The sequence below is a fragment of the Rhodococcus maanshanensis NBRC 100610 genome, from assembly GCF_001894865.1.
Classification (GTDB): domain Bacteria; phylum Actinomycetota; class Actinomycetes; order Mycobacteriales; family Mycobacteriaceae; genus Rhodococcus_G; species Rhodococcus_G maanshanensis.
Genome location: NZ_BCXA01000016.1, coordinates 1 through 57,671, shown reverse-complemented (window position 1 = coordinate 57,671; position 57,671 = coordinate 1). Strand labels below are relative to the sequence as shown.

13 protein-coding genes (1 of these 13 running past the window's edge) are annotated in these 57,671 nt (G+C 67.7%); 10 read left to right on the top strand and 3 right to left on the bottom strand.

Features of this window, described 5'->3' with window-relative positions; all coding sequences use genetic code 11:
* On the bottom strand, positions 1 to 26 hold the start of the coding sequence (locus RM1_RS26365) for a DUF6777 domain-containing protein (protein ID WP_072750912.1). The gene continues 1,042 nt to the left of window position 1, outside the view; the window shows 26 of its 1,068 coding nt (coding positions 1-26); it begins with the start codon at positions 24 to 26; its stop codon lies off the left edge, out of view.
* Positions 27 to 109: 83 nt separating this feature from the next.
* Complete coding sequence (locus RM1_RS08595; RefSeq protein ID WP_072750911.1) at positions 110 to 1,570, bottom strand: MFS transporter; 1,461 nt, start codon at positions 1,568 to 1,570, stop codon at positions 110 to 112.
* 128 nt (positions 1,571 to 1,698) lie between these two features.
* Here RM1_RS08595 and RM1_RS08590 point away from each other — a divergent pair, with 128 nt between their 5' ends.
* Positions 1,699 to 2,163: a MarR family winged helix-turn-helix transcriptional regulator gene (locus tag RM1_RS08590; protein ID WP_072750992.1), complete on the top strand. Its 465-nt coding sequence runs from the start codon at positions 1,699 to 1,701 to the stop codon at positions 2,161 to 2,163.
* Between the two features lie 26 nt (positions 2,164 to 2,189).
* Positions 2,190 to 3,104: an SDR family oxidoreductase gene (locus RM1_RS08585; RefSeq protein ID WP_072750910.1), complete on the top strand. Its 915-nt coding sequence runs from the start codon at positions 2,190 to 2,192 to the stop codon at positions 3,102 to 3,104.
* Between the two features lie 7 nt (positions 3,105 to 3,111).
* On the opposite strand, the gene RM1_RS08580 is transcribed toward RM1_RS08585, so the two are convergent.
* Complete coding sequence (locus RM1_RS08580; RefSeq protein WP_245816155.1) at positions 3,112 to 4,005, bottom strand: TetR-type transcription factor C-terminal domain-containing protein; 894 nt, start codon at positions 4,003 to 4,005, stop codon at positions 3,112 to 3,114.
* A 146-nt stretch (positions 4,006 to 4,151) separates the two neighbouring features.
* Here RM1_RS08580 and RM1_RS08575 point away from each other — a divergent pair, with 146 nt between their 5' ends.
* The 8 genes from RM1_RS08575 to RM1_RS08540 form a co-directional block, all read left to right on the top strand.
* On the top strand, positions 4,152 to 5,360 hold the full coding sequence (locus RM1_RS08575) for an acyl-CoA dehydrogenase family protein (RefSeq protein ID WP_072750990.1): 1,209 nt from the start codon (positions 4,152 to 4,154) through the stop codon (positions 5,358 to 5,360).
* Positions 5,361 to 5,371: 11 nt separating this feature from the next.
* The gene (locus RM1_RS08570; RefSeq protein ID WP_072750909.1) at positions 5,372 to 6,379 is read left to right on the top strand and encodes a phosphotransferase family protein; all 1,008 of its coding nucleotides are present in this window, start codon (positions 5,372 to 5,374) and stop codon (positions 6,377 to 6,379) included.
* Between the two features lie 8 nt (positions 6,380 to 6,387).
* The gene (locus RM1_RS08565; RefSeq protein WP_072750989.1) at positions 6,388 to 7,125 is read left to right on the top strand and encodes an SDR family NAD(P)-dependent oxidoreductase; all 738 of its coding nucleotides are present in this window, start codon (positions 6,388 to 6,390) and stop codon (positions 7,123 to 7,125) included.
* A gap of 40 nt (positions 7,126 to 7,165) precedes the next feature.
* Entirely contained in the window at positions 7,166 to 7,591 is a 426-nt protein-coding gene (locus RM1_RS08560; RefSeq protein ID WP_072750908.1) for a PPOX class F420-dependent oxidoreductase, read from the top strand.
* 649 nt (positions 7,592 to 8,240) lie between these two features.
* Positions 8,241 to 26,027, top strand: coding sequence for a non-ribosomal peptide synthase/polyketide synthase (locus tag RM1_RS08555; protein ID WP_245816153.1), 17,787 nt, complete (start codon positions 8,241 to 8,243; stop codon positions 26,025 to 26,027).
* A 162-nt stretch (positions 26,028 to 26,189) separates the two neighbouring features.
* Complete coding sequence (locus RM1_RS08550) at positions 26,190 to 51,467, top strand: non-ribosomal peptide synthetase (protein WP_072750907.1); 25,278 nt, start codon at positions 26,190 to 26,192, stop codon at positions 51,465 to 51,467.
* A gap of 74 nt (positions 51,468 to 51,541) precedes the next feature.
* Positions 51,542 to 51,772: an MbtH family protein gene (locus tag RM1_RS08545; RefSeq protein ID WP_072750906.1), complete on the top strand. Its 231-nt coding sequence runs from the start codon at positions 51,542 to 51,544 to the stop codon at positions 51,770 to 51,772.
* A gap of 299 nt (positions 51,773 to 52,071) precedes the next feature.
* On the top strand, positions 52,072 to 57,671 hold a 5,600-nt coding region (locus RM1_RS08540; RefSeq protein WP_143187326.1), incomplete at its 3' end, for a non-ribosomal peptide synthetase.

Below are 57,671 nucleotides of genomic sequence, written 5' to 3'. Positions count from 1 at the left end.
GCCTGCCCGGCGATGACGGTGGCCACCCGCTCATCGTAAGCACAGCGGCTGGTCGGGAGGGCTCTATTGCGTGACCGTGCCGCGATATTGCGTGACCTGTCCGCGATGCTCAGCGAGCCGGTTCGGGCTCCAACTCCGCGACCGGCGGGGAGGTGACGACGGAGGCAGTGGTCGCACGCGGGATGAAGACCGCGATGAGCAGCGCCAGCAGCGCGGCCGCGGCGCCGATCAGGAAGGTCACCACGAAGGCCCTGTGCGTCGGCACGAGGGCGGGGCCGAAGGACATGGTCATGTTGGCCAGGACGACGGTCATCACGGCGCTCGCGAACGACGTTCCGACCATCCGCATCAGGGAGTTGAGGCCGTTCGCTGCCGCCGTCTCGTGCAGCGGGACCGCGCGCATGATCAGCGCGGGCATGGCCGCATACGAGATGCCGATTCCCGCGCCGATGATGGTCGAGACCAGCGCGATCTGCCAGACCTCGTTCATCAGCACGGCGCCGATCAGGTAGCCGGACGCGATGACGACGGTGCCGACCATCAGCGTGGTCCGCGGGCCGTACCGGTTGGTGATGCGGGCCGACACCGGCGAGAGCAGCATCATCACGATGCCGGCGGGCGCCATGCACAGCCCGGCCATGACCATCGACTGGCCGAGCCCGTAGCCGGTCTCCGGCGGTGACTGCAGCAACTGCGGAACCGTCAACGACGTTGCGTACATGGCGAATCCGGTCATGACCGAGGCCAAGTTGGTCAGCAGGATCGGGCGGGAGGCGGAGACCCTGAGGTTGACGAGGGGCTCGGCGGTGCGCAGCTCGGCGAAGCCCCATGCCAGGAACACGACGACGGACGCGGCGAGCAGTCCGAGGGTGGTCGTACTGGTCCAGCCCCATTCGCCGCCCTTGGTGACCGCCAACAGGAGCGAGACGAGTCCGGCCGCGAGCCCCATCGCGCCGAGATAGTCGAACCGTCCCGGATTACGAACAGGGGACTCGGGGACCAGGACGGCGACCGCGATCGCGACCAGCGCGCCAAGCACGGCAGACGCCCAGAACAGCACGTGCCAGTTGAAGTTCTGCGCCGTCGCCGCGGCCAGCGGCATACCGATCGCGCCGCCCACACCCATCGTGGAACTCATCACCGAGATCGCGCCGCCCACCTTCTCGGCGGGCAGTTCGTCGCGGAGGATGCTGATGCCGAGCGGGATCGCGCCGGTGGCCGCGCCCTGCAGGATGCGGCCGATGATCACCAGCGGGACGGTCTCGCTCAGTGCGCACACCACCGATCCGGCGACGAGAAAAGCCATGCTGATCAGGATCATTCGCCGTTTGCCGAACATGTCGCCGAGGCGGCCGGAGACGGGCGTGACGACGGCCGCGGCCAGCAGGGTGGAGGTGATGACCCAGGAGGCGGTCGAGGCCGAGGTGTTCAGCAGCTCGGGTAGCACGTGGATCAGCGGCACGACCAGGGTCTGCATGAGCGAGACGACGATGCCGGAGAACGCCAGTGTGGCGAGGATCCAGGTGGGGGAATGGGTGCGCCGCGCTGCACCGGGAGCCGAAATGGTCACGACGGATCTCTTCTCTTGTGTTCTAAGCGCTTATCGATTCCGAGAAAGCAACAGGTGTGTACGCTACACATCGTGTGTATCGTGCACAATCGGCGGGAGTGTGGCGGCGTGATGCGAGGATGACCCCGATGGAATCCGAGGAGATCGACCCCGGTCGCGGGTTGGAGCGAGAGATCACGTTGATGGCCCGCCACACCACCCTGGTGACCAAGCGGTGGTTGGAACAGCAGGCGCTCGACCGATCGGCGTATCTGCTGTTGAGTCGCCTCGAGATCAGCGATCCGATGACGTTGAAGGAACTGGCGGACTCGTTCGGCCTCGACGTGTCCACGATCAACCGGCAGACCGCCGCGCTCGTCCGGCAGGGACTGGCCGAGAGAATTCCCGACCCACAGGGCGGCACGGCGAGGAAACTCCGGCCGACGGACGGGGGACTGCGCGCGCTGCATTCCGACCGGAAGCACAACGTCGACGGCATCAACTCCCTCGTCGCCGATTGGGACGAGAAGGATCGACGGGATCTGGTTACCTTGTTGCGGCGGCTGAACGAACAGATCGAGGACCGACAGGGTCTGAGCTGGCCGCGGGACTGACCGACAAGCTGCGAGGAGTTGCACGGATGGGCATCAACGAGGGACGCGTCGTGATCGTGACCGGCGCCGCGGGCGGCATCGGCCGCGAGCACGCGCTCGAGTTCGCAAGGCAGGGAGCGAAGGTCGTCGTCAACGACCTCGGGCCCGCCGAGGCGGTCGTCGAGGAGATCAAGGCGCTCGGTGGTGAGGCCATCGCGAACAAGGACGACATCTCGGACTTCGACGGCGCGGGCCGGCTGGTGCGCAGCGCGATCGACACGTTCGGCACCGTGCACGTGCTCGTCAACAACGCGGGCATCCTCCGCGACAAGATGTTCGTCAACATGACGGTCGATCAGTGGGACGACATCATGCGCGTGCACCTGCGGGGGACGTTCGCGCCCTCTCAGCACGCGGCGTCGTATTGGCGGGAGCAGCACAAGGCGGGCACGCCGGTCGCGCACCCGCGCATCATCAACACCTCCTCGCCGTCGGGCCTGTACGGCAACATCGGGCAGGCGAACTACGGCGCCGCGAAGGCAGGTATCGCGGCGTTCACCGTGATCCTCGCCGACGAGCTCGCCCGGCTCGGCGTCACCGTCAACGCGATCGCCCCCACCGCGCTCACCCAGATGACCGCGGGCCTCGAGGGTTTCGTCGCCGCGATGGAGGCCGAGAAGGAGCGCACCGGCTTCGATGCGGCAGCGCCTGCGAACATCTCGCCGACCGTGGTCTGGCTCGGGTCGCCGGAGTCCGACGGCATCACCGGCCGGATCTTCAATGTGCACGGCGGCTCGATCAGTGTCGCGGAGACCTGGGTGGCTGGGCCGGGGGTGTCGAAGAACGGCCGGTGGGATCCGGCGGAGCTGGGTGAGGTCATCCCGGCCCTGGTCGCCGAGGCGCGACCGAACTCGGACATGGCCGGGCAGCCGCGCAACGAGAACTCGCGTCTGGGTCTGTAGCGTTCGCTCACCGCCGCCCGAGCAGATCGAGAGCGAAACCCGCGTACTCCGTGGCGATCTGCTCGGGCGTGGACGGCCCGTCGATCCGGAACCACTGCGGCAGCGAGGTGCACATCGTCGAGATGGCCCGTCCGGCATCCCTCGCGTGCCGCGTCGTGAGGCTCCCCTCGGCGATGGCGGCATCGATCTCGTCGTCGAGAAGATACTGAATCTGATTGCGGGAGTCCGTGATCCGCGCTCGGTTGGCCGGTTCGAGGCTGCGCATCTCGCTGGCGCCGATGAACGCGAGCTCCCGGCGATGCGTGTGATAGAGCGCGAGCGCCTCGACGATGAGGCCGACCCGCTCGATCCCGCCCGTGCCGTGGTCGCGGGCCGCGCGCACCCGCCAGTGCAGCTCGTCCATCGTGAGATCGAGCGCCCGCACCAGTAGCTCCTGCTTGTCCCGGTAGTGGTGATACATGCCGGGAACGCTCATGCCCGCCCGCTCGGCGATAGACCGCATGGTCGCGCCGTGATACCCGGTTTCGACGAACGAGTCGATCGCGGCCGCGAGCACCGGATCGATGCGCAGCGACGGGAACACGCGCCAGTCGCCCGCCGACTGTGCAGCTGCCGTCGCCGTTCCTGGGGATTCGCGCCGGGAAGTGCGCACTCGGCGGTCCGCGGCGGGGGTTCCCCGGGCGGAGGTGGTGCCGGGCTCGCCCATCAGCTGTGCGGCGGTTGTGCCGAGTGCCCCGGCGAGGGCGTGCAGTCGCTCGACCGAGACGCCGGTCTTGCCGTTCTCGATTGCGCTGAGCGTTGCCGGGCTGATCGCCAGCTGCCTCGCGAGCTCTCGCAGCGTCAGGCCCGCCGACCTGCGCGTCCGCCTGATCGCGTCGGGCAGGTGTTCGGTCTTGGTCAACTCTCCGTCCAATCTGTTCAGAAATGTTGAACATACTAGCTGGCATCGTCCGTTGAACTCCTTTGACGGGCAGATAAACCTGTGAGATCGTGTGGAAATCATCTGCCGAGCGATCGCTCGGCTCCATGACGCAGGAGGTAGTGAGTGTGTCGATCGATCTGACCTATTCCCTCGAGGTGCAGGACCTCATCGACCGCACCAGGACCTTCACCCGCGACGTCGTCCTGCCCATCGAGGACGAGCACGCCGGGGACATCACGGCGGGCGGCGGCGACGCGCTGCGGATCGGCATGCAGCAGGCGGCCAAGGATGCCGGGGTATTCGCCCCACACGCCCCGCTCGAGTTCGGTGGTCACGGGTTGAACATGTCGGACCGCGCCCCGGTGTTCGAGGAGGCCGGCTACTCGCTGTTCGGTCCCACGGCGTTGAACATCGCGGCACCCGACGAGGGCAACGTCCACATGCTGGCGCACATCGCCAACCCCGAGCAGAAGCAGCAGTTCCTCGCGCCGCTTGCCCACGGGGACGTCCGATCGGCCTTCGCGATGACCGAGCCGGCGCCGGGGGCGGGATCGGACCCGTCGGCGCTCACCACCCGCGCGGTCCGGGCGGACGGCGGCTGGCGGATCAACGGGCACAAGTGGTTCATCACCGGTGCCGACGGCGCAGGCTTCTTCATCATCATGGCGCGCACCTCGGGTGAGCCCGGTCAGCGCGGCGGGGCCACGATGTTCCTTGCGCCTGCCGACAGCCAAGGGATCAGGGTCGGACGACACATCGACACCCTGGACCGGGCGATGATCGGCGGGCACTGTGAGGTCTTCTTCGAGGACTTGCTGGTGCCCGACGCCGCGGTCCTCGGCGAGGTCGACCGCGGCTTCGAGTACGCCCAGGTGCGGCTCGGCCCGGCCAGGATGACCCACGTGATGCGCTGGCTGGGTGCCGCCCGCCGTGGCCACGACGTCGCGGTGGCCCGGGTGGCGGAGCGGGAAGGCTTCGGGTCCAGATTGGGCGACCTCGGCATGGTCCAGAAGATGTTGGCTGACAACGAGATCGACATCGCCGCGACCCGGGCGCTGTTGGTGCGGGCCTGCTGGGAGCTCGACAGGGGCGACCCGGCGTCGAATGCGACGTCGATCGCGAAGACCTATGCGGCTGAAGCGGTCTTCCGGATCGTGGACCGGAGCATGCAGATGTGCGGCGGCATGGGGGTCTCCGGCGACCTGCCGCTTGCCCGGCTCTCACGGGAGGTTCGTCCGTTCCGGGTCTACGACGGGCCGTCCGAGGTGCACCGTTGGGCCATCGCCAAGCGGGTCGTCGGGGCGGCCAAGCGAGAGCTGAGGGAGGCAAAGTGAGCCTGCACGGAATGGACATTGCTGCGCTGCAACGCTTCCTGCTCGACAGCGGGATCGAGCTGTATGGGGAGCTGCACGTCGAGCTGATCAGCGGCGGCAGATCCAATCTGACCTACAGGGCCTGGGACGACCGGTCGTCGTGGGTGGTGCGGCGGCCGCCGACCAGTGGGTTGACCCCGTCGGCGCACGACATGGCCAGGGAGTACACCGTGACCTCGGCGTTGCAGGGTACGGCCGTGCCGGTTGCGCGGACCGTCGCCTTCGATGCCGACGGCTCCGCCCTCGGCGCGCCGATGACCGTGGTCGAGTTCGTCGAGGGAACGGTGGTCCGGGACCAGGCCGACCTCGCTGAGATGTCCGACGATCAGGTCGCGGTCAGCGCCGACGCACTGGTGCGGGTCCTGGCCGATCTGCACGCGGTCGACTACCGGGCGGTGGGGCTGGGTGACTTCGGGCGGCCGGATGGGTTCGTCGCGCGCCAGGTGAAACTCTGGGCGGGACAATGGGATCGGGTCAAGACGAGGGAACTTCCCGACGTGGCGGTCCTGCATGCGGCGCTGACCGATGCCATACCGACGGCCTCGGCCTCGTCGATCGTGCACGGCGACTTCAGGATCGACAACACGATCCTGGATTCGCACGACCCCGGTCAGGTCCGGGCCGTGGTGGACTGGGAGATGTCGACACTGGGTGATCCACTGACCGACGTCGCCCTGATGTGTGTGTACCGGGATCCGGTGTTCGACCTGGTGCTCGGATCCCAGGCGGCCTGGACCAGCGATCGGCTGCCGTCGGCCGGCGCGTTGGCGCAGAGTTACGCCATCGCGTCGGGTCGCGACCTCGGCGACTGGAGTTTCTACCTCGCGCTCGCCAACTTCAAGTTGGGGGTGATCGGTGAGGGGATCACCCATCGCGCGCTGCAGGGATCGGACTCCGGCGCAGGAGCGGTGCGGGCCGCCGAGGCGACACCCGAGTTCATCGCGGCCGGGTTGCGTGCACTGAAGGGAGCGACGCTGTGAGCGGCGGCGTGAACCGAACGGCACTGGTCACCGGCGCCTCGAGGGGAATCGGGCTCGGGATCGCGACGCGGCTCGCGCAGTCGGGCTACTCGTTGACGATCACCGCAAGGGACGCCGCGCGGCTCGATTCCGTCGCGGGGGAGCTGCGGGCCGCGGGTGCGGCCGAAGTGGTCTCGATCGCGGGCGACATGGCCGACGAGGCCGATATCGCCAGAGTGACCGCGGCTCATGCGGATCGGCTCGGTCCGATGACCGCACTGATCCTCAACGCGGGGGTCGGCACCGCGGGCGCGATCGAGGACTTTCCGCTGCGCCGGTTCGACAAGACCCTGGCGGTGAACCTCCGCGGGCCGTTCCAGTTGCTCCAGCAGTCGCTACCGTTGCTGCGGGCGGGGGCCGCCGCCAACCCGGGTCGCGGGGCGAAGGTGGTCGCGCTCGCGTCCATCACCGGTGTGTACGCGGAGCACGGCCTTGCGGTGTACGGCGCGACGAAGGCGGCGCTGATCAGTGTGGCCGCGACGTTGAACGCCGAGGAATCCGGCAACGGTGTGTGTGCCACGACCATCTCGCCGGCCTTCGTGGACACCGACATGAGCGCCTGGACCCACGATCAGGTGCCGCCGGGGGCGATGCTCGAGGTCAACGACGTCGTCGAGATGGTCGACGCACTGCTGAGACTCTCGTCGCGGGCCGTGATCCCGAACATCGTCATGACCAGGGCGGGCACCGACGGATATCGCGCCTGAACTCTCGCGCCCGGCGGCCCGACCGCGTAGCCTCCCGCGGATGACCACTCTGGCCGATCCCGCCGTTCGCGAGTTCCTGTCCGCGGGCACCCGAACGGGCAAGCTCGGTTTCACCGCCTCCGACGGCCGGCCGCTGGTCGCTCCGGTGTGGTTCGTCGTCGACGGTGATGATCTGGTGTTCAACACCGGCGCAGGCACCGCCAAGGGTCGCGCCGTCGCGCGTGACGGCCGGGTGGTGATCTGTGTCGACCTCGAACAGCCGCCGTATGCCTTCGTTCAGGTGCAGGGGGTGGCAACGGTGTCCGAGGACCCTGAGGAACTGATCCGGATCGCGACCGCGATCGGTGGCCGGTACATGGGGGCCGACCGGGCGGAGGAGTTCGGCCGTCGGAACGGCGTGCCGGGGGAGCTGGTGGTGCGCCTCCGTCCGACCAAGGTGATCGCCGATCTGGACGTCACGGGCTGACCGGGTCGTGTGCCAAGGTCACGGACTGTGACCAAATCACAATACCGCTGTGACTCGCGCACAACGCCCGCTCGGGGCGATCAGAATGCCGTTGACCTCGGATAATGCGCGCGCGCTCGGCGTGAGGGCGAGCTGACGGGGCGCGTGAATCGCGACAATCTGGGCGAGGTCCTGGACGCTTGTTAGAAGAAATACCAAAAGGGCGTGACCGGACCTGGTTGAGATGTAGATTACATCCTGCGGTGCGGGCAGAACTCGCCGCGATTTCGGGACGTTGCCACTCGTGGCGGCGTGATTGTTCCTCGGGAGGGCGATCAATGAGCGCAGGGTGGATCCATGGACTCAGTGCGCAGGGGGCTGCTTCGGTGTCCTTCACGATGAGGTTGAGACCTCGTCGCAGTTCGGCGATTGTGCGAACCGCGGGAAGATGTGTGACTACGTGACAGGTCGCATGACCAGACGATAGTTCTCAGTGCGCAACTCGCGCACCCGTACCCGCTCGCATTTCTCGGCGATGCGGTTCCTTCCTTGTCGAATCTGACTTGCGTCCTCGTATGTCCTTCGTCGGCCGTTGAAGGCTCATGGGCTCGGACTGACGGACTCAAGTGGTGTTTGGGACTCCGCGGCGTTCCGGAAAATGAGGTATCAGTTGAAGCCGAACATGCACGACGGGGCCGACAACGACGGCACGTATGCGCCTCGGGAACAACGCGACATCGACATCGAGGTCGGCCGAGTAGCAAGCGCGGGCGGTCAACTGGGCAGTGCAACCGACGCAGCGGACACCTTCCCGCTCTCTCCCGCGCAGCTCGGTATGTGGTATGCCCAGCACGTCGACCCGGACGTCCCGATCAACATCGCGCAGTACGTGGACCTGCGCGGACCGCTGGACCTGCAGATTCTCGACGATGCCAGCCATATCGGTTCTGCGGAGTTCGGCACCGGCTACCTGCGTCTGATGGAGCTCGACGGCACTCCGTATCAGGTCATCGACATGTCCATCGAGGATCACGTCGGATTCGTGGACTTCCGTGGCCACGGCGACCCAGTGGCGGCCGCACATGAGTGGATGCGCGCGGAGTTCAGCGCGCCCCTTGACCTGCTGACGGACCGGTTGATCTGCGCCACCATCCTGCGGATCGAGGACGAGCGCTACTTCTGGTACTCGCGGGTCCATCACATTGCCCTCGACGGCTTCGGTGCGATGGCCTACATGATGCGCGTGTCCGAGCTGTACACAGCGCTCCTGGAGGGGCGTGAACCCGCGCCGTCCAAGGCCTGCAGCCTGCGCAGTCTGTACGAGTCCGACCTCGCATACCGCGAGAGCTCCCGGTTCGCGGCCGACGGTGAGTACTGGGCGCAGCGGATCGCAGGAATGGAGGAGGGCACCAGCCTCAGCGGCCGGACCGCGGCGCCGGCCTCGCTGAACGGGGTGGCCAGCGCGGCCCTGTCCGATGATGTGTCGAGAAACCTCGTCGATGCTGTTGCGCAACAGAATTCGTCTCCGGCAGCAATGCTGATCGCGGCCTTTGCCGGCTTTCTGGCGCAGATGACAGATACCGAGGACGTCATCCTGAGCCTGCCGGTCACCGCCCGGACCACCGCGCCCATGCGCCACTCGGGTGGAATGCTCTCCAACGTGGTGCCCTTGCGGTTTCATGTCGGCAACGACACCACGGTTGCGGATCTGCTCAAGTCCGTGCAGATCGCAGTCTCGGGTGCGCTCCGACACCAGCGGTACCGGCATGAGGACATTCGGCGAGATTCCGCGTCCGGCAACATGCAGCGTGACCTGCTGGGACCTCTGGTCAACATCATGCTCTTCCACAGTGAGGTCAACCTCGGTCCGGTGACCGGCGAGTTCAACATCCTCTCCACCGGCACGGTGGAGGACATGGCGGTCAACTTCTATCAGAGCGTCGCCGGGACCCGGACCCACATCGACTTCGAGACCAACCCGAACCTGTACACCGAAGAGCTGGCGCAGGGCTACCACGCCAGGTTCCTGTCCTACTTCGATCAGTTCCTCGTCGCAGACCCGACCGACAGGGTGTGGGACCTGAACGTCACCACGGACGCCGAGCGGGAGTTGGTGGTGACCGGTTGGAACGCGACGGATCAGGTGATCGGCGATGACACGTTGGTGTCGTTGTTCGAAGCGCGGGTCGCGACGTCTCCGGACAGTGTGGCACTGTCGTTCGGAGGTGACTCTTTGTCGTACACCGAGTTCGATGTGCGGGTCAATCGCCTTGCGCGACATCTGATCACACTCGGCGTCGGGCCGGAGTCGTTGGTGGCGTTGGCCATGCGGCGATCGCTTGATCTGCTGGTCGGCATCTATGCGGTGGTGAAGGCCGGCGGCGCGTATGTTCCGGTCGACCCGGATCAGCCTGCGGATCGTATTGCCAACATCATCGAGACGGCGGCACCGGCGTGCGTGTTGTCCACCACGCGTGATGATTTCGAGATCCTGGGGGAGCGGTCTGTCCTATTGATCGACGCTCTGGACCTGTCGTCGGTCGATGGTGCACCGATCTCGGACGCCGATCGGATCTCTGCTCTCGGCCCGGACAACACGGCGTATGTGATCTTCACATCCGGGTCGACAGGTCGACCCAAGGGTGTGGCGGTCTCGCACGCAGCCATCGTGAACCGCCTGGTGTGGATGCAGGCCGAGTACGGCTTGACCTCCGACGATGTGGTGTTGCAGAAGACCCCGGTGACCTTCGATGTGTCTGTGTGGGAGTTGTTCTGGCCGTTGCAGGTCGGCGGGCGACTGGTGATCGCGGCCCCGGACGGCCATCGTGATCCGGCGTATCTGGCGACCGTGATCGCGGAGGAGTCGGTGACGACGGCGCATTTTGTGCCGTCGATGCTGGCGGTCTTCGTGGCGGAGCCCTCGGTGGTCGGCGCGACGTCGTTGCGTCAGCTGTTCGCGTCGGGTGAGGCATTGCCCGCACAGACGGCCGCGATCCTGCGGGAACAGCTTCCCGCGGTGCGGTTGCACAACCTGTACGGTCCGACGGAGGCCGCGGTTGACGTCACGTTCCACGAGGTGACCCCGGCAGACGTGACGAGCGTGCCGATTGGTGCGCCGGTATGGAACACCCAGGTGTTCGTGCTGGATTCGCGACTGCGTCCGGTGCCGGTGGGTGTTGCGGGAGAGCTGTACCTGGCCGGAGCGCAGTTGGCTCGTGGATATGTCGGTCGTGCCGACCTGACGGCGGACAGGTTCGTTGCCAGTCCGTTCGGGGCCCCTGGCGCGCGGATGTACCGCACGGGCGACTTGGTGACCTGGACGGCGACGGGCGAGTTGGAGTACATCGGCCGCACGGACTTCCAGGTCAAGCTGCGCGGGCTACGGATCGAGCTCGGTGAGATCGAGTCTGCGATGTTGACGGACGAGCGGGTCGCGCAGTCGGTGGCCATGGTGCGGAGCGATCTGCACTCCGGCGAGCAGCTCGTCGGCTACGTCGTCCCCGTCGAGGGCGCCGCGGTCGACGTCGATGAACTGAAGGCCATGGTCGGCCGGTCGCTGCCTGCGTACATGGTTCCTGCCGTCGTCGTGGTGCTCGAGGCTTTCCCTGTCAACGCGAGTGGCAAGCTCGACCGCAGGGCGCTGCCCACGCCGATCTTCGTCTCGGGACGCGCGGCCTTCAGGGCGCCGCGCACGCCAACCGAAGAGATCGTCGCCGGGATCTTCGCGGACGTGCTGCACGTGCCGCAGGTCGGGATCGACGACAGCTTCTTCGAACTCGGTGGAGACTCGCTGGTCGCCAACCAGGTGGTGTCGCGGATCGGCGCAGCCTTCGGCATCCGGCTCGGCGTTCGGGCGCTCTTCGAGGCTCCCACCGTCGCCGGAATCGCCGTTCGCGCGGAATCATTCACGGGTGTGGCTGATTCACGCCCGCAGTTGATCGCGCGTCCGCGACCCGACTTCGTTCCGTTGTCGCCGGCGCAACAGCGGATGTGGTTCCTGAACCAGTACGACACGGCGGCAGCGACCTACAACCTGCCCTTTGTGGTTCGGCTGTCGGGAGCAGTGGACCCGGGAGCCCTGGCCGCGGCCCTCACAGACGTGGTGGAGCGGCACGAATCCCTCCGCACGGTGTTTCCGGACTCGGACACCGGCGCGCATCAGGTGGTGATCCCGAGCAGCGAGATCGACCTCGGAGCCGACGCTGACCGGTTCACCGAGCCCACCACCGAGGCGGAGCTGCCGCAGCGTCTCGCCGATTTCGCCGGGGCCGGTTTCGACGTCACGAACGAGATCCCGATTCGGATCAGGGTCTTCGCACTGGGTAAACAGGAACTCGCGGTCGCGATGGTCCTGCACCATATCGCCGCGGACGGGATGTCGTGGGCGGTCCTGGCGCGTGACGTGATGGTGGCGTACACGGCCCGGTCCGAGGGAATTGCCCCGGCCTGGTCGCCGCTGACGGCACAGTACGCGGACTACAGCCTGTGGCAGCGTGAGCTGCTCGGCTCCGAGGACGACCCGGAATCGTTGTCCGCAAGGCAGATCGAGTACTGGAAGAATGCCCTGGCGGGTGTACCCGACCAGCTGGATCTGCCATCGGACCGCCCGCGCCCTGCGATCCAGTCCTTCGAAGGCGGTCGGTTGGCCTTCGAGATTCCCGCCAACACCTACGAGTTGCTTGTCGGATACGCACGCGCGCAGGGTGTGACGCCGTTCATGGTGACGCACGCCGCGTTGGCGGTGCTGCTGTCCCGACTGAGCGGTACAACCGACATTGCGGTGGGCACGGTCGTCGCCGGCCGTGGGGAGCAGGCTCTCGACAACCTGGTCGGCATGTTCGTCAACACTCTCGTGTTGCGCACCCAGGTGGACCCGAACGCGTCCTTCGCCGACCTGCTGAGCCGGGTGCGGGAGGACGACCTCGCGGCGTTCGGCCACGCCGACGTCCCGTTCGAGCGACTGGTGCAGGTGCTCAACCCGGCGCGATCGACCGCCCGCCATCCGTTGTTCCAGGTGGTGCTGTCATTCGAGAACATGGACAGGGCCGAGGTAGAACTGCCGGGTCTGACAGTGTCGGCGGACGAGGTCAGGGTCGACGTGTCCAAGTTCGACCTGCAGCTCACAATCTCCGACCGGCCGGGGGCCATCGGCGCGCGCGAGAATGTGGCCGCCGAATTCATCTACGCAAAGGACCTTTTCGACGAGTCCACGGTGAACGGCTTTGCCGAGCGCTTCGTCAGGATCCTGGACGCAGTCGTGGCGACGCCGGGCGTCCCGGTCGGTGACGTCGAGATTCTCGACCCGAGCGAGCGGGCCGATCTGTCCGACAGGTGGGGCGGAGCCATGCCGTCCGTGCCGTCGGCGCCGCCGACGCCGCAGACGATGGCAGAGATCTTCGTTGCAGGGGCGTCTCTCGATCCCGATGCGATTGCCCTGGTCGGTGCGGGTGGTCGGGAGCTGACCTACCGCGAGCTCGACGAGCGTTCCTCGCGTCTGGCCCGGGTCCTGATCGCAGAGGGTGCTGGACCGGAATGCACTGTAGCCGTGGCAATTCCGCGTTCGATCGAGTCGGTGCTGGTGGTATGGGCAGTCGCGAAGACCGGAGCTGCGTTCGTGCCCGTCGACCCGAAGTACCCCGCCGAACGCGTTGCGCACATGGTGTCCGACAGCGGTGCGGTCATCGGTGTCACGGTGGCGGATTTCGTCGACCGGCTGCCGACCGACCTGCGCTGGCTGGCGATCGAGGGCGCCGAGGTGATCGGGCGATGCGCGGCAGTCTCCGCGGCGCCGGTGTCCGATGCCGACCGGATCGCACCGCTCCGGATCGCGCATCCCGCCTACGTCATCTACACCTCGGGTTCGACGGGTAGGCCGAAGGGCGTCGTGGTCACCCACGCCGGCCTGGCGAACGCAGTCGAGCACCAGAGGCTCCACTATCGGCTGGCGCCCGGATCGCGTTCGTTGCACGTGGCCTCGCCGAGTTTCGATGTCGCGGTGTACGAGGCGCTGATGGCGTTCGGGTCGGGCGCCACCATGGTGATCGTGCCCTCCGACGTGTTCGGTGGAGTGGAACTGGCGGATCTGCTGCGCGAGCGGCGGGTCACCCACGCCATCATCACGCCGGGCGCACTCGCGACGATGGACCCGACCGGGCTCGACGACCTCGCGACGCTGATGGTCGCCGGTGAGGCGTGCCCGCCCGAGTTGATGGCCAGGTGGTCGGCAGACAGGCGTTTCATCAATGCCTACGGCCCGACGGAGTCGACCGTCCTTGCCACCAGCACCGACGTGTTGACCGCAGGCATGCTGGTCACGATCGGCGGGCCGGTCGCCGGCCTCGGTTCGCTTGTGCTCGACCGGCGGCTGCACCCGGTGCCGGCCGGTGTGGTCGGCGAGCTGTACGTGGTGGGTGCCGGGCTGGCCCGGGCCTACCGGGGCCGTCCGGATCTGACCGCCGATCGATTCGTGGCCGATCCGTTCGGGGAACCGGGGCAGCGGATGTACCGTACCGGCGACCTCGCGCGCTGGACCGCGGATCGCGAGATCGAGTACCTGGGCCGGACGGACTTCCAGGTGAAGGTCCGAGGCTTCCGCATCGAGCTCGGTGAAATCGACGCGGTACTCGCGGCGCAACCCGGGGTCGACTTCGCGGTGACGATCGGGCACCAGGGTGCCGGGGGTGTCACCTCACTGGTGTCGTACCTGCACGGGGCGGACGGCGCAGAACTGGACCCTGCGGTGATCAGGGAGTCCGCCGCGAAGCTCCTGCCGGCACACATGGTGCCCTCGTCGATCATGGTCATCGACGCCGTTCCGCTCACTCCGGTCGGCAAGCTGGATCGAAAGGCGTTGCCGGAACCTGTTTTCGAGGCTCGTTCCTATCGCGGCCCATCGACACAGCATGAGTCGATCGTCGCCGAGGTGTTCGCCGAGGTGCTCGGCCTCGACCGAGTGGGTATCGACGACGACTTCTTCGAGCTCGGTGGCAACTCGCTGATCGGCACCCAGGTCACCGCCCGACTGGGGGCGGCACTCGATGCAACCGTCCCGGTGCGGGTTCTCTTCGAGGCGCCTACTGTCGCCGCCCTCGCGGCGCGGCTCGAGTCGTACACCGGACCTCGTCGTGCGGCGTTGGTTGCGGGGGTACGCCCCGAGCGGATCCCGCTCTCACCGGCGCAGCAACGCATGTGGTTCCTCAACCGCTTCGATCCGGAGTCGGTGACCTACAACCTGCCGCTGGCGATCGCCCTGTCGGGTGAGCTGGATGTGGATGCGCTGGAACGAGCAGTCGCCGACGTGATCGATCGTCACGAGGCGCTGCGAACGGTGTTCCCGGACACCGAGTCCGGCGCACAGCAGGTCGTGCTTCCCGTCAACAAGGTGGCACCGGTCCTCGCTCCCGTCGTCGTGACGCAATCGGATCTGGTGGGCAAGCTCGTCGAGTTCTTCTCCACGGGTTTCGACGTGACCGAGCAGGCACCCCTGAGGGTGTCGCTGCTGAGGACGTCTGACACCGAGTTCGTGCTGGCGATGGTGGTGCACCACATCAGCGCCGACGGCTGGTCGATGGCCCCGATGGCGCGCGACGTGATGGTCGCGTACGCGGCGCGTGCCGCGGGTACGGCGCCGGCATGGGCACCGTTGCCGGTGCAGTATGCGGACTACGCGCTGTGGCAGCGTGAACTGCTCGGGTCCGAGGAGGATCCGGAGTCGGTGGCCGCCGTCCAGCTCTCCTATTGGACGCGGACTCTCGCCGGGCTGCCGGACCAGCTGGACCTGCCGAGCGATCGGCAGCGTCCGGTGGCCGCGTCCTACCGCGGTGCGATGCATCGCTTTGATATCGATGCTGACTTGCACCGCGCACTCGGCGAACTGGCCCGCGCGCAGGGCGCCACCTTGTTCATGGTCGTGCACGCAGCGCTGTCGGTACTGCTCGCACGACTGTCGGGCACTTCGGACATCGCGATCGGTGCGCCGGTCGCGGGCCGTGGCGAGGCCGCGCTGGACGACCTGGTCGGCATGTTCGTCAACACGCTGGTGCTCCGCACCGAGGTGGACACGGCTCGCTCGTTCACCGAGATCCTCTCGCGGGCGCGGGAAACCGATGTGGCTGCGTTCGGGAACGCGGACGTGCCGTTCGAGCGTTTGGTGGAGGTGCTCAGTCCGGCCCGCTCGCAGGCACGGCACCCGCTGTTCCAGGTGGTCCTCTCCCTGCAGAACCAGGCCCGCACGGAACTGGAACTGCCGGGCCTCAACATTCACGCGCTCGAGTACGACGAGCAGATCTCCAAGTTCGACCTGCAGCTGAACCTGACCGAGTCGACCGGCGACGATTCCGGGGCGGCCGGTCTGGCCGCCGAGCTGACCTACGCGACCGATCTGTTCGACGCGGAGACGATTCGCGAGTTCGAGCGCCGCTTCGTCGGGATCCTCACCGCGATCGTGGCCGATCCGGCTGCGCCCGTGGGCGACATCGACCTGCTCGGTGCGACCGAGCGTGAATGCGTTCTGTCGCAGTGGAACTCGTCCGGTGTCGACTCTGGTGTCGAGCGGACGCTGGTGGCAGGGTTCGAGGCGGTCGCGGCCCGCCGGGCCGACTCGGTCGCGGTTCGGTTCGAGGGCGTGTCGCTGACCTACCGGGAGCTCGACGAGCGGGCGAACCGCCTGGCCCGGGTACTGATCGAGGCGGGGGTGGGGCCGGAGTCGCTGGTGGCGGTGGCGCTGCCGCGATCCGCTGACCTGGTGGTTGCGCTGCTGGCGGTGCTCAAGGCGGGCGGTGGGTACCTCCCCGTCGATCCGACCTATCCGGCGGATCGCATCGAGTACATGCTGGCCGATGCGGCGCCGGTGTGTGTGCTGACCTGGACCGGTCGCGAGATGGGGCTGCCCTCCGCGCTGCCGGTGATCGAGCTGGACGTCGTGGCCCTGGACGCGGTCTCGGCCGCGGCGATCTCGGATCCGGACCGCCGTTCTCCGCTGCGGCCGGACAATGTCGCGTACGTGATCTACACGTCGGGGTCGACGGGTCGTCCGAAGGGTGTGCAGGTTCCGCACCGGACCGTGACGCGGTTGATGTCGAACACCGAGGACCGGTTCGGTTTCGACGAGTCCGATGTATGGACGATGTTCCACTCGTATGCGTTCGACTTCTCGGTGTGGGAGCTGTGGGGTCCGTTGCTGTACGGCGGCACGTTGGTGGTCGTCGACTACTTCACGTCGCGTTCGCCGGAGCAGTTCCTGGAGCTGCTGGCGCGGGAGCGGGTGACGGTGCTCAACCAGACGCCGTCGGCGTTCTACCAGTTGGCGGAGGCGGATCGGCAGTCCGGGGCGGAGCTGTCTCTGCGGTATGTGGTCTTCGGTGGTGAGGCGCTCGAGCTGCGTCGCCTGAGCGACTGGTACGACCGGCATCCGGACACCGCTCCGACGTTGGTGAACATGTACGGCATCACCGAGACGACGGTGCACGTGTCGTATCGCGAGATCGACGCGGTGATGGCGGCGTCGGCGTCGGCATCGGTGGTCGGTCAGGCGATCGCGGGGTTGCGCGTCTACGTTCTCGACGAGCGACTCAGCCCTGTCCCGGTCGGCGTTCCCGGCGAGATGTACGTCGCGGGTGTGCAGTTGTCGCGTGGCTACCTCGGTCAGCCGGCGCTCTCGGCGTCGCGGTTCGTGGCCGATCCGTTCGGAGTGGACGGTTCGAGGCTGTACCGCTCGGGCGACCTCGCCCGTTGGAACCGCAACGGGGACCTCGAGTACCTAGGCCGCGCGGACGATCAGGTCAAGGTTCGCGGTTTCCGCATCGAGCTCGGCGAGATCGAGTCGGCGCTCCTGGCTCAGGATTCGGTCGCGCAGGTCGCCGTGATCGTCCGCGAGGATGTTCCTGGCAGCGCGCGTCTGGTGGCGTACCTGGTGCTCGCTGCCGGTGTCACGGTGGACGTTCCCGGTGTGCGCGAGGGCGCGGCTGCGGTGCTGCCGGAGTACATGGTGCCGTCCGCGTTCGTGGTCGTCGACGAGATCCCGCTGACGGCCAATGGCAAGCTGGATCGGCGGGCGTTGCCCGCTCCCGCCGTCGAGGTCCGCGAGTTCCGTGCACCGGAGTCCGCGATCGAGGGTGTCGTGGCGGGCGTGTTCGCCGAGGTGCTCGGTCTCGAACGGGTCGGTCTCGACGACGACTTCTTCGAGCTCGGCGGCAACTCGCTGATCGCCGCGCAGGTGGCGGCACGGATCGGTGCGGCGCTCGACACCCGCGTCCCGGTGCGGATCCTGTTCGAGTCGTCGACCGTCGTCGCGCTCGCGGCCGCTGTCGGTGCGCTCGAAGGTGAGGGCGGGCGCGTGGCGCTCGTCGCCGGACCGCGCCCCGAGCGGATCCCGCTCTCCCCTGCGCAGTCGCGGATGTGGTTCCTGAACCAGTTCGACACCGAGTCGGCGATGAACAACATACCGATCGCGGTGCGCCTGACCGGTTCGGTCGATCTCGAGGCGTTGCGTGCGGCGGTCGCGGACCTGCTCGACCGCCACGAGGTCCTGTGCACGGTGTACCCGGACACTGCCGACGGCCCGGTCCAGGTGATCGTCCCTGTCGCGCAGGCGATGCCCGACCTGACGCCCGTCGCGGCGAACGAGAGTGAGATGTTCGAGGCGCTCGTCCGGGAAGCGGCGACCGGGTTCGACGTGACCGATCAGGTCCCGCTGCGAGTGACGCTTCTGCAGACCTCGGTTACCGAGTTCGTGCTCGTGTTCGTCGTGCACCACATCAGTGCTGACGGCTGGTCGATGAGTCCGCTGGTGCGGGACGTGATGACCGCGTACGCCGCGCGCGCCGCGGGTGTGGCGCCGGCGTGGTCACCGTTGCCGGTGCAGTACGTGGATTACGCGCTGTGGCAGCGCGAGGTGCTCGGGTCCGAGGAGGACCCGCAGTCGTTGGTGTCCACGCAGTTGCGGTACTGGGCGGACGCGCTGGCCGGATTGCCCGACCAGCTGGACCTGCCGAGCGACCGCACGCGCCCGGCCGTTGCGTCGTATCGCGGTGCAGCGCACCGTTTCACGATCGATGCCGACCTGCATCGCGACCTGAGCGGTCTGGCCCGCACGCAGGGGGCCACCCTGTTCATGGTCGTGCATGCGGCCCTGTCGGTGTTGCTGGCGCGGTTGTCGGGCACCTCCGATATCGCGATCGGTGCGCCGGTCGCGGGGCGTGGTGAAGCCGCGCTCGACGATCTGGTCGGCATGTTCGTCGGCACGTTGGTCCTGCGCACCGAGGTCGATTCCGGTTCGAGCTTCGAGGAGATCCTCGGACAGACCCGGTCGGTCGATGTCGCGGCCTTCGCCAACACGGACGTGCCGTTCGAGCGGCTCGTGGAGGTCCTCAGTCCGGCCCGTTCGCAGGCGCGGCACCCGCTGTTCCAGGTGGCACTGACTTTCCAGAACATGGACGTGCCGACGCTCGAACTGCCCGGGCTGACCGTGAGCGGCGTCGAGATCGATGCCCGCGTCGCGAAGTTCGATCTCCAGGTGACGATGTCGGAGACCTTCGCCGACGACGGTGCACCGACGGGGATGTCTGCCGAGCTCACCTATGCCACCGACCTCTTCGACGATGCGACGATGCACGCATTCGCGAAGCGACTCGTGCAAGTGCTCGGCGCGGTCTCCGCTGACCCGAGCAGCGCAGTCGGGGACATCGATCTGGTGTCGTCCGATGAGCGTCGCAACCTACTCGAGGTGTGGCCCGCGGCAGGCCCTGATGCCGGTGTCGACGCCACGCTGATCGAACGATTCTCAGTGGCGGCGGTGAGCTTCCCCGATCGGGTCGCGGTGCGCTTCGGTGCGGACGGTCTCACCTATCGCGAGCTCGACGAACGCACGAACCGGTTGGCACGCAGGCTGATCGCGGCGGGCGTCGGTCCTGAGACCCTTGCCGCCGTGGCGTTGCCGCGCTCGCTGGACCTGGTGGTCGCGCTGCTGGCGGTGCTCAAGGCCGGCGGTGGGTACCTGCCCGTCGATCCGACGTATCCGGCGGATCGCATCGAGTACATGCTCTCCGACGCCGCTCCGGTGTGCGTGGTGACCTGGACCGGCCGCGAGATCGCCCTGCCCACCGGGCTTCCGGTGATCGAGCTGGACACGCTGGACCTGTCCGGGGGCTCGGCGGCGCCGGTCGCCGATTCCGAGCGGTTGGCCCCGCTGCGGCCGGGCAATGTCGCGTACGTGATCTACACGTCGGGGTCGACGGGTCGTCCGAAGGGCGTGCAGGTTCCGCACCGCACCGTTACGCGGTTGATGCGGAACACCGAGCGGCGGTTCGGTTTCGACGAGTCGGACGTGTGGACGATGTTCCACTCGTATGCGTTCGACTTCTCGGTGTGGGAGCTGTGGGGTCCGCTGCTGTACGGCGGCACGCTGGTGGTCGTCGACTACTACACCTCGCGTTCGCCGGAGCAGTTCCTGGAGCTGCTGGCGCGGGAGCGGGTGACGGTGCTCAACCAGACGCCGTCGGCGTTCTACCAGTTGGCGGAGGCGGATCGGCAGGCGCCTGCGGAGCTGTCACTGCGGTATGTGGTCTTCGGTGGTGAGGCCCTCGAGCTGCGTCGCCTGAGCGACTGGTACGACCGGCATCCGGACACCGCTCCGACGTTGGTGAACATGTACGGCATCACCGAGACGACGGTGCACGTGTCGTACCGGGAGATCGACGCGCAGACGGCCGCCGCGGCTTCGGCGAGCATCGTCGGCCAGGCGATCGACGGTCTCCGGGTCTACGTGCTCGACGGCCGGCTGCAGCCGGCGCCGGTCGGCGTCCCTGGCGAGATGTACGTCGCGGGTGTGCAATTGGCGCGCGGCTACCTCGGGCAGCCGGCGCTGAGTTCGGCGCGCTTCGTGGCGAACCCGTTCGATGCCGACGGATCTGCGCTCTACCGCTCGGGTGACCTCGCCCGCTGGAACGCGTCCGGCGAGCTCGAGTACCTCGGTCGTGCCGACGACCAGGTGAAGGTTCGCGGCTTCCGCATCGAGCTCGGTGAGATCGAGGCGGCCGTGCTGGCGCAGGAGTCGGTGGGTCAGGCCGCGGTGATCGTCCGCGAGGACACTCCCGGCAACCCCACGCTCGTCGCCTACGTCGTGCCGAGCGGCTCCGGCCTGGACGTCTCCGCGGTGCGGGACGGTGCCGCGACGGCGCTGCCGGAGTACATGGTGCCGTCCGCGTTCGTGGTGCTCGACGAGATCCCGCTGACGGCGAACGGCAAGCTGGACCGAAAGGCATTGCCTGCGCCTGTTTTCGAGGTGCGAGAGTACCGCGCCCCGTCGACGCCCGCCGAGGAGATCGTGGCAGGCGTGTTCGCCGAGGTGCTCGGTCTCGAGCGGGTCGGTCTCGACGACGACTTCTTCGAGCTCGGCGGCAACTCGCTGATCGCCGCGCAGGTGGTCGCCCGGATCGGTGTGGCGCTCGACACCCGCGTCCCGGTGCGGACGCTGTTCGAGTCGTCGACCGTGGCCGCCGTCGCCTCGGCAGTCGGCGCTCTCGCGGGCACCGGTGCCCGTCCCGCGCTGGTCGCGCAGGACCGGCCGGAGCGGATTCCGCTGTCCCTGGCCCAGCAACGGATGTGGTTCCTCAACCGCTTCGACAGCAGTTCGAGCGCGTACAACATCCCGATGGCGATCAGGCTCACCGGTGAACTCGATCGCCACGCGCTGGAGTCCGCGCTGGCCGATGTCATCGCGCGGCACGAGTCGCTGCGCACGCGCTACCCCGAGACCGGCGACGGTCCGTTCCAGCTCATCGAGGCCCCTGGCGCGGTGAGGCGCGAGCTGGATCCGGTTCTTGTGGGTGCCGATGAGCTGCCACAGCGACTGTTCGAGTTCGCGACCACGCAGTTCGACGTCACGGTCGAGGTGCCGCTGCGGGTGTGCCTGTTCGAGATCGACGGCGCGGGAGTGGAGTCTGCGGAACGACTGGCGACCGGTGAGTTCGTGCTCGCGTTCGTGGTCCACCACATCGCCGCCGACGGTTCGTCGATCACGCCCTTTGTCCGCGACGTGATGACCGCCTATTCCGCCCGCCTGGCCGGGGGTGACCCGGAGTGGTCGGAACTGTCCGTGCAGTACGCGGACTACGCGCTGTGGCAGCGTGACGTGCTCGGTTCCGAGGAGGACCCGACCTCGGTCGCCGGCCAGCAGCTCGACTTCTGGCGGCGAACCCTAGCAGGGCTTCCCGACCAGCTGGACCTGCCGAGCGACCGTCCTCGCCCTGCGGTGCGTTCGAACCAGGGTGGGCGGGTGGCCTTCGAGCTCGACGCTCGCCTGCATCGTGGCTTGGCGAGTGTGGCCCGCAGTCAGGGTGCGACGCTGTTCATGGCCACCCATACCGCGCTCGCGGTGCTGTTGGCCCGACTGTCCGGGACCGACGACATCTCGGTCGGCACCCCGATCGCAGGTCGCGGTGAGGCCGCGATGGACGACCTGATCGGCATGTTCGTCAACACGCTGGTCTTCCGCACCCACGTCGACGGATCGAAGACCTTCGCCGAGCTGGTGTCGGCGGTACGCGAGTCGGATCTAGCGGCATTCGGCCACGCCGACGTGCCGTTCGAGCGCCTCGTCGAGGTCCTCAACCCCACCCGGTCCACGGCGCGGCATCCGCTGTTCCAGGTCGGCTTCTCGTTCCAGAACGTGGCCAAGAAGAGTCTCGAACTGCCCGGCCTCAGCGTGTCGGCGCTCGAGATCGACAACCAGATCACGCAGTTCGACCTGCAGTTGTTCCTCACCGAGCGCTTCGACTCCGACGGTGCACCGGTCGGCGTGGACGCGATGTTCCACTACGCGACGGACCTGTTCGACCAGGCATCGGTGGAGCGGTTCGCCGAGCGATTCGTGCGGATCGTCGAGGCTGCGGTGGCCGACCCCGACGTGACGGTCGGCGACCTCGAGCTCCTCGACGCCGCCGAGCGGGAGCGTCTGCTGGAGCGGTGGAACGACACCGGCGAGCAGGTCGCCGACCTGACCCTGGCCGATCTGTTCGACGCGCAGGTCGCGGCCACCCCGAGCGCACCGGCGCTGTGGTTCGAGGGCTCCGAACTGTGCTACCGCGACTTCGGCTCGCGAGTGAACCGGTTGGCGCGCAGGCTGATCGAGCTGGGTGTCGGGTCCGAGTCGTTGGTGGCGCTGGCCATGCGGCGCTCGACCGACCTGGTCGTCGGCATGTACGCGGTCGTCGCCGCGGGCGGCGCCTACGTCCCGATCGACCCCGACCACCCCGCCGAGCGGATCGGCCACATCCTCGAGACCGCGGCACCGGTGTGCGTGCTGTCCACCGCGCGAGACGATTTCGACGGAGCAGGGGACAGGTCTGTCCTCCTCCTGGACCAGGAGGACCTCTCCCGCTACCCGGACACCGCCGTCACGGATGCGGACCGGATTCGTCCGTTGCGTCCCGAGCACCCGGCGTACGTGATCTTCACGTCCGGTTCGACGGGCCGGCCAAAGGGCGTGGCCGTGAGCCATTCCGCGATCGTCAACCAGCTGCTCTGGATGCGGGCGGAATTCGGGCTCGACGGATCGGACGCGGCCCTGCTCAAGACCGCCGCCACCTTCGACCTGTCGGTGTGGGAGTTCTGGACTCCTGTCGTCTCGGGTGGCCGCCTGGTCATCGCGAAGCCCGGCGGGCACCAGGACCCCGACTACCTCCTCGACCTGATCCGGACCCAGGCCGTCACCACCCTCCACGCGGTGCCGTCGATGGTGTCGATGCTCTCGACTGCAGCGGCGGGTGGCGCGCTGTCCGATTCGTTGCGGCGCGTGCTCGCGATCGGTGAGGCGCTGCCCGCGGCGACCGCCCAGTCGTTCCGCGCGGCCAACGCCGCACGACTGTTCAACCTGTACGGGCCGACGGAGGCAGCGGTCTCGGTCACCTCGCACGAGGTCACCGATCTCGACACCGCATCGGTGCCGATCGGTACCCCGGAATGGAACACCCGCGTCTACGTGCTCGACGCCCGGCTCAACCCGGTGCCAGCCGGGGTGGGCGGCGAGCTATACCTCGCAGGTGCCCAGCTCGCTCGCGGCTACCACGGGCGTGTCGATCTGACCGCGGACCGGTTCGTTGCAGATCCGTTCGGTCCGGCGGGCGAGCGCATGTACCGCACCGGTGACCTGGTGGCATGGCGCGCGGACGGCGAGCTCGAGTACCTCGAGCGCAGCGACTTCCAGGTCAAGGTCCGCGGCTTCCGGATCGAGCTCGGCGAGATCGAGGCCGCGCTGGCACGCGAGGAGTCCGTCGCGGCGGTGGTCGTGACGGCTCGTTCGGATGAGCGCACCGGCGAGCGGCTGGTCGCCTACCTGGTGCCTGCGGTGGACACCGATATCGACGTGGCGCGGCTGAAGGCAGCCGCAGCGGCGGTGTTGCCGAGCTACATGGTGCCCTCGGCCTTCGTGGTTCTCGAGGCGCTACCGCTGAACATCAACGGCAAGATCGACCGCAAGGCCCTTCCGGATCCGGAGTTCGGGGCGGCGGAGTTCCGAGCTCCGGCCACCGTCGTCGAGCAGTTGGTGGCGGACATCATCGCGGGCGTGCTGGGGGCCGAGCAGGTCGGTCTGGACGACGACTTCTTCGCGCTCGGGGGCAACTCGCTGGTGGCGACTCAGGTCGCTGCCCGGCTGGGGGCGGCGCTGGACACCCAGGTGCCGGTGCTGTGGCTGTTCGATACGCCGACGATCGGTGAGCTCGCGGTGCGTGTCGAGGCGCACGCAGGCTCCGGCGGTCGACTGGCGTTGGTCGCGGCGGAACGGCCGGCGCGGATACCGCTGTCGCTGGCGCAGCAACGGATGTGGGTGCTCAACCAGATGGCCCCGGATTCAGCCGCGTACAACATTCCGGGCGCAATCAGGTTGTCGGGTCTGTTGGACGTGCCCGCGCTTGAGGCCGCGGTGCTCGACGTGCTCGAGCGGCACGAGGTGTTGCGGACGATGTATCCGGACACAGCCGACGGTCCCGTCCAGGCGATCGTCCCGCTCGAGGAGATGGCGCCGAGCCTCGCGCCGGTTCAGGTGACCGAGCAGGCCATGGGCGAGGCGCTCGCGGAAATGGTCGGAACCGGCTTTGACGTCACCGAGTCCGTGCCGGTCCGGGCCGCCCTGTTCGAGCTGGCCCCGACCGAGTACGTCTTCGTGGTTGTGGTTCACCACATCAGCGCGGACGGCTTCTCGATGGGTCCGCTCACCCGGGACGTGATGATCGCCTACTCCTCGCGGGTCGACGGGCAGGTTCCGTCGTGGTCGCCGCTGCCGGTGCAGTATGCCGACTACAGCCTCTGGCAGCGTGAGCTGCTCGGATCCGAGGACGACCCGGAGAGCCTGATCGCGCGTCAGCTGGCGTACTGGACGGACGAACTCGCGGGGGTCCCGGAGCAACTCGAACTGCCGGCCGATCGGCCGCGTCCCGCTCGCCAGTCGATGAGGGGCGGCTCGTTCGATTTCGTGGTCGGGTCGGACGTCACCGATCGTCTGAGCCGGATCGCCCGGGACAACAACGCGACGATGTTCATGGTGATCCACAGCGCCTTCGCGGTGCTGATGTCGCGGATGAGTGGATCGACCGACATCGCGATCGGCACCCCTGTCGCGGGCCGGGGTGAGCAGGTGCTCGACGAACTGATCGGTATGTTCGTCAACACGGTCGTGCTGCGCACCCAGGTCAGTTCGGGGAGCACGTTCGAGGAGCTGCTCGGGCAGGCACGGAGCAAGGACTTGGCCGCCTTCGGCCACGCCGACGTGCCGTTCGAGCGGCTGGTCGATGTGGTGGGGTGCCAGCGCTCGGCCGCATACACCCCGTTGTTCCAGGTCATGTTCGCCTTCCAGAACATGACGACCCGTTCGCTGCAGTTGCCGGGTCTCGAGGTCTCCGCGTTCGACGACGGATTCGATCAGGCCAAGTTCGATCTGCAGTTGACAGGTATGGAGCAGTTCGACGATCTCGGCAGGCTCGCGGAGATCCAGATGAGGTTCACGTACGCGGCGGACCTGTTCGATCCGGAGACGATCAAGCTCTTCGCGGGTCGGTTCGCCCGGATCCTGGAGGCCATCGCCGAGGACCCGGCCGTGGTGCTGCGGTCCATCGACATCCTCACCGATCAGGAGCGCTCGCGGTTCGCGCCGAAGCCGGCGTTGACCGTGCGTGATCTTCCGGATCTCGTCGCCGCAGCCGCGGCCGCGGAGCCGGATGCGATCGCGCTGTCCCACGATGGTCGGGATGTCACCTACGGCCAGCTCGGCACGAAACTGGTGGCGGTCTCCAAGTCGATGGGATCGGCCCTCAAACCGGAGGCGTTGGTGACCGTCTCACTGTCGGGATTGCTGCCGGGTATCCTCCCGGCGCTCGGCGCGGAGGGGCACGCGAGGGCATTGGAATCGCTGATCAGCGCCTCTCGATCAATTGTGGAGAAAGCACAGTCCGACCGTCCGGCGTGACCCTATAGTTCTGGCGGACGACGCCGGACGGTGACGGATTTGTGTTGTGAATTTGCCCCGGAACGGTCCGGGTCCGGGGCGCAGTGTGGTAGTGGGAGGAACAGCAAGATGTCGGGTGGAAATCCGCGGGGGCGGGTTCTTTTTGTCGAGGATCTCCAGCGAGTGATCGCCGCGGTGGTGAGGACCGAACCCGAGCGGCGGGCCATTACCCACCAGGGCACCGACATCACGTATCAGACGTTGCACACCGAGCTCGAGACCCTCGACGCCGCCATGGGCGGCGCACTGGGTTCGGATGCGTTGATCCCGGTCGTCATCGCCGGGTTGCTCCCTGACCTGGACGATACGGACGAGGCGGGTGGCCTGGCCCGGGTTCTGGAGGCGTTGCTCGCCGACGCGGCCGAGGCGCATCCGGACGCCGAATCGGACTCGGGTGGCGGGGCAGTGGCGCAGACCCTGTTGAGCCTGTTCGAGGAGCAGGTCACACGGACGCCCGACGCGATCGCGCTCGAGTTCGAGGGTGCCCGGCTGACGTACGCGGAGTTCGACGACCGAGCCAACCGGCTTGCCCGTCACCTCCTGGCCATGGGGGTCAAGCCCGAGGATCATGTCGGCCTCGCGATTCGCCGGTCCCTCGACTTGCTGGTCGGCATGTACGCGATCCTCAAGGCCGGCGGCGCCTATGTTCCCCTCGATCCGGATCACCCGGCGGATCGCCTCGGGCATGTGCTGGACGTGGCGGACCCCGCGGCCGTCCTCACCACCGCACGCGACGGGGTTCCGCTGCCCTCGGGCGTGACGGTGCTCGAGATCGACGAGCTCGACCTGTCGGAGCATTCGGGCGAACCGGTCACCGATGCCGACCGGCTGACGGCGTTGTCGGCGGACAACATCGCCTACGTGATCTTCACGTCCGGGTCGACAGGCAAGCCCAAGGGCGTCGCGGTGTCGCATCGCTCAATCGTGAGCAACCTGGTGTGGCGACAGCGGACCTTCGGACTGGACGCAGACGACGTCGTCCTGCACAAGACGCCGTTCACGTTCGACGTCTCGCTGTGGGAGCTGTTCTGGCCGCTCAGCGCGGGTGCTCGGCTGGTGATCGCCACCCACGACGGTCACCGCGACCCCGCCTACCTCGCGCGAACAATGCTCGAACACGGTGTCACTCTGGCGCAGTTCGTCCCGTCGATGCTCTCGCTGTACCTCCTCGAGCCGACGGCACCGCTGGTGCGCTCGCTGCGAATCGTTTTCTCGTCCGGTGAGGCGTTGCCCCCCGAGACCGCGGCCCGGTTCCGCACGGTCAGCGACGTGCCGCTGCACAATATGTACGGTCCGACAGAGGCCGCGGTCGACGTTTCGCACCACCGGGTCAGTGAGCTCGACGACGTGACCATGCCCATCGGATCTGCGCTCGCAGAATGCGAACTGCTGATCCTCGACGACGGACTGCGTCCGGTGCCTGTCGGGGTTCCGGGTGAGTTGTACCTGGCGGGCGTTCAGCTGGCGCGGGGGTACGTCGAGCGTCCGGACCTGACGGCAGACCGATTCGTGGCGAACCCCTACGGTGGGCCGGGCGCTCGGATGTACCGCACCGGCGATCTCGTTCGGTGGCGCGCGGATGCTTCCGTCGACTACCTCGGACGGATCGACTTCCAGGTCAAGCTGCGGGGCCTGCGTATAGAGCTCGGCGAGATCGAGTCCGCGCTGCTCAGCCGCAGTGAGGTGGTACAGGCTGTCGTCGTCGTGCACAACGATCCGACAGTCGGCGAGCACCTCGTCGCGTACCTGGTGCCGACCGCAGGCACGGTCCCGGACCACCGCGAGCTTCGTGCGGATCTGAAGCGGAAGTTGCCGGAATACATGGTGCCGTCACTGTTCGTGGCGCTCGAGGCATTCCCGCTGAACGCGAGCGGCAAGCTCGACCGCAAGGCATTGCCGACTCCGGACTTCTCCTCCCTCGCCCGCGAGTACCGGGCGCCGAGCACGCCGACAGAGGAGAAGCTGACGGAGTTGTTCTCCGATCTGCTCGGACTCGAGAAGATCGGCGTGGACGACGACTTCTTCGAGCTCGGCGGCAACTCGCTCATCGCGACCAGAGCGATCGCCCGGTTCAACCGTGACTTCGGTGTCCGGATCGATGTGCGTGAGTTCTTCGACGCGCCTACCGTGGCCGAGCTCGCGCTCGTCATCGAGGGCGCGGTGAATGCGCCGGTTAGCGCCATTCCACTCGCCGCGCGTGAGCGTCCTGACCGAATCCCGTTGTCGCTGGCCCAGTCTCGGATGTGGTTCCTCAACCGGTTCGACACCGAGTCGGCGGCCAACAACATTCCGATACCGGTTCGCCTGCGGGGTCGGCTCGATCTCTCCGCGATGCAGGCGGCGGTCGCCGACGTCGTGGCGCGGCACGAGGTGCTGCGGACCGTGTACCCGGACTCGGCGCAGGGGCCGGCCCAGGTGATCCTGACGGCCGAGCAGGCGACGCCGGACCTGACCCCGGTGACGGTGTCCGCGGACGAGTTGCTGCAGCGGGTCACCGCGGACATCTCGGTCGGATTCGACGTCACCTCGGCCGTCCCGATGCGGGCGAACCTCTACCAGGTCGATGCGGATTCCGCGGAAGAGCACGAGTTCGTGCTGGTGCTCGTCGTCCATCACATCGCGGCCGACGGCTTCTCGATGGGGCCGCTGATCCGGGACGTGGTGACGGCGTACGCATCCCGCTCGGTCGGCGACGCGCCGTCGTGGGATCCGTTGCCGGTGCAGTATGCGGACTTCAGTCTCTGGCAGCGCGAGGTTCTCGGCTCGGAGGACGATCCGGAGTCGGTGATCGCCAAGCAGCTCGACTACTGGCGTGACGAATTGGCAGGGCTGCCCGACCAGCTGGACCTCCCCAGCGATCGCCCTCGGCCGGCGGCAATCTCCAACCATGGTCGGACCCATCGGTTCGAGATTGCGCCCGAGTCGACGGCGCATCTCAATTCCATTGCCCGGGAGAACAACACCTCGCTGTTCATGGTCGTGCACGCAGCCCTGTCGGTGCTGCTCGCGCGGCTGTCCGGCACCTCGGACATCGCGATCGGCACGCCGGTCGCCGGCCGTGGCGAGGCGGCGATCGACGATGTGATCGGCATGTTCGTCAACACGTTGGTGTTGCGGACCCAGGTGGAGGACTCGGAGTCCTTCTCCGATCTGTTGGCCCGTGTCCGCGCGAGCGACCTCGGTGCGTTTGCCCATGCGGACGTGCCGTTCGAGCGGCTGGTGGAGGTGCTGAACCCGGCACGTTCGCAAGCGCGGCATCCGCTGTTCCAAGTGGTGCTGACCTTCCAGAACATGGACGTGCCGACGCTCGAACTGCCGGGGCTGACCGTGAGCGGCGTGGAGGTCGACGCCGGTGTCGCGAAGTTCGACCTGCAGGTGACGATGTCGGAGACGTTCTCCGGCGAGGGTGCGCCGACGGGTATGACGGCCGAGCTCACATACGCCACGGATCTGTTCGACGATGCGACGATGCGCACGTTCGCCCAGCGATTCGTGCGCCTGCTCGACGCGGTGACCGCCGATCCGTTCGCCGCGGTCGGCGACATCGACCTGGTGTCGTCCGACGAGCGTCGTAACCTCCTCGAGGTCTGGCCCGCGGCGGGACCGGACGCCGGTGAAGACGCCACGCTGGTCGAGCGCTTCGGAGCCGCGGCGGCGAGCTTCCCGGAGCGGGTCGCGGTGCGGTTCGAGGACACGTCGGTGACTTACCGGGAGCTGGACGAGCAGGCGAATCGCCTGGCCCGGGTACTGATCGAGGCGGGGGTGGGGCCGGAGTCGCTGGTGGCGGTGGCGCTGCCGCGATCCGCTGACCTGGTGGTTGCGCTGCTGGCGGTGCTCAAGGCGGGCGGTGGGTACCTGCCTGTCGATCCGACGTATCCGGCGGATCGCATCGAGTACATGCTGGCCGATGCGGCGCCGGTGTGTGTGGTGACCTGGACCGGTCGCGAGATCGGTTTGCCTGACGGGCTTGCGGTCGTCGAGCTGGATGCGGTGGATCTGTCTTCGGTGTCGTCGGCGGTGGTCGTCGATTCCGACCGGCCAGCTCCGCTGCGGGCGGGCAACGTGGCGTACGTGATCTACACGTCGGGGTCGACGGGTCGTCCGAAGGGTGTGCAGGTTCCGCACCGGACGGTGACGCGGTTGATGTCGAACACGGAGTCGGAGTTCGGTTTCGACGAGTCGGACGTGTGGACGATGTTCCACTCGTATGCGTTCGACTTCTCGGTGTGGGAGCTGTGGGGTCCGTTGCTGTACGGCGGCACGTTGGTGGTCGTCGACTACTTCACGTCGCGTTCGCCGGAGCAGTTCCTGGAGCTGCTGGCGCGGGAGCGGGTGACGGTGCTCAACCAGACGCCGTCGGCGTTCTACCAGTTGGCGGAGGCGGATCGGCAGGCGCCTGCGGAGCTGTCTCTGCGGTATGTGGTCTTCGGTGGTGAGGCGCTCGAGCTGCGTCGCCTGAGCGACTGGTATTCCCGTCGCGGCGACGCTCCGGTGCTGGTGAACATGTACGGCATCACCGAGACCACGGTGCACGTCTCGCATCGTCGTCTCGACGAGCTCGCCGCAGCGACCGCTTCGGGCAGCCTCGTCGGCCAGGCGATCGCCGGGCTGCGGGTGTTCGTCCTCGATACTCGGATGCGGCCGGTCCCGGTCGGGGTTCCGGGTGAGATGTACGTCGCCGGTGTGCAGTTGGCGCGTGGCTACCTCGGTCAGCCGGCGTTGACGGCTGCGCGGTTCGTGGCGAACCCGTTCGACCCGGAGGGGTCTGCCCTGTATCGCTCGGGTGACCTTGCGCGGTGGAACCGCGATGGTGAGCTCGAGTACCTCGGCCGCGCGGACGATCAGGTGAAGGTTCGCGGCTTCCGCATCGAGCTCGGTGAGATCGAGGCGGCTGTGCTGGCGCAGGAGTCGGTGGGTCAGGTCGCGGTGATCGTGCGCGAGGACGCCCCGGGTAACCCGGTGCTCGTCGCCTACGTGGTGCCGGGCGGGCCGGAGCTTGATGTGGCCGCGGTGCGGGACGGTGCCGCGGGGTTGTTGCCGGAGTACATGGTGCCGTCCGCGTTCGTGGTGCTCGACGAGATCCCGCTGACGGCGAACGGCAAGCTGGACCGGAAGGCATTGCCTGCGCCGGTGTTCGAGGCGAAGGCGTTCCGTGCCCCGTCGACGCCGATCGAGCAGGTCGTGGCGGGCGTGTTCGCCGAGGTGCTCGGCGTCCCCCGGGTCGGTCTCGACGACGACTTCTTCGAACTCGGCGGCAACTCGCTGATCGCCGCGCAGATGATGGCGCGGATCGGGGCGGCGCTCGACGCCAGGGTGCCGGTTCGCGAGCTGTTCGAGGCGTCGAGCGTGGCGGCACTCTCGACCCGTCTGCAGGCGCATGCCGGCTCGGGCGGCAGGGTCGAGCTGACGGCGAAGCCGCGTCCGGATGTGATTCCACTGTCGCTGGCACAGCAGCGCATGTGGTTCATCAACCAGTTCGACACGACCTCTGCGGCCGGCAACATTCCGGTGGCGGTCCGGTTGACCGGTGCGTTGGACGTCGAGGCGCTGCGGGCCGCGATCGGGGATCTGGTGGCGCGGCACGAGGTCCTGCGCACCGTATACCCGGCACTCGACGGCATGGGACATCAGGTGATCCTGCCCGCTGCGTCCGCAACGCTGGAGTTGGCGGCGGTCGAGGTCGGCGAGAACGAGGTGTTGGAGCACGTGGTCGCTCTCGCGGCGCAGGGCTTCGACGTCACCGCCGCGATACCGGTGCGAGCTGCGTTGTTCGCCGTGACAGGCACCGACGAGCACGTGCTGGTCCTGGTTGTCCATCACATTGCGGGCGACGGATTCTCGATCGGTCCCCTGACCAGAGACGTTATGACTGCCTATGCCGCCCGGTGTGCAGGTGAGCGACCCGGATGGGCGCCACTCGAGGTGCAGTACGCGGACTTCGCGCTGTGGCAGCGGGAGGTCCTCGGGTCCGAAGACGATCCCGATTCGCTGGTCACACAGCAGCTCTCGTTCTGGTCGGAGACCCTCGACAACCTGCCGGTCCAGCTGGATCTTCCGGCGGATCGAGTGCGGCCGATGGTTGCCTCTCACGCCGGCGACACGGTCGAGTTCAGGATCGAGGCCGAACTTCACCATGGACTGATCGAGCTCGCGCGCAACCACACCTCGACCATGTTCATGGTGCTGCACTCCGCGCTGGCCGTGCTGCTTGCTCGCCTCAGCGGGACCGAGGACATCGCGATCGGCACACCGGTCGCGGGGCGGGGCGAGGCCGCGCTCGACGATCTGGTCGGCATGTTCGTCAACACCTTGGTGCTCCGGACAGAGGTGCCGCCGGCCCGTTCGTTCGCCGAATTCCTCGCGGCCACCCGCGAGGTGGACCTGTCCGCCTTTGCGAATGCCGATGTTCCGTTCGAGCGGCTCGTCGAGGTGCTCAGCCCCGAGCGTTCCCAGTCCAGGACCCCGCTGTCCCAGGTGGCGCTCGCCCTGCAGAACACCGGACAGACCTCGCTGGAACTGCCGGGGCTTCGTGTCGCAGGTGTGGACTTCGACCCGAAGGTCGCCCGCACCGACCTGCAGGTGAACCTCTCCGAGAACTTCGATGTCGACGGTTCGCCTGCGGGCATCGCCGGCGGCTTCAACTACGCGACCGACCTGTTCGACCGCGCGACGGTCGAGGGCTTCGTCGCCCGGTTCGTCCGCGTACTCGAGTCGATCGTGGTGGGCGTGGACACGCCGGTGGGGGATATCGAGATCCTGTCCTCGCCCGAGCATGCCGATCTCGCAGCCAGGATCGGCGCGGGAACGACCGAGCCGAAGACACTTCCCGAACTCCTCGCCGCGGCAGCGGCATCGAACCCGTCGAGGGCTGCGCTCTCCAGCGACGGCCGATCGATCACCTACCGCGAGCTCGACGAGGAATCGTCGCGGCTGGCGCGCGTGCTCATCGCCCGCGGCGCGGGCCCGGAGTCGGTCGTCGCGATGGCGCTGCCCCGCTCGGTGGAATCGGTGCTCTCGATCTGGGCGGTGGCGAAGACCGGTGCGGCCTATGTGCCGATCGACCCGAGCTACCCGGCGGACCGGATCGAGCACATGGTCTCCGATTCGGAGGTCGTTGTCGGTATCACCGCGGGACAGTTCGTGGAGGCACTGCCGAGCTCTGTGCAGTGGCTCGTTCTCGATGACGCCGACCTCGCCGCGCAGTTGTCCGAGACCTCGACCGCGGTGGTCACCGATGTCGACCGCACCGTGCCGGTGCGGCTCGAGCAGCCGGCCTGGGTGATCTACACCTCCGGCTCCACCGGAAAGCCCAAGGGCGTCGTGGTCACCCATGTCGGCCTGGCGGACTTCGTAGAGTTCCAGCGCCGAGCCACCGTCACGACCGCGGATTCGCGGGTGCTGCACTTCGCCTCTCCGAGCTTCGACATCTCCGTCAACGAGATGCTGCTCGCCGCGACGTCCGGCGCGTGCCTGGTGATCGCTCCCACGACGATCTACGGCGGTACGGAGCTGGCGGAGCTGTTGCGCGGCGAGCGCGTGACCCACGCCATGATGACCCCGACGACGCTGGCATCGCTGGACCCGTCCGGGCTGCCCGACCTGCGCATGATCGGGGTCGGCGGCGAGGCGTGCCCGCCCGAGCTGGTGGCCAGGTGGGGCGGCGACCGGGAGTTCCTGAACGGATACGGTCCCACCGAGACGACCATCGTCGTCTCCTTCACCGAACCGATGGTGCCGGGGCAGCCCGTCACCATCGGGCGGCCGGTCTGCGGTGTGCGGGCCCTGGTACTCGACACCCGGTTGAACCTGGTCCCGGACGGCGTCGTCGGCGAGCTGTACATCGGCGGGTCGAGCCTGGCCCGTGGCTACCGCGGGCGCCCCGACCTGACGGCGGACCGCTTCGTCGCGGACCCGTTCGGCCGGCCGGGCGGACGCATGTACCGCACCGGCGATCTGGTGCGGTGGACCGACACCGGCGAACTGGATTACGTCGGACGGTCGGACTTCCAGGTGAAGGTGCGCGGGTTCCGCGTCGAACTGGGTGAGATCGACTCATTGCTCAGTGCGCAGCCCGGCATCGAGTTCGCGGTCACACTGGGCCACTCCGGTGCCGGTGGGGTCAGCTCTCTGGTTTCCTACGTGCTGGCGGGCGATGGCGTCGAGGTCGATGTCGACGCGCTCAAGTCGGTACTCGAGCAGTCGCTGGCACAGCACATGGTCCCGTCGGTGATCATGGTCCTGGACGAGATCCCGCGTACCCCGGTCGGCAAGCTCGATCGAAAGGCGCTGCCGGCGCCGGTGTTCGCGGCGAAGGCCTATCGTGCCCCGACCAACGCCGTCGAGGAGGCGGTCGCGGCGACCTTCGCCGAGGTGCTCGACATCGAGCGAGTCGGACTCGACGACGACTTCTTCGGTCTCGGCGGGAACTCGTTGATCGCGACCCAGTTGACCGCGCGGCTGGGTGTGACCCTGAACGCGACGGTTCCGGTGCGCACCCTGTTCGAGGCGTCGACAGTGGAGGCACTCGCCGCCGCCATCGAGCAGTACGTTGGCAGAGGTGGGCGTGCGGCGCTGGTCGCCCAGGAACGTCCGGAGCGGATCCCGCTCTCGCTTGCGCAGCAGCGGATGTGGTTCCTCAACCGCTTCGATCCCGAATCGGCGCTCTACAACATGCCGATCGCACTGCGACTGTCCGGTCGGCTGGATCTCGCGGCGCTTCGTCTGGCCGTGGTGGACGTGTTCGAACGGCACGAGTCGCTGCGAACGCTCTACCCCGAGATCGACGGCGATCCCTGCCAGATGATCGTGTCCGCGGAGCAGGCGGCGCCGGACCTGATCCCCGTCGCGGTGGCCGAGGACGAGATCCTCGACACGGTCGTGTCGCTGGTTTCCCGCGGATTCGACGTCACCAGCGAGGTCCCGCTGCGCGCGAACCTGTTCACGCTGGAGTCGGCCGACCGGCTGGACGCGACAGACGAGTACGTCCTCGTCATGGTCGTGCACCACATCAGCTCCGACGGCTGGTCGATGGCCCCGCTGACGCGGGATCTGATGGTCGCCTACGCCGCGCGCAGCGCGGGGCAGGCCCCGGGCTGGACGCCGCTGCCGATCCAGTACGCGGATTACGCATTGTGGCAGCGTTCGGTGCTGGGATCCGAGGACGACCCGGACTCGGTCATCGCCGAGCAGTTCGGCTTCTGGCGTTCGGTGCTCGCCGATCTGCCCGACCAGTTGGATTTGCCCGCGGATCGGGCACGTCCGCTGGTCGCGTCGAACCGCGGCGCCGTGCACACGTTCGCAATTGACGGACACTTGCATGCGGCGTTGAACGAGCTTGCCCGACAGCAGAACACGACGCTGTTCATGGTGGTGCATTCCGCGCTCGCGATCCTGCTGGCGCGGCTCAGTGGCACCGAGGACATCGCGGTGGGCACCCCGGTGGCAGGCCGCGGCGAGGCCGCACTCGATGACGTGGTCGGTATGTTCGTCAACACGCTGGTGTTGCGCAGCCAGGTCCGACCGGATGCTTCGTTCTCGGATCTGTTGGCGCAGACCAGGAGTGGTGACGTGGCCGCGATGGGCCATGCAGATGCGCCGTTCGAGCGGTTGGTGGAGGTGCTCAATCCGGTCCGGTCGCAGGCGCGGCACCCGCTGTTCCAGGTGGCGTTGTTCTTCCAGAACCTGAGCCAGACCGCGGTGGAGTTGCCGGAGCTCAGCGTCAGCGCGGTTGATCTCGACACCGCGGTGGCGAAGTTCGACCTGCAGTGGACGTTCGCGGAGACGGCACCGGAGGCCGGCGAGACAGCCGGAATGGTGGTGGAGCTGACCTACGCGACGGACCTGTTCGACGAGTCGTCCGCGATCGTGTTCGGTGACCGATTCGTGCGAGTGCTCGAGGCGGTGGTGGCGGAGCCCGAGCGTCTGGTCGGCGACATTGCGCTGCTGGCAACCGACGAGCTGGATCGGGTGTTGGTCGGTTGGAACGATTCGACGCATGTAGTTGATGCCGGCGAGTTGCTGCTCGATGCGTTCGACGCGCAGGTCTCGGTGTCTGCGGATTCGACGGCTGTCGTGTTCGAGGACAGTTCGCTGACCTATGCGGAGTTCTCGGAGCGAGTGAACCGGCTGGCCAGGCTGCTCATCGCGGAGGGCGTCGGTCCGGAGTCGTTGGTGGCGTTGGCAGTTCGCCGCTCGCTTGACCTTGTTGTCGGAATGTACGCGGTGATCGAGGCAGGCGGGGCGTACGTGCCCGTCGATCCGGACCATCCGGTGGATCGGATTGGGCACATTCTCGACACCGCGGCACCGGTGTGCGTTTTGACGACCGCGAGGGACGGTTTCGAGGTTCCGGGGGACAGGTCTGTCATCCGGATCGACACCGTGGATCTGGCGGCGTACTCGGCAGAACCGATCTCCGATACGGATCGGGTTGCACGGTTGGAACCGGCGCATCCGGCGTACGTGATCTTCACGTCGGGCTCGACCGGCAAGCCCAAGGGCGTCGCCGTCAGCCATGGCGCGATCGTGAACCAGGTGACGTGGATGCAGGCGGAGTACGGCATCGACGAGTCGGACGTGTACCTCCAGAAGACTGCGACGACGTTCGACGTGTCGTTGTGGGGCTACTTCCTGCCGTTGCGGGTCGGGGCGCAGCTGGTGGTGGCGACGCCGGACGGGCACCGGGATTCGGCGTACGTGGCGGAGACGATCCGCGCGCATGCAGTGACGATGACGGACTTCGTGCCGTCGATGCTGACGGTGTTCGCGGAGTACGCCCCGGCGGAGTCCCTCACCTCGCTGCAGCATGTGTTCGTCATCGGTGAGGCGCTGCCGGCCGAGACGGTTCGTGGGTTCGCGGCTGTCTGCGCTGCGCGACTGCACAACCTGTACGGCCCCACCGAGGCAGCGGTGTCGATCACGTACGCCGATGTCACCGAAACCGCTGCGGGTGGATCGGTGTCGATCGGTCGCCCGGAGTGGAATTCACAGGTGTTCGTGCTGGATTCGCGGCTGCGGCCGGTTCCCGTCGGCGTGCCGGGTGAGCTGTACCTGGCGGGCGTCCAGTTGGCGCGCGGTTACTACGGCCGGGTGGACCTGACGTCGGACCGATTCGTGGCAAACCCGTTCTCCGGAGCGACGGGGGATGCTGTGGGTGATCGGATGTACCGCACCGGCGATCTGGTCACCTGGAGTGCGTCGGGGGAGCTCGACTACATCGGACGCACCGATTTCCAGGTGAAGTTCCGTGGCCAGCGTATCGAGCTCGGCGAGATCGAATCGGCGTTGTTGGCGCACCCGTCGGTCAGTCAGTCCGTTGCCGTGGTCGTCGGCACGTCGACCGGTGATCAGCTCGTAGGCTATGTCGTGCCATCGGCGGGAACCGCGGTCGATGTCGGGGAGCTGCGGAGCTCGATCGGTCAGGCCCTGCCGTCGTACATGGTGCCGTCGGCCCTGGTCGTACTCGAGGGATTCCCGTTGAACTCGAGCGGCAAACTGGACCGGAAGGCATTGCCCGCGCCCGTGTTCGAGGCGAAGGCGTTCCGTGCACCCTCATCGCCCGTCGAGCAGATCGTCGCGGATGTCTTCGGTGAGGTTCTCGGCCTCGAGCTGGTGGGCCTCGACGACGACTTCTTCGAACTCGGCGGAAACTCGTTGACCGCTATGCGGCTGACCTCACGTGTCAACGATGTACTGGGTTCGCGGCTCGGTGTTCGTGAGGTGTTCGAGGCTTCTTCCGTAGCTGGGCTCGCCGCGAGGGCGGTCGTCGTCGCCGGCGGAGTCGCGTCGCCGGCGCTGGTGCCGGTGGCGCGTCCGGATCGAATCCCGCTGTCGTTGGCGCAGAACCGTATGTGGTTCCTGAACAGGTTCGACACCGAGTCCGTGGCCTACAACATCCCGATGGCCATCAGGTTGGTCGGCGAGCTGGACACCGCTGCCCTGCAACTGGCCGTGCGGGACGTGATCGGCCGTCACGAGTCGCTGCGCACCATGTTCCCGGAGATCGACGGCGTTCCGGTTCAGCTGATCCTCCCTGTCGAGGACATCGATCTGGACCTGAACCCGATCGATGTGGCACCCGAGGACCTGTTCACCACGATCGCGTCCGTGCTCGGTACGGGATTCGACGTGACCGCGGCAGTACCGGTGCGGGGCAAGCTGCTTCGCATCGGTACGCCAGGAGTCGAGCCCGCGGGAGGGCCGGGGAACACCGAGTTCGCCCTCGTCCTGGTGATTCACCACATCAGCGCGGACGGTGTCTCCACCGGGCCGCTGGCACGTGACGTGATGACGGCCTACGTGGCACGGTCGGCGGGGGAGGCGCCCGGCTGGGCCCCGTTGCCCGTTCAGTACGCGGACTTCACGCTGTGGCAGCGTGAGGTTCTCGGGTCCGAGGACGATCCGGAGTCGGTGGCAGCGAAGCAGATCGAGTACTGGGTGGAGACGCTGGCCGGCCTGCCGGACCTGCTCGAGCTGCCCACCGACCATCCGCGACCGGCCGTTGCCTCGAATCGAGGATCGCTGCTGCGCTTCGAGATCGAGCCGGAGCTGGCGGCGGGTCTCGGAGCGGTCGCCCGGGCGAACGGCGCGTCGACCTTCATGGCGATCCAGGCGGTGTTCAGCGTGTTGCTGTCCCGGCTGTCGGGCACCTCCGACATCGCGATCGGCACCCCGGTCGCCGGGCGTAGTGCCGCAGAGCTCGACGACCTGGTCGGGATGTTCGTCAACACCCTGGTGCTCCGCACCGAGGTGGACGGCGAGGCGTCCTTCGCGGAGCTGCTGGGACGGATCCGCGAAACGGATCTCGCCGCCTTCGGCCGTGCCGACATTCCTTTCGAACGACTGGTCGAGGTGATCAACCCGGTACGTTCGCAGGCGTACTCGCCGCTGTTCCAGGTGTCCCTGACTTTCGACGGTCACCAGGGTGCTGCCCTCGAGCTGCCCGGGCTGACGGTCAGTACCTTCGACTACGAGGCCGACACGGCCCAGTTCGATCTCGCATTGGCAATCACGGAGAACGTGGAGATCGACGGAGTTCCCGGTGGCATCGTCGGCGGGTTGCGATACGCCACCGATCTGTTCGAGAGGTCGACCGCCGAGTCCATCGCGGCCCGGTTCGTGCGGGTCCTGCGCGCCGTAGTCGCCGAGCCGGAGGCGCTCATCGGTGATGTCGACGTCCTCGGAGCGGACGAGCGCGAGTGCGTCCTGTCCGAGTGGAACGCGACCGGCGCGCTGATCGAGCCCACCACCCTGGTGGAGCTGTTCGGCGAGGAGGTGGCCCGGACGCCGGACGCGATCGCCCTCACCTTCGAGGGTGCGGAGTTGTCGTACAGTGATTTCGACGCTCGGGCCAATCGTCTTGCGCGGCATCTGATCTCGATGGGCGTTGGGCCGGAGTCGCTGGTGGCGCTGGCGATGCGGAGGTCGCTGGACCTGTTGGTGGGTATCTACGCGGTGGTCAAGGCCGGTGGCGCGTACGTGCCGGTTGATCCGGATCAGCCGGCGGACCGGATCGGGCACATTCTCGAGACCGCTGCCCCGGTGTGCGTGCTGTCCACGTCCCGAGACGACGTGACGATCGTCGGGGACGACTCCGTCATCCTGGTGGACAGCGTGGACCTGTCGGGGTTCGCGGCCACACCGGTAACGGATGCGGAGCGCCTCTCGGCGCTGCACACGGACAACACCGCGTACGTGATCTTCACCTCGGGTTCGACGGGTCGGCCCAAGGGCGTTGCGGTCTCGCACCGCGCGATTGTGAACCGTCTGATCTGGATGCAGGCCGAGTACGGCCTCGGCGTCGACGACGTCGTGCTGCAGAAGACGCCGGTGACTTTCGACGTGTCGGTGTGGGAGTTGTTCTGGCCGTTGCAGGTGGGTGCGCGACTGGTGATCGCGGCGCCGGACGGGCATCGTGATCCTGCCTACCTGACTCGGGTGATCGTGGAGCAGTCGGTGACGACCATGCACTTCGTGCCGTCGATGCTGGCGTTGTTCGTGACCGAATCGACGGTGGCCACGGCGTCGACGTTGGTTCGGGTCTTCGCCTCGGGTGAGGCGCTTCCCGCCCAGACCGCTGCGTCGCTGCGGGAAGTCCTGCCGCAGGCCCGGCTGCACAACCTGTACGGGCCGACCGAGGCCGCGGTCGATGTGACGTTCCACGAGGTCACCGACGCCGACGAGGTGGCCGTGCCGATCGGTGCGCCGGTGTGGAACACCCAGGTGTTCGTGCTGGATTCGCGCTTGCAGCCGGTGCCGGTGGGTGTCGCGGGTGAGCTGTATCTGGCGGGAGCGCAGTTGGCTCGCGGGTACGTCGGTCGTGTGGATCTGACCGCCGATCGCTTCGTGGCGAATCCGTTCGCCGCGGGCGGGCGGATGTACCGCACGGGCGATCTGGTGGCGTGGCAGCCGAACGGCGAGATCGATTACCTGGGCCGCACGGACTTCCAGGTGAAGTTGCGCGGACTGCGGATCGAACTCGGCGAGATCGAGACCAGCCTCCTGACAGTCCCCGAGGTGAGCCAGTCGGTGGTGACCCTGCACCGCAGTCCGCTGACCGGCGAGGCGTTGGTCGCGTACCTGGTTCCCGCCGCCGGTGCGGAGATCGATCAGCGTGCCGTCAAGTCGGCGGTGGCCGCATCGCTGCCGTCTTACATGGTGCCGTCCGCCTTCGTGGTGCTCGAGGAGTTCCCGCTGAACGCGTCCGGCAAGCTGGACCGGAAGGCACTGCCCGCGCCGGTCTTCGAGGCGAAGGTGTTCCGGGCGCCCTCGAACCCGGTCGAGGAGATAGTCGCCGCGACATTCGCCGAACTGTTGGGGGTCGACCTGGTCGGCGCGGACGACGACTTCTTCGAGCTGGGCGGCAACTCGCTGATCGCGACGCAGGTCACCGCGCGACTGGGCGCGGAGTTCGACACCACGGTGCCGGTCCGCACTCTCTTCGATTCCTCGACAGTCGCGGCCCTCGCGGCTGCTGTGTCGCAGTACGCGGGGCAGGGAGGACGCAAGGCGCTGGCCGCCCAGGAGCGTCCGGATCGGATTCCGCTCTCGCTCGCGCAGCAGCGGATGTGGTTCCTCAACCGCTTCGACACCGAGTCCGCCGCGTACAACATCCCGGTCGCGCTGCGGCTGTCCGGGGAGTTGAACGTAGACGCGCTGCAGCTGGCAGTCGGCGACGTGCTCGAACGGCACGAGCCGCTTCGCACGCTGTACCCGGAGAACGACGGCGAGGCCTTCCAGCTGGTTGTGCCCGTGTCGCAGGCACTTCCCGACCTGTCCCCCGAGGACGTCACCGAGGACGAGGTCGTCGGAAGGGTCGTCGAGTTGCTGTCGACGAGCTTCGACGTCACCACCGAGGTGCCCATTCGAGCGGGCCTGTTCCGCACGACTCCAGTTGGAACGGATCCTTCGGAGCGACCCGCGAGCACCGACTACGTGCTGGTACTCGTGGTTCATCACATCAGCGCAGACGGCTGGTCCATCGCCCCGCTGACCCGGGACGTGATGATCGCCTACACCGCGCGGGCAGAGGGCCGTGGGCCCGGTTGGTCCCCGCTTACTGTGGGGTACGCGGACTTCGCGCTCTGGCAGCGAGACGTCCTGGGAACCGAGGAGGATCCCGAATCCCTGGTGAGCCGTCAGCTCGGCTACTGGCGCAAGGCGCTCGCCGGCCTGCCTGACCTGCTCGAGCTGCCGACCGACCGTCCGCGGCCCGCGGTGGCGTCGAATCAAGGTGCGCGGAAGACCTTCTCGATCGACGCCGGAATCCACGACGGTCTCCGCAGGATTGCGAAGGAGCACAACGCGACCCTGTTCATGGTCGTGCACGCGGCATTGTCGGTGCTGATGAGCAGGCTGTCCGGTTCCGAGGACATCGCGATCGGAGCACCGATCGCGGGACGCGGCGAGGCCGCACTCGACGACCTCGTCGGCATGTTCGTCAACACCCTGGTCCTGCGCGCGAACGTGGCCCCCGATGCCGGCTTCGCCGATCTGCTGGCCCAGGTCCGCGACACCGACCTCGGTGCGTTCGGGAATTCCGACGTTCCGTTCGAGCGCCTCGTGGACGTGCTCAGTCCGGTTCGTTCGCAGTCTCATTCGCCGCTGTTCCAGGTCTCGCTCACCTTCCAGAACCTGGCGCGGACCGAACTGGACCTGCCCGGCTTGCACGTGTCCGCGGTCGATCACGACGCCACCCTGACGTGGTTCGACCTCGACTTCACCTTCGTCGATCGGTACGACGAGGCCGGTCTGCCTGTCGGCATCGACGTGGGCCTGACCTACGCGACGGACCTGTTCGACGCGTCCACCGTCGATCGATTCGCTCGGAGTCTGCAGCGGATCCTGGCCGCGATCGTGGCGTCGGTCGACGCCCAGGTCGGCGACATCGGGCTGCTGTCACCCGATGAACTGACCACGGTGCTCGAGGAATGGAATGCCAGCGAGGTCACGGTGCCCGAGGCGACCCTTGTGGACCTCGTCGACGCTCAGGTGGCCCGCCGCCCCGACGACATCGCCCTGGTCTTCGAGGGTGACTCGCTCACCTACGCCGAGTTCGACACGCGGGTGAACAGGTTGGCCCGCTGGCTGATCGTGCAGGGCGTCGGTCCGGACGATCTGGTGGGCCTGGCCGCGTACCGCTCGCTGGACATGTTGATCGCGATGTACGCGATCGTGAAGGCGGGCGGCGCGTACGTGCCGATCGACCCGGACCATCCGGCGGATCGCATTGCGTATGTGGTGGAGTCGGCCCAACCGAGCCTGATCCTGATGACCCCGACCGTGGCGCTCGCGCCGTTGCCCGGCGTCCGGATGGTCGCGACTGCCGACCTGGCGCTCAACGGCTACGACGTCGCGCCGATCACCGACGCCGAGCGAGTTGCGCCGCTGCACACCGGCAACACGGCCTACGTTCTGTACACCTCGGGCTCGACCGGCCGGCCGAAGGGTGTCGCGGTCTCGCACCACGCGATCGTCAACCAGTTGCACTGGCTCGAGGGCGAGTACCAGGTGACCTCGGCCGACCGGATCATGCAGCGGGCGCCGTTCACCTTCGATGTCTCGGTGTGGGAGTGCTTCCTGCCGATGCATGTCGGAGGTCGGCTGATCATCACCCGCCCGGGTGGACACCTCGAACTGGACTACCTCGCCGGGCTCATGCGTGAGCATGGAATCTCCATCGCGGAGTTCGTGCCGTCGGTGCTGGCCGCGATGATCGCGGACGGGGCGGGCGACGCGTTGGCATCGCTGCGGCACCTGCACAGCGGTGGCGAGGCGCTGTCGGCCGAGCTGGTCGACACCATCCGCTCGAACTTCTCCGGCGGACTCCACAACACCTACGGCCCCACCGAGGCCGCGATCACCACGACCGGCTACGAGATCGACGGCCCGGTTCGAGGCGCGGTGCCGATCGGTGGACCGGCCTGGAACACTCAGGCTTACGTTCTGGATTCGCGGCTGAACGTTGTCCCGGTCGGTGTCGCAGGTGAGCTCTACCTTGCCGGCGATCAGCTCGCTCGCGGCTACCACGGCCGGGTCGACCTCACTGCGGACCGCTTCGTGGCGAACCCGTTCGGTGCCTCTGGTGACCGGATGTACCGCACCGGCGACCTGGTCCGCTGGGACGTTCGAGGTGACCTCGTCTACTTGGGGCGCACCGACTTCCAGGTGAAGCTCCGTGGTCTGCGGATCGAGCTCGGCGAGATCGAGTCCGCGATGATGCAGGCCGAAGGGGTGTCGCAGGCTCTGGTCGTGCTGGTGGAGGATCCACGCGCAGGCGAACACCTGGTCGGCTACGTGACTGCGGCCGCAGGAGCGGCGCTCGACGCCGGTGTGATCAGGGCCGCGGTCGGTACCAACCTGCCGGCGTACATGGTGCCGTCCCAGGTGCTGGTGCTCGACGCGTTCCCGGTGAACTCGTCGGGCAAGCTGGATCGCAAGGCGTTGCCCGCCCCGGTGTTCGAGGCCAAGGAGTTCCGGGTACCGGTCACCGAGGCCGAGCAGGCAGTGGCGGCGGTGTTCGGCGAGGTACTCGGCCTCGACCGAATCGGGCTCGACGACGACTTCTTCGGACTTGGCGGCAACTCGCTGGTGGCGATGCAGGTGGTTGCTCGTATCGGGGCGAAGCTGGACACCCGGATCGCGGTCCGCGAGTTGTTCGATGCTCCGACGGTCGAGGCGTTGGCGGCTCGTCTGCAGGCTCAGGTCGGTGTCGGCCGGCGGATCGAGCTGGCCGCCCGGCCACGTCCGGAGCGGGTGCCGCTGTCGCTGGCACAGACTCGCATGTGGTTCCTGAACCGCTTCGATCCAGAGTCCTCGGTGTACAACATTCCCGCGGCGATGCGCCTGTTCGGCGACCTGGACGTTCAGGCATTGCGGGCGGCCATCGGCGACGTGGTGGCGCGGCACGAGGTGCTGCGCACCGTGTACCGGGAGCTCGACGGCACCGGGTACCAGGTGATTCTGCCTGACCATGCGGTGGATCTCCCGCTCGAGTCGGTGCGGGCCGACGAGGTGTTCGACCGGGTGTCGGGTGTCCTCACGGCGGGCTTCGATGTCACCGCGGGTGTGCCGCTGCGAGCCGCGCTGTTGCGCGTCGACGAGTCCGAGACCGACCACGTGCTGGTCATGGTGGTGCACCACATCGCGTGCGACGGCTTCTCCACGACCCCGCTGACCCGGGACGTGATGCTGGCCTATGCCGCACGCAGCGCTGGGGTGGCTCCGGTGTGGGAGAGCCTGCCTGTGCAGTACGCCGACTACGCAATGTGGCAGCGTGAGTTGCTCGGCTCGGAGCGGGATCCGGAGTCCTTGCTCGCCACCCAGTTGGACTACTGGCGGTCCACGCTGCGGGGTGCACCGGACGTCCTGGAACTCCCGACGACTCATCCGCGACCGGCTGTGGCGTCGAATCTCGGGGCCTTCCAGGAGTTCGCGATCGAGGCCGACCTTCATGCGGCGCTCGATGCGGTCGCACGCCGCAGTGGTGCGACGCTCTTCATGGTGATGCATGCCGCGGTGGCGGTATTGCTCGCTCGACTGTCCGGTACCAGTGACATCGTCATTGGTACGCCGGTCGCCGGGCGCGGCGAGGCTGAGCTGGACGACCTGGTCGGCATGTTCGTCAACACCTTGGTGCTACGCACCGAGGTCGACGGCCACGCGTCCTTCCGTGAGGTGCTTGCTCGGGCCCGGGAAACCGACCTCGGTGCGTTCGGCCACGCGGACGTGCCGTTCGAGCAGGTCGTCGAGGCGCTCAACCCGGTCCGCTCACAGGCGTACTCGCCGCTCTTCCAGGCAGTGGTGTCGTTCCAGGATCTGGACACGCCGCAGGTCGAGTTCGACGGGCTCAGGATCGAGGGCATCGACTCGGACGTGGTGCTTGCCAAGTTCGATCTCGACTTCGGGTTCGGCGACCGCTACGACGGCAACGGCGTTCCTGCCGGTGTTTCCGGGGCGTTGACCTACGCCACGTCGCTGTTCGACGCCGCGGGCGCGCAGCGCCTCGTCGACGGGTTGGTCCGGGTCCTTCGTGCGGTGGCAGACGACGCCGAGCTGCCGGTCGGCGATATCGATCTTCTCGGTGAGGGCGAACGTGAGCTGGTCTTGCGGGAGTGGAACGCCTCCGGTGCGCCTGCCGCCTCGGCGACGCTTGATTCGCTGTTCGCCGATCAGGTTGCTCGAACGCCGGATGCGGTCGCGCTCGTGGGTGACTCGGAGACATTGACGTATCGGCAGTTCGACGATCGGGTCAACGCCGTCGCTCGGCATCTGATCGATCTCGGTGTCGGCGTCGAGTCGCGGGTCGTGTTGGCCATGCGCCGGTCGACGGAACAGGTGGTCGCGATGTACGCGGTCATCCGCGCCGGTGGTGCGTACGTGCCGGTCGATCCGGATCAGCCGGCCGAGCGGTTCGGGTACGTGATCGACACGGCGAATCCCGAGTACGTGCTGGTCGATACGGACTCGGGTGAGGTCTCGGTCGGGCGGACCGCCGTCGTGATCGCCGACCTCGACCTGGGCGACGTCCGGCCGATCACCGCGTCTGACCGCATCGGCGTTCCGAGTCCGGAGAACACGGCATACGTGTTGTTCACATCCGGCTCGACCGGGCGGCCGAAGGGTGTCGCGGTTACGCACGGCGCGGCGTCGAACCAGCTGGTGTCGATGCAGGCCGAGTACGCGCTCGACGAGCAGGACTCGGTGTTGCAGAAGACACCGGCGACCTTCGATGCGTCGGTGTGGGAGTTCTTCTGGCCGTTGCAGACCGGTGCCCGAATGGTGCTGGCGAGTGCGGACGGTCATCGGGATCCGCAGTACCTGGCGACTGTGCTGGTGGAGCAGGCGGTGACGACCGTGCAGTTCGTGCCGTCGATGCTGCCGATGGTGCTGGCAGCGCTGCCGGAGTCGGGCACCCCGGCTTTGAAGCGGGTGTTCGCCGGTGGAGAGTCGTTGCCCGCGGGAGTCGCGGCGGAGTTCGGGCGGGTCACCGGTGCTGTGGTGCACAACCTCTACGGCCCGACCGAGGCAGCGATGCAGGTGACCCGTCGTGAGGCGGTCGAATCCGACGTTGCCATCGTGCCGATCGGTGGACCGGTCGAGGGTACGGAGTTGTTCGTACTCGATGCGCGTCTGCATCCGGTGCCGGTGGGTGTGCCGGGTGAGCTGTATCTGGCGGGTGTGCAGTTGGCACGCGGCTACGAGTCGCGGCCGGACCTGACGGCGGAGCGGTTCGTGGCGAACCCGTTCGCCGGCGGCGAGCGGATGTACAGGTCCGGTGACCTGGCTCGGTGGAACCGCTCGGGCGAGTTGGAGTTCTTGGGCCGCACCGATTTCCAGGTGAAGTTGCACGGTTTGCGGATCGAACTCGGTGAGGTGGAGGCGGCGCTGGCCGCGCATCCGTCCGTGCGTCAGTCGGCGGCTGCGGTCGTCGCCACCGCGACGGGTCAGCACCTCGTCGGCTACGTGACGGCGGCTCCCGATGTGGATGTCGATGAGATCGTCAAGGCAGTCGAAGGCCGGGTGCCGTCGTACATGGTGCCGTCGAGGGTCATGGTGCTCGACGCCTTGCCGGTGAATTCGTCGGGCAAGGTCGATCGCAAGGCGCTGCCGGCTCCGGTGTTCGAGGCCAGGGAGTTCAGGGCACCGGTCACCGAGACGGAGCAGATCGTCGCGACGGTGTTCGGTGATGTGCTCGGTCTCGAGCGGGTTGGTCTGGACGACAACTTCTTCGAGCTCGGTGGAAACTCACTGATCGCGATGCAGGTCGTGGCCCGCCTGGGGGCGGCGCTGGACACTGTGGTGCCGGTTCGCGAGCTCTTCGAGGAATCCACTGTCGTCGGCCTGGCGACACGGGTCGCCGCGATCGCAGGCCAGGGACGCCGTCCGGAGTTGGTGGCGGGGGAGCGTCCGGAGTCGGTTCCGTTGTCGATGGCTCAGTCTCGGATGTGGTTCTTGAACCGGTTCGATGCGGAGTCTGCGGCGTACAACATTCCGGCAGCGATCCGGTTGTCGGGTGATCTCGACGTGGATGCGTTGCAGGCTGCGGTCGGTGATGTCGTCGCGCGGCACGAGGTGTTGCGGACGGTGTATCCGGAGACGGTGGACGGTCCGGTGCAGGTGATCGTTCCTGCAGGCGATGCGGTGCCGGACCTGTCGGCGGTGACGGTGGCCGAGTCCGAGGTCATGGGTGTGGTCGGGGCGTTCTTGCAGGGCGGTTTCGACGTGACCGAGCAGGTGCCGGTGCGCGCACTGCTGTTGCGTGTCGATCGGCCGGAGCTCGGGACGGGTGCGGTGGTCGAGCACGTACTGGCTGTGGTGGTTCACCATATTTCGGCGGACGGGTTGTCGATGGGACCGCTTACCCGCGACGTGATGGTGGCCTACGCGGCTCGGTCGGCGGGGGAGGTTCCTGGATGGGCTCCGTTGCCGGTGCAGTACGCGGATTACGCGTTGTGGCAGCGGGAGGTGCTCGGATCGGAGGATGATCCGCTGTCGCTGATCTCGCGGCAGCTGGGTTACTGGAAGTCGGCGTTGGCGGGGTTGCCGGATCAGCTCGATCTGCCGACGGACCGGCCGCGGCCGGTGGTGCAGTCGTACCACGGTGGTCGAGTCGAGCTCGAGGTTGGTTCGGATCTGCATCGACGGCTCAGTGATCTTGCGCGTGAGCACAATTCGACATTGTTCATGGTTGTGCATGCCGCGTTCGCGGTGTTGTTGGCGCGAATGTCGGGCACGTCGGACATTGCGGTGGGGACGCCGTTTGCCGGGCGTGGCGAGGCTGCTCTGGACGACATGATCGGCATGTTCGTCAACACGCTCGTGTTCCGGACCGAGGTCGATGGTTCGGAGAGCTTCGCGGAACTGTTTGCTCGGGTTCGGGAGACGGATCTGGGTGCCTTCGGGAACTCCGATGTTCCGTTCGAGCGGTTGGTCGAGGTGCTCAATCCGACCAGGTCGACGGCTCGGCACCCGTTGTGCCAGGTGGGCTTCTCGTTCCAGAACATCGGCGGGTCGAATGCCGAACTGCCCGGCCTGTCGATCGCGGCGCTCGATTTCGAGTCGGAGGTCTCGCAGTTCGATCTGCATCTGATCGTCGCGGACCTGTACGACACCGACGGGAACCCGGCGGGATTGTCAGGTGGCATCACGTATGCGACGGCGTTGTTCGACGCGGCGACGGCCGAGGCTTTCTCGGTTCGGTTGGTCCGGATTCTCGAGGCGATGGTCGATGATCCGACCGTGGTGGTCGGCGATGTCGAGTTGTTCGACGGCGCCGAGGCCGATCGGGTGCTCGGCGACTGGAATGCGACCGACGAGGACGTCGCGGACGCGACACTTGTGGACCTGTTCGATGCTCAGGTCGCGCGGACGCCGGGGTCTGCGGCGCTCGTGTTCGAGGGTGAGACGGTCAGCTATGGGGAATTCGACGCTCGGGTGAACCGGTTGGCGCGCAGGCTGATCGCGGACGGCGTCGGCCCGGAGTCGTTGGTCGGCCTTGCGATGCGTCGGTCGGTCGACTTGCTGGTCGGCATGTATGCGATCGTCAAGGCGGGCGGTGCGTACGTGCCGGTGGATCCCGATCACCCGGCGGAGCGAATTGCGCTGGTACTCGATTCGGCGGCTCCGACGACAGTGCTCGTCCGCAGCGCCGACTCGGTGGATCTGCCGGGCGAGGTTCGGGTGTTGTCGGTGGATACGGAGGATCTGTCGGGCCTCGATTCGTCGCCGGTGGTCGACACCGATCGGATCGCGCCGTTGCGGCCGTCGAATCCGGCCTATGTCATCTTCACGTCCGGTTCGACCGGGAGGCCGAAGGGCGTCGCGATATCGCATGCGGCGGTCGTCAATCAGCTGGTGTGGAAGCAGGCCGAATACCGGCTCGGCGGGCAGGACGCGGTGCTGCTCAAGACGGCGGCCACATTCGACTTGTCGGTCTGGGAGTTCTGGTGGGCGTTGCAGACCGGGGCGCGGTTGGTCATCGCCCGTGCGGACGGTCATCAGGATCCGGGCTACCTGCTCGATCTGATGGCCCGTGAGTCGGTGACGACGTTGCACGTGGTGCCGTCGATGCTGTCGATGTTGCTCGCGGACACGGCTGCGGTGTTCCCGGAGTCGGTGACCCGGGTGCTGGCGATCGGTGAAGCGTTGCCCGCGGCGACGGCCGCGCGGTTGCGTCGGGTGAGTGCGGCACGGTTGGACAATCTCTACGGTCCGACCGAGGCTGCGGTCTCGGTCACCTCGTACCGGGCATCCGAGGCGGACCTGGTCACCGTTCCGATCGGTGCGCCCGAGTGGAACACCCAGGTGTTCGTGCTCGATTCGCGGTTGCATCCGGTGCCGGTGGGTGTCCCGGGCGAGCTCTACCTGGCGGGTGCGCAGCTGGCTCGTGGCTACCACGGTCGTAGCGATCTGACGGCGGATCGGTTCGTGGCAAATCCGTTTGCCGACGGTGAGCGGATGTATCGGACCGGCGACGTCGTGCGGTGGTTGCCGGACGGCAATCTCGACTACCTCGCGCGAGCCGACTTCCAGGTGAAGGTGCGTGGCTTCCGGATCGAGCTCGGCGAGATCGAGTCCGCGCTGCGGGCCTACCCCGGGGTGGCCGAGACCGTGGTCGTCGCTCGCGAGGGCGCGTACGCCGGCACGCAGTTGGTGGGGTACGTCGTCGGCGACGCCGACGGGGCCACGCTGGACGGGCAGACCGTTCGCGATGGGCTGTCGGGGGCTGTGCCGTCGTACATGGTGCCGTCGGTGGTGATGGTGCTCGATGCGCTACCGCTCAACGTGAACGGCAAGGTCGATCGCAAGGCGCTGCCGGCTCCGGTGTTCGAGGCCAGGGAGTTCCGGGCACCGACCACGCCGGTGGAGGAGATCGTGGCCTCCACCATCGCGGTTCTGCTCGGGGTCGAGCGGGTTGGTCTGGACGACAACTTCTTCGAGCTCGGTGGCAACTCGCTGATGGCCACCCAGGTGGCCGCTCGGCTCGGCGCGGCGTTCGACATCCGGGTGCCGGTCCTCTGGCTGTTCTCCGACGCCACACCCGAGAAACTGGCGGCCCGCATCGATGTCGCCCTTCGTGGTGAGGTTGACCCGGGCGGGGAGGCCGCGTTCGGTGTCCTGCTGCCCCTCCGCGAGGGCGGGTCGAAACCCCCGTTGTTCTGCGTCCACCCGGTGATCGGGCTGTCCTGGGCGTTCGGTGGACTCTCCGCGCACATCGATCGTGATCGCGCGGTCTACGGACTGCAGTCGCCCGCGCTCGGTGAAGCAGGCGAACTTCCTGGGTCGATCGAGGACTGGGCCGACCGCTACGTCCGAGAGATCCGCTCGGTGCAGCCGGAGGGCCCATACCACCTGCTCGGCTGGTCCTTGGGCGGGGTGATCGCACACGCGATGGCGGTGCAGTTGCAGGCCGAGGGGCAGGAGGTCGCGTTGCTGTCGATGATGGACAGCGTCGCCGGCCGCGGTGACCTGCCGTCCGAGCCGTCGGGCGCCATGACGACAGGAGAGCTGCTCGGCGGCCTGCTGCCGGCCGCGGAGTCGGCCGGCCTGGTGGATCTGGACGCGGCGCTGAATGCGGACGTCGTGGTGGACCTGGTGGCAGGTCTGCCGGAGCCGTTCAACGGGCTCGGTGCAGATCGCGTCACGAGGGCGATCGGCTCCGCCGAACGCTCGCTGTCGATGATGGTGGATTACCAGCCCGAACGGTACAAGGGTGACCTGATCTTCTTCACAGCGGCGCTCGACGACGTCGACGGCACGCGCAACGTGTCGACGTGGACGGAGGCAGTGGACGGACGGATCCACAACCATCCGATCGAGGCTACGCACTGGGGGATGGCGTCGTCCGCGTCGCTGGGCCGGATCGCCGAGGTCCTGAACGACCTGTGGGAGGCCGGGCGGTGACCTGAGGGCACGAACCACGAAACAGACGAGATTCACGAATTGACAGTTCAGTTCTTCATGAAAGGCGCAACAAGATGAGCAACCCCTTCGACGATGCCGATGCGAAGTTCCTGGTCCTGGTGAACGAGGAGGGTCAGCACTCGCTGTGGCCGGTCTTCGCTGACGTGCCGGCCGGGTGGACGAGCGTGTTCGGCGAGGATTCGCGCGAGGCCTGCGTGGCCTACGTGGAAGCGAACTGGACCGACATGCGTCCGAAGAGCCTGATCGAGGCGATGGAGGCCGACGCCCACGCGGGCGCCCGGTAGCCGACGCAGGACGCGCGACGCGGAGCCACCGGGACACCCCGGTGGCTCCCTTCGTCGTCGGTTGCCGCGAGGCCTCCGGTTGGCGTGGCCGGGACGAGTCCCGGTTCGACCTCGACCCCAGTCTCCCGCACTCAACCGAGTGCAGGCGGCTGGGGTTTTGTGCGTCCTCAGATACGTGACCCGAACACGGAGCGGCCTGGTCACGTATCTTGTCACTCTGGTTCGCACTATGCGATGGTCAGGCCGAATGGTGCCGGGGGGATCGGCGTGGCTTTGGCTCGATAGCTTCGGAGTACGTTTTGTCGGATTTCCCCCGGTCGATCGCCGTGCTGGCGAAGGCACGCCCCGGCGGTGTCGCCGCGCGTGTCGGCGATGTGTCGGTGACCTATCGGGAGCTCGACGAGCGCATGCAGCTGCTGGCAGGGGCATTGGCGGATCGAGGCATGGATGCCGATGCCGTCGTGGCTGTGGTTCTCACCGGACTCGTTCCGGCGATCGTGGGCGCCGAGGGTGGGATCGGAGCCGTCCTCGATCGGATCAGGGACGACGAACGGGCCCTCCAGTCCGAGCACGGGGGCCCCAATGCCCAGATCGGCCGGACGTTGGTCGCGGTGTTCGACGCGCAGGTTCGGCGGACACCCGACGCGACCGCACTGGAGTTCGACGGCGTCGCGTGGACGTACGCGGAGTTCGACGGACGGGTGAACCGGCTCGCTCGACTCCTCATCGCCCGAGGTGTGGGACCGGAGACAACGGTTGGCCTGGGGTTTCGTCGGTCCCTGGAGATGATGGTGGCGATGTACGCCATCGTCAAGGCAGGCGGCGCCTATGTGCCGATCGACCCCGATCATCCGGAGGAGCGGGTCGCGGATGTGCTCGCGACTGCGGCCCCGGTCTGCGTGCTGACCCGGTCCAGCGAGGAGATGACGTGGCCTGCTGGGGCCATCGTGATCGACCTGGACTCGACCGACACGGCCGAGTATCCCTCGAACCCGATCACGGACATCGACCGGCTTCGGCCGTTGCGGCCGGCCAATCCCGCGTATGTCATCTTCACCTCGGGTTCGACCGGACGGCCGAAGGGCGTGACGGTTCCCCATTCTGCGGTGGTCGGGCTCATCGAGCGCAGGCAGGCGCTGTACGCGCTCGGCGGAGACGACCGGGTGCTCCAGAAGACGCCCGTGACCTTCGACGCCTCAGTGCGTGAGCTGTGGTGGACGCTGGCGTCGGGAGCCAGGCTCGTACTGGCGGATCACGATGGACACCGGGATCCTCGCTATCTGGCCGAGGCCACCGACCGGCACGGCATCACCGTGATGCACTTCGTCCCCTCGATGCTCCAGGTGTTCGTGTCCTCGCTGAAGCCCGGTGAAGCCGACTCCCTGCGCGAGGTGTTCAGTGGCGGTGAGGAGATGTCGCCGAGGTTGCTGACGGAGGTGCGCGGCGCCCTGCGCGCCCGGGTGAACAACGAGTACGGACCGACCGAGTTCACGGTGTCCGGCACCAGGCACGAAACCACCGACGAGGACGAGGACGCAGACCGGGTGCCCATCGGTCGGGCATACGACGGGTTGCAGGGCCATGTCTTGGATCGTCGTCTCCGGGAGCTGCCGGCCGGAATCGCGGGGGAGCTGTACCTCGCGGGTCCCCAGCTCGCTCGGGGCTATCTCGGGCGCTCCGATCTCACGGCGGCGCGGTTCGTGGCAAACCCGCGGGGTCTTCCCGGCGAGCTGATGTACCGCTCGGGAGACGAGGTGCGCCGTCGGGCGGATGGGACCCTGGAATACCTGGGGCGCACGGACTTCCAGGTGAAGATCCGTGGTTTCCGGATCGAACTCGGGGAGATCGAATCCGCGATGCTCGCGCACCCGTCGGTGGCGCAGGCGGTCGCGGTGGTCCGGGAGGACGTTCCAGGAAATCAGCAGCTGGTCGGCTACACGGTCGCCGCCGTCGGGGAGTCGGTCGACGGCGATGAGTTGCGCGCGTTCCTGGGCCGCTCATTGCCCGGTTACATGGTGCCGATCATCGTGCTGACGCTCGCGGAGTTTCCGATCACGGTGCACGGCAAGCTCGATCGGAAGTCGCTGCCCAGGCCGGACTTCGAATCCGCGCCCGGTGAGCACGGGGAGCCGTCGACCCCGGCCGAGGTGGTGGTCGCGCGGATCTTCGGCGAGATCCTCGGGGTCGAACGGGTGGCAGCCTTTGACTCCTTCTTCGATCATGGCGGCAACTCGCTGTCCGCCGCACGGGTGGTGGCCCGGGTCAACGCGGCACTCGGCAGCGACGTGAGCCTGCGAGAGGTGTTCGACGCGCCGACGGTCGCCGGGCTCGCCGCCCTGGCGTCGGCTCGGGCCGATGGCGCGCGCCGTCGGCCCGAACTGGTCGCCGGGCCGCGCCCGGATCGGATACCGCTGTCGCTCGCGCAGGCCCGGATGTGGTTCATCAACCAGTTCGACACCTCATCGCCCGCATACAACCTCCCGCTCGGGATCCGGCTGGGCGGAGAACTCGACAACGAGGCGCTGCGGACCTCGGTCCTCAGCGTGTTGGGCAGGCACGAGTCGCTGCGCACGGTGTTCCCGGACGACGGCGATGGGCCCCGGCAGGTGGTGATCCCGGTCGCGGGGGTCGACGCGGATCTCCATCCGATTCGGGTTGCGGACGAGGCGGATCTGCGCGGCAGGCTCATCGAGCAGGCGGCGGCCGGATTCGACGTGACGATCGAGGCGCCGGTGCGGGTGCGACTGTTCGAACTGAGTCGGGGCGAGCACGTGCTGCTGTTCCTGCTGCACCACATCGCGGCCGACGGCGTCTCGATGGCGCCGCTCGCCCGCGAGGTGGTGGCCGCCTATACGAGCGTGGTGGCGGGCGGCAGGCACGACCCGGAGCCGCTCCCCGTGCAGTACGCGGACTACTCGATTTGGCAGCGCGAGTTGCTCGGCAGCGACGAGGACCCGGAATCCCTTCTCTCCCGCCAGGTCCGGTACTGGCTCGAGGAGCTGTCCGGCATCCCCGACCTGCTGCCGCTACCCACCGACCGCCCACGCCCGGCGGCCGCCTCGTTCGAGGGTGGGCGGGTCGAGTTCGAGGTCGGGCGGGATCTGCACCGCCGCTTGTCGGCGTTGTCCCGCGAGCATGAGGCGACCATGTTCACCACCCTGCACGCCGCCTTCGCGTTGCTGCTGTCGAAGGTCTCGGGCACCGACGACATCGTCATCGGCACGCCGACGGCAGGCCGCGGGGAGCACGTACTCGACGACCTGGTTGGCATGTTCGTCAACACGCTTGCCCTGCGAACCGTGCTGGACCAGTCGGTGTCATTCGCCGAGTTGCTCCGCAGCACAAGGGAATCGGACATCGGCGCGCTGGCACACGCGGAGGTGCCCTTCGAGCGACTCGTGGAGGTCCTCGCGCCGGAACGGTCCACAGCGCACTCGCCGATCTTTCAGGTCGTGCTCGCGCTGGAAAATGCTGAGCCCGCGGTACTGGAGTTGCCAGGTCTGGTGGTGAGCGAGGTCGATCCAGGGATCGCGTACGCGAAATACGATCTGCAGCTCTCGCTGGGGGAACGGGCCGACCGGTCGGGGATCGCGGGCACCTTCGTCTATGCCACGGACCTTTTCGACGAGTCGACCGTGCGCATCCTCGCCGCACGGTTCGTTCTGCTGCTCAACGCGGTGGCGCAGGATCCGTCGGCCCCGATCGGTGACATCGAGGTGATGGACGCCCGTGAGCGCGCGGCGCTGTGTCCGGTCTCGGGCCGCACCGCGGAGCCGCCGGTCACCCTTGCCGAGCTGTTGTCGACGGCCGTCGCCGAGCCGACTGCGCCCGCACTGGAGTTCGGATCCCGCACCGTGGACTACGGCGAGCTCGACGCCCGCTCGAACGCCCTGGCGCGCTTGCTGATCGCGCGCGGCATCGGTCCGGAGTCGTTCGTCGCGGTCGCCCTGCCCCGATCGGTCGAGTCGATGCTGGCGCTCTGGGCGGTGGCCAAGGCCGGCGCCGCCGTCGTGCCGATGGACCCGGCCTACCCAGTCGACCGACTCGGGCACATGCTCGCCGATTCGGGGGCGGCGGTCGGCCTCACCCTGGCCGCGCACGTGGCCGGGTTGCCGGACGCGAACTGGCTGACGCTCGACGACGAGTCCGTCGCGCTGGAGTGGGCGGCGCTCTCGACGGCGCCGGTCGGTGACCGGGACAGGTGCGGTGTCACACACCCGGCCCAGCCGGCGTACATGATCTACACCTCCGGCTCGACCGGGGTACCCAAGGGCGTGGTGGTCACGCACCAGGGCATCGCCGGCTTCGCCCTCGAGCAGCGACAGCGGTACTCGGTGACGGCCTCGTCGCGGGTGCTGCACTCCTCGTCACCGAGTTTCGACGCGTCCATCCTCGAGATCCTGATGGCGACGGCGGCAGGCGCGGCACTGGTGATCGTCCCGCCCGGCGTCTACGGGGGCGGTGAGCTGGCGGACATCATCGATCGCCAGCGGGTCACGCATGCCTTCATCACCCCGTCCGCTGCAACCGCGCTCGCGCCAGACGGTCTCGATTCGCTGCGGGTGGTCGTGATGGGCGGCGAGGCCCTGAGCGCGGACCTGGTGACTCGCTGGGGTGCGGATCGGGGCCTGTATAACGCGTACGGGCCGACCGAGATGACCGTCATGGTGTCGGCCAGTGCCGCGCTCGCCCCCGGCGGGGCGGTGACGATCGGCGGCCCGATCCGCGGCGTGACCGCGATGGTGCTCGATCGGCGGCTTCGCCCGGTGCCGGTCGGGGTGGTCGGCGAACTGTACGTCGCGGGTCCGGCGATGGCGCGGGGCTATCACAACCGATCGGGTCTGACAGCGGATCGCTTTGTGGCGAACCCGTTCTCGTCGACCGGTGCGCGGATGTACCGTACGGGCGACATGGTGCGGTGGCTCGCTCCCGCGGCAGGGGGTAGGCCGTCGGATCTGGAGCTCGAGTACATCGGACGCGGCGACTTCCAGGTGAAGATCCGTGGCTTCCGCATCGAACTCGGTGAGATCGACGCGGCGTTGACTGCGCACCCGTCGGTGGACTTCGCGGTGACGGTGGGCAGGCCCGCCCCGTCGGGGGCGACGGTGCTGGCCGCGTACGTGGTGGCCACGGCAGGGGAGTCGGCGGACCCCGAGGAGTTGACCGCGTTCGCGGCCAGGTCCCTGCCCGCGCACATGGTGCCTTCGGTGGTGACGGTGCTGGACGCGATCCCGTTGACGGCGAACGGGAAGCTCGACCGCGGCGCGCTGCCCGTGCCGGAGTTCGTGTCGACGGCGTTCCGCGCGCCGTCGACGCCGGTAGAGGAGATCGTCGCAGGGACGATCTCGGAGGTGCTCGGCCTTCCGCGAGTCGGGTTGGACGACAACTTCTTCGACCTCGGCGGGAACTCGCTGATCGCGACTCGGGTGGCGGCGCGTCTCGGATCCGCACTTGGCGTGACGGTTCCGGTTCGCCTGTTGTTCGAGTCCCCGACGGTTGCAGCGCTCGCGGTGCGGATCGAGCGGGATTCAGGCACGGCGCGCGCGGCGCTGGTGGCCGGGCCGCGCCCGGATCGTATTCCGCTGTCGCCGGCGCAGCAGCGGATGTGGTTCCTGAACCGGTTCGATCCGGGGTCGGCCGTGAACAACATCCCGGTCGTGGTGCGGCTGTCGGGTGCGCTCGACATGACGGCCTTGCGTGCCGCGGTTCGCGACGTGTTCGAACGGCACGAGTCGTTGCGCACGATGTATCCGGAGTCGAGCGAAGGTCCGGCGCAGGTGATCGTCCCCGCGGCATGGGTGGTCCCGGACCTGGTGCCGATCGAGGTCTCGACAGGCGACCTGTCCGATCGGGTGGCCGACTTCGTCACGGCGGGTTTTTTCGACGTTGGCGGCCGGGG

Bases quoted from the DNA above. Each gene is read 5' to 3' on its own strand.
- RM1_RS08590 (WP_072750992.1), top strand. From the start codon at position 1,699: ATGGAATCCGAGGAGATCGACCCCGGTCGCGGGTTGGAGCGAGAGATC.
- RM1_RS08585 (WP_072750910.1), top strand. From the start codon at position 2,190: ATGGGCATCAACGAGGGACGCGTCGTGATCGTGACCGGCGCCGCGGGC.
- RM1_RS08570 (WP_072750909.1), top strand. From the start codon at position 5,372: ATGGACATTGCTGCGCTGCAACGCTTCCTGCTCGACAGCGGGATCGAG.
- RM1_RS08560 (WP_072750908.1), top strand. From the start codon at position 7,166: ATGACCACTCTGGCCGATCCCGCCGTTCGCGAGTTCCTGTCCGCGGGC.
- RM1_RS08545 (WP_072750906.1), top strand. From the start codon at position 51,542: ATGAGCAACCCCTTCGACGATGCCGATGCGAAGTTCCTGGTCCTGGTG.